The 53759-nt window shown below is 70.3% G+C and carries 57 protein-coding genes, 2 tRNA genes, 1 rRNA gene and 2 pseudogenes (1 of these 62 only partly in view); 29 read left to right on the top strand and 33 right to left on the bottom strand.

From position 1 onward, the window contains the following. A 16S ribosomal RNA gene (locus BM290_RS36150) occupies nucleotides 1-74 on the bottom strand; the annotation flags it as partial. A gap of 589 nt (nucleotides 75-663) precedes the next feature. Between BM290_RS36150 and BM290_RS36145 the strand changes: the two genes are divergently transcribed. Further along, a complete protein-coding gene (locus BM290_RS36145) occupies nucleotides 664-879 on the top strand; it encodes a hypothetical protein (protein ID WP_093620427.1) in 216 nt (71 codons plus the stop codon). An 18-nt stretch (nucleotides 880-897) separates the two neighbouring features. Here BM290_RS36145 and BM290_RS36140 read toward each other — a convergent pair whose 3' ends face one another. The 6 genes from BM290_RS36140 to BM290_RS36115 form a co-directional block, all read right to left on the bottom strand. Continuing rightward, nucleotides 898-1704 carry a carbon-nitrogen hydrolase family protein gene (locus BM290_RS36140; RefSeq protein WP_093620426.1) on the bottom strand — a complete coding sequence of 269 codons (807 nt, stop codon included), beginning with the start codon at nucleotides 1702-1704 and terminating at the stop codon, nucleotides 898-900. Nucleotides 1705-1879: 175 nt separating this feature from the next. Next, nucleotides 1880-3172: an ATP-dependent Clp protease ATP-binding subunit ClpX gene (gene clpX / locus BM290_RS36135; protein ID WP_093620425.1), complete on the bottom strand. Its 1293-nt coding sequence runs from the start codon at nucleotides 3170-3172 to the stop codon at nucleotides 1880-1882. A 216-nt stretch (nucleotides 3173-3388) separates the two neighbouring features. Further along, a complete protein-coding gene (locus tag BM290_RS36130; protein WP_093620424.1) occupies nucleotides 3389-4045 on the bottom strand; it encodes an ATP-dependent Clp protease proteolytic subunit in 657 nt (218 codons plus the stop codon). 11 nt (nucleotides 4046-4056) lie between these two features. Next, complete coding sequence (locus tag BM290_RS36125) at nucleotides 4057-4695, bottom strand: ClpP family protease (protein ID WP_093620423.1); 639 nt, start codon at nucleotides 4693-4695, stop codon at nucleotides 4057-4059. Between the two features lie 209 nt (nucleotides 4696-4904). Next, nucleotides 4905-6248: a trigger factor gene (gene tig / locus BM290_RS36120; protein ID WP_093620422.1), complete on the bottom strand. Its 1344-nt coding sequence runs from the start codon at nucleotides 6246-6248 to the stop codon at nucleotides 4905-4907. Between the two features lie 36 nt (nucleotides 6249-6284). Beyond that, nucleotides 6285-6358, bottom strand: a tRNA-Pro gene (locus tag BM290_RS36115). Nucleotides 6359-6488: 130 nt separating this feature from the next. Between BM290_RS36115 and BM290_RS36110 the strand changes: the two genes are divergently transcribed. Beyond that, nucleotides 6489-6562, top strand: a tRNA-Gly gene (locus tag BM290_RS36110). 46 nt (nucleotides 6563-6608) lie between these two features. Here the strand turns inward: BM290_RS36110 and BM290_RS50275 are convergent. The 5 genes and pseudogenes from BM290_RS50275 to BM290_RS36095 all read right to left on the bottom strand — a co-directional run bounded on the left by BM290_RS50275 (nucleotide 6609) and on the right by BM290_RS36095 (nucleotide 9756). Beyond that, on the bottom strand, nucleotides 6609-7268 hold the full coding sequence (locus BM290_RS50275) for a tyrosine-type recombinase/integrase (protein WP_239143964.1): 660 nt from the start codon (nucleotides 7266-7268) through the stop codon (nucleotides 6609-6611). Continuing rightward, nucleotides 7211-7540, bottom strand: coding sequence for a hypothetical protein (locus tag BM290_RS50970; RefSeq protein WP_373871133.1), 330 nt, complete (start codon nucleotides 7538-7540; stop codon nucleotides 7211-7213). The genes BM290_RS50275 and BM290_RS50970 overlap by 58 nt, the downstream gene beginning before the upstream one ends. 69 nt (nucleotides 7541-7609) lie before the next feature. Next, nucleotides 7610-7894 (bottom strand): annotated as a pseudogene (locus BM290_RS51200) (hypothetical protein); the annotation flags it as partial. After that, nucleotides 7810-8775: a helix-turn-helix domain-containing protein gene (locus tag BM290_RS36100; RefSeq protein WP_093620421.1), complete on the bottom strand. Its 966-nt coding sequence runs from the start codon at nucleotides 8773-8775 to the stop codon at nucleotides 7810-7812. The pseudogene BM290_RS51200 and the gene BM290_RS36100, both read right to left, overlap by 85 nt. A gap of 15 nt (nucleotides 8776-8790) precedes the next feature. Next, the gene (locus BM290_RS36095; RefSeq protein ID WP_143134044.1) at nucleotides 8791-9756 is read right to left on the bottom strand and encodes an AraC family transcriptional regulator; all 966 of its coding nucleotides are present in this window, start codon (nucleotides 9754-9756) and stop codon (nucleotides 8791-8793) included. A 139-nt stretch (nucleotides 9757-9895) separates the two neighbouring features. Between BM290_RS36095 and BM290_RS47650 the strand changes: the two genes are divergently transcribed. The 4 genes from BM290_RS47650 to BM290_RS36075 all read left to right on the top strand — a co-directional run bounded on the left by BM290_RS47650 (nucleotide 9896) and on the right by BM290_RS36075 (nucleotide 12812). Further along, a complete protein-coding gene (locus BM290_RS47650) occupies nucleotides 9896-10117 on the top strand; it encodes a hypothetical protein (RefSeq protein WP_143134043.1) in 222 nt (73 codons plus the stop codon). Between the two features lie 131 nt (nucleotides 10118-10248). Then, nucleotides 10249-10794, top strand: coding sequence for an STAS domain-containing protein (locus BM290_RS36085; RefSeq protein ID WP_093620418.1), 546 nt, complete (start codon nucleotides 10249-10251; stop codon nucleotides 10792-10794). A 204-nt stretch (nucleotides 10795-10998) separates the two neighbouring features. Continuing rightward, nucleotides 10999-11919, top strand: coding sequence for an RNA polymerase sigma factor (locus BM290_RS36080; protein WP_093620458.1), 921 nt, complete (start codon nucleotides 10999-11001; stop codon nucleotides 11917-11919). Between the two features lie 32 nt (nucleotides 11920-11951). After that, nucleotides 11952-12812 (top strand): alpha/beta fold hydrolase, encoded by an 861-nt coding sequence (locus BM290_RS36075; RefSeq protein ID WP_177320033.1) that lies wholly within the window; start codon nucleotides 11952-11954, stop codon nucleotides 12810-12812. Nucleotides 12813-12885: 73 nt separating this feature from the next. On the opposite strand, the gene BM290_RS36070 is transcribed toward BM290_RS36075, so the two are convergent. Together BM290_RS36070 and BM290_RS36065 are read right to left on the bottom strand one after the other, a co-directional pair. After that, the gene (locus BM290_RS36070; protein ID WP_143134042.1) at nucleotides 12886-13458 is read right to left on the bottom strand and encodes a hypothetical protein; all 573 of its coding nucleotides are present in this window, start codon (nucleotides 13456-13458) and stop codon (nucleotides 12886-12888) included. Nucleotides 13459-13523: 65 nt separating this feature from the next. Continuing rightward, on the bottom strand, nucleotides 13524-14216 hold the full coding sequence (locus BM290_RS36065) for a zinc-binding dehydrogenase (RefSeq protein ID WP_239143961.1): 693 nt from the start codon (nucleotides 14214-14216) through the stop codon (nucleotides 13524-13526). A 24-nt stretch (nucleotides 14217-14240) separates the two neighbouring features. On the opposite strand from BM290_RS36065, the gene BM290_RS36060 reads away from it, so the two are divergent. Then, nucleotides 14241-14735 carry a MarR family winged helix-turn-helix transcriptional regulator gene (locus tag BM290_RS36060; protein ID WP_093620456.1) on the top strand — a complete coding sequence of 165 codons (495 nt, stop codon included), beginning with the start codon at nucleotides 14241-14243 and terminating at the stop codon, nucleotides 14733-14735. Here the strand turns inward: BM290_RS36060 and BM290_RS36055 are convergent. Beyond that, entirely contained in the window at nucleotides 14703-17672 is a 2970-nt protein-coding gene (locus BM290_RS36055; protein WP_177320032.1) for a TIGR03767 family metallophosphoesterase, read from the bottom strand. The genes BM290_RS36060 and BM290_RS36055 overlap by 33 nt on opposite strands. Nucleotides 17673-17864: 192 nt before the next feature. On the opposite strand from BM290_RS36055, the gene BM290_RS36050 reads away from it, so the two are divergent. The 3 genes and pseudogenes from BM290_RS36050 (at nucleotide 17865) to BM290_RS50265 (ending at nucleotide 19860) form a co-directional block, all read left to right on the top strand. Then, a complete protein-coding gene (locus BM290_RS36050) occupies nucleotides 17865-18302 on the top strand; it encodes a hypothetical protein (RefSeq protein WP_143134041.1) in 438 nt (145 codons plus the stop codon). Between the two features lie 59 nt (nucleotides 18303-18361). Next, nucleotides 18362-18907 (top strand): annotated as a pseudogene (locus BM290_RS51140) (carboxylesterase family protein); the annotation flags it as partial. A gap of 89 nt (nucleotides 18908-18996) precedes the next feature. Continuing rightward, nucleotides 18997-19860 carry a carboxylesterase/lipase family protein gene (locus BM290_RS50265; protein ID WP_239143960.1) on the top strand — a complete coding sequence of 288 codons (864 nt, stop codon included), beginning with the start codon at nucleotides 18997-18999 and terminating at the stop codon, nucleotides 19858-19860. A gap of 8 nt (nucleotides 19861-19868) precedes the next feature. Here the strand turns inward: BM290_RS50265 and BM290_RS36040 are convergent, their stop codons facing one another. Further along, nucleotides 19869-20837 (bottom strand): hypothetical protein, encoded by a 969-nt coding sequence (locus tag BM290_RS36040; protein ID WP_093620413.1) that lies wholly within the window; start codon nucleotides 20835-20837, stop codon nucleotides 19869-19871. A 123-nt stretch (nucleotides 20838-20960) separates the two neighbouring features. Between BM290_RS36040 and BM290_RS36035 the strand changes: the two genes are divergently transcribed. From BM290_RS36035 to BM290_RS36000, 8 genes are all read left to right on the top strand, one after another. Continuing rightward, nucleotides 20961-21281, top strand: coding sequence for an ArsR/SmtB family transcription factor (locus BM290_RS36035; RefSeq protein ID WP_093620412.1), 321 nt, complete (start codon nucleotides 20961-20963; stop codon nucleotides 21279-21281). Further along, entirely contained in the window at nucleotides 21278-21784 is a 507-nt protein-coding gene (locus BM290_RS36030) for an SRPBCC domain-containing protein (protein ID WP_093620411.1), read from the top strand. Before BM290_RS36035 ends, BM290_RS36030 begins: the two co-directional genes overlap by 4 nt. Before the next feature lie 55 nt (nucleotides 21785-21839). Next, the gene (locus tag BM290_RS36025) at nucleotides 21840-22475 is read left to right on the top strand and encodes a GntR family transcriptional regulator (protein ID WP_093620410.1); all 636 of its coding nucleotides are present in this window, start codon (nucleotides 21840-21842) and stop codon (nucleotides 22473-22475) included. A gap of 174 nt (nucleotides 22476-22649) precedes the next feature. Beyond that, a complete protein-coding gene (locus tag BM290_RS36020) occupies nucleotides 22650-23888 on the top strand; it encodes an allophanate hydrolase (protein ID WP_275413317.1) in 1239 nt (412 codons plus the stop codon). Between the two features lie 70 nt (nucleotides 23889-23958). Further along, nucleotides 23959-24651, top strand: coding sequence for a biuret amidohydrolase (biuH, locus tag BM290_RS36015; RefSeq protein WP_093620408.1), 693 nt, complete (start codon nucleotides 23959-23961; stop codon nucleotides 24649-24651). A 1-nt stretch (nucleotide 24652) separates the two neighbouring features. Next, nucleotides 24653-25309 (top strand): cysteine hydrolase family protein, encoded by a 657-nt coding sequence (locus tag BM290_RS36010; protein WP_093620407.1) that lies wholly within the window; start codon nucleotides 24653-24655, stop codon nucleotides 25307-25309. A 4-nt stretch (nucleotides 25310-25313) separates the two neighbouring features. After that, nucleotides 25314-26891: a regulator gene (locus BM290_RS36005; RefSeq protein ID WP_093620406.1), complete on the top strand. Its 1578-nt coding sequence runs from the start codon at nucleotides 25314-25316 to the stop codon at nucleotides 26889-26891. After that, entirely contained in the window at nucleotides 26891-27271 is a 381-nt protein-coding gene (locus BM290_RS36000; RefSeq protein WP_093620405.1) for an AtzH-like domain-containing protein, read from the top strand. The genes BM290_RS36005 and BM290_RS36000 overlap by 1 nt, the downstream gene beginning before the upstream one ends. Here BM290_RS36000 and BM290_RS35995 read toward each other — a convergent pair. Beyond that, nucleotides 27259-28140 (bottom strand): glycosyltransferase family 2 protein, encoded by an 882-nt coding sequence (locus tag BM290_RS35995; protein ID WP_239143958.1) that lies wholly within the window; start codon nucleotides 28138-28140, stop codon nucleotides 27259-27261. The genes BM290_RS36000 and BM290_RS35995 overlap by 13 nt on opposite strands. A gap of 99 nt (nucleotides 28141-28239) precedes the next feature. Between BM290_RS35995 and BM290_RS35990 the strand changes: the two genes are divergently transcribed. Continuing rightward, entirely contained in the window at nucleotides 28240-29112 is an 873-nt protein-coding gene (locus tag BM290_RS35990; RefSeq protein ID WP_203779642.1) for an SDR family oxidoreductase, read from the top strand. A gap of 4 nt (nucleotides 29113-29116) precedes the next feature. Here the strand turns inward: BM290_RS35990 and BM290_RS35985 are convergent, their stop codons facing one another. Further along, a complete protein-coding gene (locus BM290_RS35985) occupies nucleotides 29117-29755 on the bottom strand; it encodes a DNA-directed RNA polymerase II (protein ID WP_093620454.1) in 639 nt (212 codons plus the stop codon). Nucleotides 29756-29856: 101 nt separating this feature from the next. Here BM290_RS35985 and BM290_RS35980 point away from each other — a divergent pair, with 101 nt between their 5' ends. Together BM290_RS35980 and BM290_RS50260 are read left to right on the top strand one after the other, a co-directional pair. Further along, nucleotides 29857-31080, top strand: coding sequence for a GNAT family N-acetyltransferase (locus BM290_RS35980; protein ID WP_093620403.1), 1224 nt, complete (start codon nucleotides 29857-29859; stop codon nucleotides 31078-31080). 521 nt (nucleotides 31081-31601) lie between these two features. After that, nucleotides 31602-31913, top strand: a complete 312-nt coding sequence (locus tag BM290_RS50260) for a hypothetical protein (protein ID WP_373871132.1) — start codon at nucleotides 31602-31604, stop codon at nucleotides 31911-31913. 290 nt (nucleotides 31914-32203) lie between these two features. Here the strand turns inward: BM290_RS50260 and BM290_RS35970 are convergent, their stop codons facing one another. The 4 genes from BM290_RS35970 to BM290_RS35950 form a co-directional block, all read right to left on the bottom strand. Next, entirely contained in the window at nucleotides 32204-32689 is a 486-nt protein-coding gene (locus BM290_RS35970) for a ribose-5-phosphate isomerase (protein ID WP_093620401.1), read from the bottom strand. Nucleotides 32690-32701: 12 nt separating this feature from the next. After that, nucleotides 32702-33619, bottom strand: a complete 918-nt coding sequence (locus tag BM290_RS35965) for an alpha/beta hydrolase (protein WP_093620400.1) — start codon at nucleotides 33617-33619, stop codon at nucleotides 32702-32704. Next, nucleotides 33619-34815, bottom strand: a complete 1197-nt coding sequence (locus BM290_RS35960; protein WP_093620453.1) for a DUF1015 family protein — start codon at nucleotides 34813-34815, stop codon at nucleotides 33619-33621. The genes BM290_RS35965 and BM290_RS35960 overlap by 1 nt, the downstream gene beginning before the upstream one ends. Nucleotides 34816-35135: 320 nt before the next feature. Beyond that, complete coding sequence (locus BM290_RS35950; RefSeq protein WP_093620398.1) at nucleotides 35136-35768, bottom strand: mycothiol-dependent nitroreductase Rv2466c family protein; 633 nt, start codon at nucleotides 35766-35768, stop codon at nucleotides 35136-35138. A gap of 107 nt (nucleotides 35769-35875) precedes the next feature. Here BM290_RS35950 and pepN point away from each other — a divergent pair, with 107 nt between their 5' ends. Both pepN and BM290_RS35940 read left to right on the top strand, forming a co-directional pair. Continuing rightward, the gene (gene pepN / locus BM290_RS35945) at nucleotides 35876-38434 is read left to right on the top strand and encodes an aminopeptidase N (protein ID WP_093620452.1); all 2559 of its coding nucleotides are present in this window, start codon (nucleotides 35876-35878) and stop codon (nucleotides 38432-38434) included. A 132-nt stretch (nucleotides 38435-38566) separates the two neighbouring features. After that, nucleotides 38567-39127: a Uma2 family endonuclease gene (locus BM290_RS35940; protein ID WP_093620397.1), complete on the top strand. Its 561-nt coding sequence runs from the start codon at nucleotides 38567-38569 to the stop codon at nucleotides 39125-39127. 82 nt (nucleotides 39128-39209) lie between these two features. On the opposite strand, the gene BM290_RS35935 is transcribed toward BM290_RS35940, so the two are convergent. Together BM290_RS35935 and ctaJ are read right to left on the bottom strand one after the other, a co-directional pair. Further along, nucleotides 39210-39605, bottom strand: coding sequence for a DUF5130 family protein (locus tag BM290_RS35935; RefSeq protein WP_093620396.1), 396 nt, complete (start codon nucleotides 39603-39605; stop codon nucleotides 39210-39212). Next, nucleotides 39592-39837 (bottom strand): aa3-type cytochrome oxidase subunit CtaJ, encoded by a 246-nt coding sequence (gene ctaJ / locus BM290_RS51195; protein WP_444978728.1) that lies wholly within the window; start codon nucleotides 39835-39837, stop codon nucleotides 39592-39594. Before ctaJ ends, BM290_RS35935 begins: the two co-directional genes overlap by 14 nt. A 230-nt stretch (nucleotides 39838-40067) precedes the next feature. Here ctaJ and BM290_RS35925 point away from each other — a divergent pair, with 230 nt between their 5' ends. Next, nucleotides 40068-40544 carry a hypothetical protein gene (locus BM290_RS35925; RefSeq protein ID WP_093620395.1) on the top strand — a complete coding sequence of 159 codons (477 nt, stop codon included), beginning with the start codon at nucleotides 40068-40070 and terminating at the stop codon, nucleotides 40542-40544. 9 nt (nucleotides 40545-40553) lie between these two features. Next, complete coding sequence (locus BM290_RS35920) at nucleotides 40554-41369, top strand: class F sortase (protein WP_093620394.1); 816 nt, start codon at nucleotides 40554-40556, stop codon at nucleotides 41367-41369. A gap of 4 nt (nucleotides 41370-41373) precedes the next feature. Here BM290_RS35920 and BM290_RS35915 read toward each other — a convergent pair whose 3' ends face one another. Further along, the gene (locus BM290_RS35915; protein WP_093620450.1) at nucleotides 41374-41919 is read right to left on the bottom strand and encodes an HNH endonuclease; all 546 of its coding nucleotides are present in this window, start codon (nucleotides 41917-41919) and stop codon (nucleotides 41374-41376) included. Between the two features lie 283 nt (nucleotides 41920-42202). Here BM290_RS35915 and BM290_RS35910 point away from each other — a divergent pair, with 283 nt between their 5' ends. From BM290_RS35910 to BM290_RS35900, 3 genes are all read left to right on the top strand, one after another. Then, complete coding sequence (locus BM290_RS35910; RefSeq protein ID WP_239143972.1) at nucleotides 42203-43180, top strand: mechanosensitive ion channel family protein; 978 nt, start codon at nucleotides 42203-42205, stop codon at nucleotides 43178-43180. Between the two features lie 9 nt (nucleotides 43181-43189). Beyond that, entirely contained in the window at nucleotides 43190-43588 is a 399-nt protein-coding gene (locus BM290_RS35905; RefSeq protein WP_093620392.1) for a globin, read from the top strand. Between the two features lie 64 nt (nucleotides 43589-43652). Then, nucleotides 43653-44921: a delta-60 repeat domain-containing protein gene (locus BM290_RS35900; RefSeq protein WP_093620391.1), complete on the top strand. Its 1269-nt coding sequence runs from the start codon at nucleotides 43653-43655 to the stop codon at nucleotides 44919-44921. Here BM290_RS35900 and BM290_RS35895 read toward each other — a convergent pair. The 5 genes from BM290_RS35895 to BM290_RS35875 form a co-directional block, all read right to left on the bottom strand. Next, complete coding sequence (locus BM290_RS35895) at nucleotides 44918-45505, bottom strand: type III secretion system chaperone family protein (RefSeq protein WP_093620449.1); 588 nt, start codon at nucleotides 45503-45505, stop codon at nucleotides 44918-44920. The genes BM290_RS35900 and BM290_RS35895 overlap by 4 nt on opposite strands. 128 nt (nucleotides 45506-45633) lie before the next feature. Next, a complete protein-coding gene (locus BM290_RS35890; RefSeq protein ID WP_093620390.1) occupies nucleotides 45634-46293 on the bottom strand; it encodes a DUF8185 domain-containing protein in 660 nt (219 codons plus the stop codon). 16 nt (nucleotides 46294-46309) lie between these two features. Next, nucleotides 46310-46723, bottom strand: coding sequence for an acyl-CoA thioesterase (locus BM290_RS35885; protein WP_143134040.1), 414 nt, complete (start codon nucleotides 46721-46723; stop codon nucleotides 46310-46312). Next, entirely contained in the window at nucleotides 46716-48392 is a 1677-nt protein-coding gene (gene ettA / locus BM290_RS35880) for an energy-dependent translational throttle protein EttA (RefSeq protein ID WP_093620389.1), read from the bottom strand. Before ettA ends, BM290_RS35885 begins: the two co-directional genes overlap by 8 nt. A gap of 98 nt (nucleotides 48393-48490) precedes the next feature. Continuing rightward, on the bottom strand, nucleotides 48491-49003 hold the full coding sequence (locus BM290_RS35875) for a hypothetical protein (protein ID WP_239143956.1): 513 nt from the start codon (nucleotides 49001-49003) through the stop codon (nucleotides 48491-48493). Nucleotides 49004-49140: 137 nt separating this feature from the next. Here BM290_RS35875 and BM290_RS35870 point away from each other — a divergent pair, with 137 nt between their 5' ends. Next, entirely contained in the window at nucleotides 49141-50535 is a 1395-nt protein-coding gene (locus tag BM290_RS35870) for an alpha,alpha-trehalose-phosphate synthase (UDP-forming) (RefSeq protein WP_093620387.1), read from the top strand. Nucleotides 50536-50872: 337 nt separating this feature from the next. On the opposite strand, the gene cobA is transcribed toward BM290_RS35870, so the two are convergent. From cobA to cobC, 3 genes are all read right to left on the bottom strand, one after another. After that, the gene (gene cobA, locus BM290_RS35865) at nucleotides 50873-52081 is read right to left on the bottom strand and encodes a uroporphyrinogen-III C-methyltransferase (protein WP_093620386.1); all 1209 of its coding nucleotides are present in this window, start codon (nucleotides 52079-52081) and stop codon (nucleotides 50873-50875) included. A 132-nt stretch (nucleotides 52082-52213) separates the two neighbouring features. After that, entirely contained in the window at nucleotides 52214-53266 is a 1053-nt protein-coding gene (gene cobT, locus BM290_RS35860) for a nicotinate-nucleotide--dimethylbenzimidazole phosphoribosyltransferase (RefSeq protein ID WP_093620385.1), read from the bottom strand. Continuing rightward, nucleotides 53263-53759 carry the 3' end of an Rv2231c family histidinol phosphate aminotransferase CobC gene (gene cobC, locus BM290_RS35855; protein WP_239143955.1) on the bottom strand. Its footprint extends 556 nt past the window's final position, so the window shows 497 of its 1053 coding nt (coding positions 557-1053); its start codon lies off the right edge, out of view — the gene reads right to left on this strand; it ends in the stop codon at nucleotides 53263-53265. The genes cobT and cobC overlap by 4 nt, the downstream gene beginning before the upstream one ends.

Raw genomic sequence — 53759 nt, 5'->3', positions numbered from 1 at the left:
CCTTTCCGCTCGACTTGCATGTGTTAAGCACGCCGCCAGCGTTCGTCCTGAGCCAGGATCAAACTCTCCAACAAAATCTTTGGAAAAGCGTCCCGACAACAAAAAGTTGCCAAAGGAATCTCCCACCCATCGCCTAAACGATGAGCCGGGGTATTGCCATAATTGGCACTGGCTTATCAAGCACCCTGTTGAGTTCTCAAAGAACAACCGCACATCAAGAGTCGAGCCCGTTAAAGGCTCGCCCTCGAGGCAACCGCTCAAATGTACCCGGTCGTTTCCGCCGCGCGAGGTCACCCTCACCGACAACGCCCAAGCTTCCCCGCGATGCGGGAAGTGGCCTTAGCAGACCGGCCTACGATCGCTTAACGATCTATCCGCCCGGCTCCCTGCTGGCTTTGCCACTCTACCCGGCCGGCTTCGCAACCGCAAATCCAATTTCTTGGATCTTCTGTCGCACCACCCGGTGCCGAGTTCGAGCATAACTCGCTCTCGACCGCCCCCGTGGCGCCTTCCGGATTGTCACTTTCGTGCCGCTCCGTGCCGGTTTCCCGCGGGCAGAGAGAAAGTTACGCGACCCATGCGGCCATCCGCAAATCGACGATCATGCCTGCCGAGCGCGTCGAGACTGCACACGACGGAGGCAAGCCATGACAGAGTGGTGGTATGGCCACTTCTCCCACACTGGCGGCCGACGCGGTCCTGGGCCTGCTCGTCCCGCTCTGGCAGTGGGCGATCGGGCTACTTGTGCTGGTCACGGTAGTGGTGTCGGCTCGGAAGCTGCTGATGCGTGGCCCCACCCGGATGGGCGGCGCACTACTCCTGCTGGGTGCGGCGGTGCTCGCGCTGACGGCGATCAGCTACCTCGTAGAGAGTTTGTGACGCCGGATACACCTGAGATCACGAGCCATTGATCAGCCTACGGTTGGCGAGGCTCGGAACCTCGGTTCGGATCGTCTCCAGCCGCTCCAGGTCCAGGTCAGCGAAGGTGACCCCGACAGTGTCCGCGGCCTGGGCGATCACCGTCCCCCACGGGTCGACGATCATGCTGCGGCCGAAACAGGTGCGCCCCGGCTCGTGATCACCGATCTGCCCCGCCGCGAGCACGTAACACTGGTTCTCGATCGCGCGTGCCCGCAGCAGCACCTCCCAGTGGTCGCGCCCGGTGTGCAGCATGAACGCGGCCGGCACCACGAGGATCCGGGCGCCGGCGATCGCCAGCTGCCGGTACAGCTCGGGGAACCGCAGGTCGTAGCAGATGCTCAGGCCGGTGGGCACGCCTCCGACGTCGGCGACGACAGTGGTCTCGCCGGGCGCCACGATGCGCGACTCCTGATAGGAGACCCGGCCGACGATCTCCACGTCGTACAGATGGATCTTGCGGTAGGTTGCCGCCCTCTCGCCGTCGGGACCGAAGAGCAGCGAGGTGTTGTAGGTGCGCTCGGCGTCCGGGCCGGTCTCGTGGAAGGAGCCGGCGTGCACCCACAGGCCGAGCTCGCGGGCCGCGGTCGAGAAGAAGGCGGCGAACTCGCCGTCGACCGGCTCCGGTTTCGGGGCGTCCGCGGCGCGACCGAGGAAGTCGACATACTCCGGCAGCACCGCGAACTCCGCGCCGCCGGCGGCGGCACGTTCGAGCAGATCACGAGCCACGGCGAGATTGTGGGCACGGTCATCCCGTGAGTTCAGCTGGCAGACGGCGACACGCATGAATCGAGCGTACGGCTACCCGTCCCGTTCCGGACCGGTCTCCTCCACTCAGCCCCGGTGCTGTCACCAGTCCCCAACACCCCGGTAATCCAGCCCGCGGGCGCGCGGAGGGCCGGAAATGGCACTGCCGTCACCCCCGGAAGGGCGACGGCAGTGTGGGACGGTGGAGAGCCGGTCAGGCGGATTTCTCCTCGCGCTCCGGACGACGGCGGCGGCCGACGAACTCGCGCGGGACGATCGTCGGGATCACGTTTTCCACGACGACCTCGCGGGTGATCACGACTCGGGCGGCATCAGGGTTGCTGGGCACCTCGAACATCACGTTCTGAAGCACCTCCTCCATGATCGCCCGGAGGCCACGGGCCCCGGTGCCCCGGAGCATGGCCTGGTCGGCGATGGCCTCCAGCGCGCCCTCGTCGAACTCCAGCTCCACGCCGTCGAGCTCGAAGAGACGCTGGTACTGCTTCACGTAGGCGTTGCGCGGCTCGGTCAGGATCTTGATGAGCGCGTCACGATCGAGGTTACGGACCGTGGTGATCACAGGGAGACGGCCGATGAACTCGGGGATCAGACCGAATTTCAGCATGTCCTCCGGCATGACCTTGCCGAAGATGTCGTCGGTGTTGCGCTCGGAGATCGACCGGAGGCGGGCGCCGAAGCCCACGCCACTCTGCCCGACCCGCTGCTCGATGATCCGGTCCAGCCCGGCGAAGGCGCCGCCCACGATGAACAGCACGTTCGTCGTGTCGATCTGGATGAACTCCTGGTGCGGGTGCTTACGGCCGCCCTGGGGCGGGACGTTCGCCACCGTACCCTCAAGGATCTTGAGAAGCGCCTGCTGGACGCCCTCGCCGGAGACGTCGCGGGTGATCGACGGGTTTTCGCTCTTGCGGGCGATCTTGTCGACCTCGTCGATGTAGATGATCCCCTGCTCGGCGCGCTTGACGTCGTAGTCGGCGGCCTGGATGAGCTTGAGCAGGATGTTCTCGACGTCCTCGCCGACGTAGCCGGCCTCGGTCAGCGCGGTGGCGTCCGCGATGGCGAACGGCACGTTGAGCATGCGGGCCAGCGTCTGGGCCAGGTGCGTCTTACCGCAGCCGGTCGGGCCGATCAGCATGATGTTGGACTTGGCCACCTCGACGTCGCTGCCCCCACCGGGCGCGCCGTTCGACTCGGCCTGGATCCGCTTGTAGTGGTTGTAGACCGCTACGGAGAGTGCTCTCTTCGCCTGCTCCTGGCCAACGACGTAGTTGTCCAGGAACTGGCAGATCTCCATCGGCTTGGGAAGCTCTTCCCACTTCACCTCGCCGGTCTCAGCCAGCTCTTCTTCGATGATCTCGTTGCAGAGGTCGATGCACTCGTCGCAGATGTAGACCCCGGGGCCTGCGATGAGCTTCTTGACCTGCTTCTGCGACTTCCCACAGAAGGAGCACTTGAGTAGGTCGCCACCGTCGCCGATCCGTGCCACCTACGTTCTCCCTGCGTTCATTGGCCGGCCGTCGACCGGACCTTGTACGAGGACTGATTGCCTCGTTGCCATCTATCGTCCGCCGACCCGCCCACCTGAGGCTGCAGTCTCGACGTTACCCGCAAAGGGGCTGTTCTCCGACCCCCCAAAACGGGCGTGTCAGGGGTCGGCCAGTCTAGCGCCAGCCGGCCGGCCCCTGACACCGCGCTCCCAGGGTCAGACGCCTGCGGTCTGGAGGCTCTTCTTACGAGTCGCCAGAACGACGTCGACCAGCCCGTACTCCTTGGCCTCGTCCGCCGTCATGATCTTGTCGCGGTCGATGTCCTTGCGGACCTGCTCCACCGGCTTCGAGGAGTGGTGCGAAATCAGCTCCTCCAGCTGGGTCCTCATCCGCATGATCTCGCGCGCCTGGATCTCGATGTCCGACCCCTGACCGTAACCACCCTCGGTGGCCGGCTGGTGGATGATGATCCGCGAGTGCGGCAGCGCCATCCGCTTGCCCGGGGTGCCACCGGCGAGCAGCACCGCGGCCGCGCTGGCCGCCTGGCCGAGGCAGACGGTGCTGATGTCGGGCCGCACATACTGCATGGTGTCGTAGATCGCGGTCATCGCCGTGAACGAGCCACCGGGCGAGTTGATGTACATCAGGATGTCGCGGTCCGGGTCGGTGCTCTCCAGCGTCAGCAGCTGGGCCATCACGTCGTTGGCCGACGCGTCGTCCACCTGCACGCCGAGGAAGATGATCCGGTCCTCGAACATCTTGTTGTACGGGTTGGACTCCTTGATGCCCCACGAGGTGCGCTCGGAGAACGAGGGCAGCACGTAGCGGTTGTGCACCGGAGCGAACCCGGGAGGCATGGAAAGGTCGGTCATGGTTCAGCTCCTCAGTTCAGCGTTCCGGCACCGTCCGGAACCTGCGTGGCCCCGGTGATCACCTTGTCGATGAAGCCATAGTCCTTCGCCTCCTCGGCCGTGAACCAGCGGTCCCGGTCGAAGTCGGCCGCGATCTGCTCCTGAGTCTGACCCGTGTGAAACGCGATCCGCTCCTGGAACATCCGCTTGGTGTAGAGCATCTGCTCGGCCTGGATGGCGATGTCGGCGGCGGTGCCACCCATGCCACCGGACGGCTGGTGCATCATGATGCGCGCGTGCGGCAGCGCGAAACGCTTGCCCGGGGTCCCGGCGCAGAGCAGGAACTGCCCCATCGAGGCGGCCATGCCCATCGCGACGGTCTGCACGTCGTTGTCGATGAACTGCATCGTGTCGTAGATGGCCATACCCGAGTAGACAGAGCCGCCCGGCGAGTTGATCCAGAGGTGGATGTCGGCCTCCGGGTCCTCGGCGGAGAGCAGCAGCAGCTGCGCGCAGATGCGGTTGGCGCTCGCATCGGTCACCTCGCTGCCGAGGAAGATGATCCGCTCGCGCAGCAGGCGGTTGAAGACCGAGTCGTCGAGGTTGCCACTCAGGGTGTCACCGCCGCCGCGCCGCGACACGGGCCCGGTGGGGATGTGGAGATCGGTCATGGCAGCCCTTCACAGCTTGCTGTGTCGGCCGAAGGGTCCGGCCGGCAGGTTGTCCGTCGTACGACCAACCTAACTGGTCGGATGCGCATCAGCTTCCCGCTCGGGCAGGTGTTCGCTGACAGCGCATCGGGTGGCCGTACCCCCCGGAAAAGACACCGGCCACCGCGCACCGTGAGCGGTGCGCGGTGGCCGGGGAGAAGCGATTCAGATCAGTGGTTGTGACCCGCGTGGTCGTCGGCGTCGCGCAGGTCGTCCAGCGAGAGCGTGTTGCCCTCGGAGTCCTTCATCGTGACCCGCTCCATGACCGAGGCCAGCGCCTTGCCCCGGCGCACGTCGCCGAAGACGGCGGCCGCGGCGCCCGAGCGCACCAGCTGGTCGTAGTACTGCTGGGGCTGCATCTGGGCGCGCTGCGCCCGGTGCACGATCTCGTGGCCGAACTCGTCGTCCGTGACCTGCACGTCCTCGGCGTCGGCGATGGTGTCGAGCAGCAGCTGGATCCGGACGCCCTCCTGAGCGGCCTCGGTCAGCTCCTGGTCGATCTGCTCCTCGGTCTTCTCCTCGGAGGCGAGGTAGTCGGCCAGGGTCGCGCCGATCCGCTCCAGCTGGTCGGTCATGGCCTGCTTGCGGCCCTCGACCTCGTCCTTGACGACACCCTCCGGTGCGGGGATCTGGGCGGCCTCGACGAGCTGCTTGAGCGCCTCGTCACGGGCGGCGTAGATCTGCTCGACCTTCTTCACCTTGGTGATCCGGGTCTGCAGGTCCTCACGCAGCTCGGCCAGGGTGTCGAACTCGCTCGCCAGCTGGGCGAAGTCGTCGTCGATCTCGGGGAGCTGCTTGTCCTTGACGCTCTTCACGACGACCTTCACCTCGGCGTCACGGCCGGCGAAGTCGCCGCCCACGAGCTGGGTGGTGAAGGTGGCCTCCTCGTCGGCGGAGAGGCCGACGAGCACCTCGTCCAGACCGGGGAGCAGCTGCTTGCTGCCGACCTCGTGCGAGATGTTGGTGGCCGAGCCGCCCGGAACGTCCTCACCGTCGACGGTGGCGTTCAGGTCGAGCTGAACGTAGTCACCCTCCGCAGCTGGGCGCTCCACGGTCTTCAGGGTCGCGAAGCGCTCACGCAGGCCGTTGATCTGCTCGTCGATCTCGCTGTCGCCGATCTCGATCGCCGGGACCTCCACGGTGATCGCGGAGAGGTCCGGCACGACGATCTCCGGGCGGACGTCGACCTCGGCCGTGAACTTCAGCGGCGCGTTGTCGGCGAACTCGGTGATCTCCACCTCGGGACGGCCGAGGGTCTTCACGTCGTGCTCCTGGACCGCGGCGAGGATCTGCTGCGGGATCGCCTCCTGAACAGCCTCGTTCAGAACGGCGCCACGGCCGACGCGCTGGTCGATCACCGCCGCCGGAACCTTGCCCTTGCGGAAGCCCGGCACCTGGACCTGCGCGCCGATCTCCCGGTACGCCTTCTGCAGGCTCGGCTTGAGCTCCTCGAACGGCACCTCGATGGCGAGCTTCACCCGAGTCGGGCTCAGAGTCTCGACGGTGCTCTTCACAGGCGTACTCCTTGTTGCTGCGGATGTTGGTGTCAGTCGGGGTGGCGGGATTTGAACCCACGGCCCCTCGCTCCCAAAGCGAGTGCGCTACCAAGCTGCGCCACACCCCGTGGCGTCGGCCAGTGTATGCGGTCCGCTCGCCTGCGTGTGCGCTGGAGTCACCTGCTGGGGAATCCGGTTCGCGCGGACGGGAGATGATTCAGTAAGCTGTGCACGAGCCCCGGGGTTTCCGGGGGTCACGCGGGCGTAGCTCAATGGTAGAGCCTCAGTCTTCCAAACTGATTACGCGAGTTCGATTCTCGTCGCCCGCTCCACTACGAAGGCCCAGGTCAGCGGTGGTTTCGCCGACCTGGGCCTTCGTCATTCACCCGCCCGGATGATCTTGCGTGCCATTAGCGTGCCATTAGGTGTCGGACCTCGGTCCTCGGTCGCGCTTGGCCGCCTTGCCGGTGCCAGGTGTGGCGTCTGTCGGCTTGCTGCGCTTCGCTCGCTTGCCGCCCACGGCCTTCGCCGGCTTCCCTGCCGAATCCTTGGTCGGCTTCCCTGACTTCGTGCCCTTGGTGATCCGCTTGTCCATGCTCTCGGCGATCTCGCGGTCCCGTTCGCTCGTCGCGTGCTGGTGATCAACGCCGCCCGCATGCTCGCGTGACCCATCCGGTGCATCAGCTCGCGCGTGCTCGCGCCGCTCGCCGCCGCGATGTTGTTGCCGGCGTGCCGCAGGTCATGAAAGTGGAATCCCGCTGGCATCCCCGCGTCCGCCAGCACCTTCGACCACTTCACCGCCCGCCGGAACTTCCCCGTCCGCAGCGGCATGTCCTTGTCACCGGTGAAGACCAGCGCCTCCGGAGGGGCGGCGGTGAACTCTGCCAGGTGCCCGGACAGGGCCTTGCGGGCAACTGCCGGAAGAGCGACGACCCGGATGCCAGCCGCCGACTTCGGCGGACCGAACTCCAGACCCGACTTCAAAGCCGCCAATTTCCTGGTACGCGGACCGTCCCGACCGCCAAATCCACGTCGCACCGCCGAAGCGCGGCCAACTGGCCCCACCGGAGGCCGGAGAACGCAGCGGCCGTGATCAACGCCACGTATCGGGGCGGCATTTGCTCCGCGAGCGCGAGGACCTGGGCGACGGTGGCGACCGGCCGCTCCGGCGCGTGGTACCGGTCGTAACCGGGGATCCGGCACGGGTTCTGCTCCAAGATCTCGTCCTCACGGACCGCGGTGTCGAGGATCGCCCGTAGCAGCGAGTACGACTTCACGGCCTGCGGCTCGATGGTGCCGCCGGCCAGCAGCTTGCCGCGGATGATCTCCGACCCGACCAGGGTCAGCCACTGGGCCGCCGACTTCTCGGTCTCGAAGGTGTGGTCAGCGTTGCGGGTGATCCCGTCCGAGCCGAGGTGGCGCGCCTGGTAGCGGCCCGAGGGCAGCTTGCAGTACACCGCTTTGCGTGTGGCCGCTTCGACCACCCCGGCTCTCTCGCGTGTGTCCGATCCGGCGAGTACTCGGGTTCTGTGGGTTGTCCGAGGAAGTGGCCGGCTGGTTGGGACGCGGGGGCGTGGGGTCAGGTGCGCAGGGTTCGGGATGGGGTGGTGCCGTAGGCGTCGTGGTAGGCGGCGGTGAAGCGGCTGTGGTTGGCGAATCCCCATCGGCTGGCGATGGCGAAGACGGTGGTTGTGGTGGGGTCGGCTGCCTGCAGGTCACGGTGGGCATGGTGCAGGCGGACTTGGCGTAGGTAGGCGGTCGGGGTGGTGTCGAGGTGGCGGCGGAACGCGACCTGGATGGTGCGGATGGTGACGTGGGCGGCGGCGGCGATGTCGGCGGCGCTGATGTCGCGATTGGCGTTGTCGTCGATAAATGTGATGGCGCGGCGCAGGCAGTCGGGGTGAGCGTCGCGGCGGTCTTCGATGGTCGGGTCGGTCAGGGCGGTGTTGGCGAACGTGGTCAGAGTGGCCGCGGCGAGAAGTCGCGCGGCGTTGCCGAGCACGAGCGGGGTGGCGACTTCCGGGTCGAGCAGGGTGTCGGCAAGGTAGCGTCGAGTGTTCCACCAGTGCGCGGCGACTGCGGGTGTGGTCGGGTTGAGGCTGGTGAAGCGCAGCGGTGCGGGTCGGCGGCCGGGGGCGGTGGCCGCGACCTGGGCCAGCAGGCCGGGGTCGAGGACGATGTCGGTGATTTCACCGGGTAGCCACCGCGCCGTGTACGGCTGATCGGGGTAGGCAATCATGAAAAGGTCCCCAGGTGCGTAGCGATGGTCGGCATCGCCGCACATGCGTTGCATCGGGGAGGTCATTGTCCGGGTGATCACAATCGCATTCAGCGGCCCGATGTGAAAGTCGACGTCGGCAGACAGATCGACGGTATCCAGCGCGAAGACCCCGGCATCAGTGCGGTGGTGGCGCAGCTGCGGCCGGTCAATGTCGGTACGTAGGTGCAAGGCGCTGTACGTGCTGCTGAGGAACTGCTCGATCGCGTCCGCGCCGGTGACCGTGAGCGTGATGGTCTGCACGGCGGTCCGCTCCGTTGTGGTCATGACGGGTCCTCCGTCTCAGGTGCGCAGGGTATGGCTGGGCAGTTGGCCGTAGGCGGCGCGGTAGGCGGCGGTGAACCGGCTGTGGTCAGCGAATCCCCAGCGGCGGGCGATGCCGGCGACGGTGGCTCCGGTGGTCCGGTCGGCGGCTTGCAGGTCGCGGTGGGCGTGTTCGAGGCGAACCTTGAGCAGGTAGCCGGTCGGGGTGGTTTCGTAGTGGCGGCGGAACCCGGCTTGCAGGGCGCGGCTGCTGAGCCCGGCGGCGGTGGCGATCTGGTCGAGGGTGATCGGGTCGGCGCCGTGGGCGTCGATGAAGGCGACCGCGCGGCGGATTGCGGCCGGAGCGATCTGGCCGGGTCCGGGGGTGTAGCCCCGGGTCATGGTCGTGTTCGGGAACACGCTGAGCGTGGCGGTGGCGACGGTGTCGATGGCGGCGTCGAGCAGCAGCGCAGGAATGCCCGACTGATCGGAACCGGCCAGCAGCCGGGTCAGATACGCGATGGTGGCCAGCCACTGCCGGTTCCCGGCCGGGGTCGTGGCGGTCATCGCCTCGAACCGGAAATCAGCCTCGGCCACGCCGGCCCGGGCCGCGAGGCGGGTCACCGTCGATAGGGGAAGCTGCAGAACCTGGTAGGTCATCCGGTCCATCAGCAGGTCCAAACCGACGTGCGGCGGGTACAGCAGCGCCTCGCCGCGGCCGGCCAGCGCGTGTCGCCGGCCGGCGGTCACACCGATCTGGCCATCGAGAAGGCTGACCACCACCAGGGACGTGAACGGCTGGACCACCATCGCCATACCCGCCTGATAGGTGAGCTGATCGACAGTCAGTGGACCTGCGGCGGCCGACGCTGAGCGAAACACGAACCTTTCAGCGCTTCCCACCACCCGGGTGCGGTGCTCGACGTACCGCCGGCTCATCAGCTCCTGGACCTCGCCGAGATCGCGGGACTGCATCGCGCCGCGGACAACCGGTATCGGTGTCACCACTACCGTCCTCCGTCCCGTACGCCCTCGACGGCAAGGCCCGCTCAAGGATGCGCGGATTCCGTTACGCTTACCCGGAAAACGATGCCTCAAGCGGGCCGACGTTGACGGCAGGTCACCCCTGCGTGTGCATGGAGACGTGAAGGACAGCAGCGACTGGTCCCCAACCGTCGGCCACGTCGATGCGTTGCGCGCTTACGGGGCGCGGGCCCGCGACCGCGCTCACCAGCGCGCGGTCATCGCCGAGCACCTTTCCGAACGGGCCCGCGCCGCTCGGCGCGACGCCGACCTGGCCCGCGACCGCGCTGCTGCACTGCACGCCGATCAGCGGAGCCGCCGGGCAGCCGCAGGGTTCGCGTAGCGCACAGAACGCCGCCGGGGCGTCGTGATTCGTCGTAGTCCCTTCAGCCCACCACGATCAGGCTGGACGGACAGACCTGGCTTCGCCCCTGCGCGCCGTCATGGCCGGGTCGTCGAGCCGAGGGAGCAGCCATGAACCGCATCGGTGCCGGCGCAGGCCGCGCGGCACCATCCGCTGAGCAGGCCGGCAGTCTCCGCATCGACGACACCGGCAGTCCGGACACCGCCCAGCTCCATGCACACGGTGAGTTCGACCGCGACAACTGCGACCAGATCGCCACTGCAGTCGCCGAGGTCATCGTCACCGGCCCCACCCGGATCGTCCTCGACCTGGCTGAAGTCACCTTCATCGACGCCGCCACCATGAGAGCTTTAGCCGTCGCCGGCGATGTCGCCGCGACCGCCGGCGCGACCCTGCACGTCCAGAACGCCACCGGTATCGTTGCGCTCGTTCTCAGCATCACTGGTGTCTCGCACACGCCGGCCGGCAAGGGCCGGGCTCCCGAACCGGCGCCCGCCCGCGTCCTCGCCGCCGGCGGCCGCAGGACCCGCCCGCACGGGTCGTACGGTGCTGTGTCGTTCAGCGCCGAACTCGTCGCGACTTCAACTGCCCTGACCGAGCGTGCCCGAGCCCTCATCAGCGACGCCCGCCGGATCATCGCCGCGCCAGATCACTGAGACCACACCCGCGGGCACCGGGCAACCGATGGGGATCGTGCTAGGGAACCGACAGGAACGGTCCGCACGCCCCCGGGATGCACTGGTAAGAATCGGATACTCTCCGGCCGCGACACACCGGCGCCTCCGACGATGCTGCCGTACGGCTGATTTCCGGGAACTGCGCGCCCGAGTCGGCCGATCTTGGTCGACTACCATCCCGAGGTGGACAACTCGGAGCTGGTGCGGTGCGCCCAGAACGGCGAGGCCACCGCGCTGGGTGTGCTGCTGGGGCGCCATGAGGCTGGGATGCGCGCGGTCGCGCTGAGCCTGCTGGGCTACGGGCCGGACGCCGAGGACGCGGTGCAGGACGCCATGGTCACCGCCATCCACCGGATCGGGGAGGTGCGGGATCCGGACGCGGCCGGCGCGTGGCTGCGGGCCCTGGTGCGTAACAACTGCCGCATGCGGCTGCGAGGCAAACGCCCGATTCCCGTCGCCGATCCGGGCCTTCTGCTGCCGCCGGCGGCCGGTCCGGGGCCGGAGGAGCTGATCGAGCAGGCGGCCCTGCGCGACTGGGTGTGGCATGCCATCGGCGAGCTGTCGGAGGCCGATCGCGTGGTCCTGTTGCTGCGCCACTTCAGCGGCGCCACCTCGTACGATCAGATCGGCGCTCTCTGCGGTCTGCCGGTCGGCACGGTCCGTAGCCGGCTCAGCCATGCTCGCCGCACAATGCTGTCGGCTCTGCGGGCGACCGCCGGCCAGGCACATCCCGACAGCTCGGCACGAGCCGCGGCCCGGCAACGGGAGGCCGCCGACGCGATGGCGGCGGCGATGCGAGGCGATTTTCGTCAGGTCGTCGAGGATCTGTGGTGGCCGGACGCCTCGTTCATCGCCCGATCGCCCGGCCTGCACGGTGGAACCGATGTGGCGCTCAACGGGATGGACTGTGATCTGCAGGCGGGTGTACGCCAGCGGCTGATCTCGGTCGTCGCCGGTGACGACGTGCTGATCTGGGAGACGGAACTGATCAGCCCATCCGCGGATCCTGATCATTGCCCGCCCAGCGCGCTGTGGCTGCACTCGCTCGACAGGGAACGAGTGCGCTCCATCACGCTGTTCCATCCCGAGATTTCTTCGAACTGAGCGAACTTTCCGGTCCTCCCGAGCATCCGGTCATGCCAGTACGCCTCGGACGGGAGAGTCCCTTGAACACCAACATCACGCCAGGAACCCACACCATTACTGTCAGCAATGTTCGGCAGGTCTATCACGTCGCGGGCCGGGGTCCGGTGTGCGTCGCGCACTCCGGCGGTCCGGGCATCGACTCGGCCTATCTCCGGATGCCTCTGCTCGAGCAGCACTACACGATGGTCTACCTGGAGCCCGTGGGTACCGGCGACTCCGGTCGTCTCGATCAGTACGGGCTGGACGTCTACGTGTCCTTCCTCGCCGCCGTGGTGGACGACCTCGCATCGCCGCAGGTCCACCTCCTCGGCCACTCGCACGGCGGTTTCGTGGTCCAGCAGTATGCGCTCGACCACCCCAGCCGGGTCGCGGGCCTGATCCTGTACGACACCTCACCGGTCACCGGCCCCGATTTCTGGGAGTCGGCGATGGCGGGCGTGACCGCGTACGCCGCCGTCGATCCGCGGGTGCCCGCCGCTTTCCAGAGTGCGGTGACAGCCACCGACGACGAGGCCATGACCGCGGGGCTGCGGGAGGCGGTGCCGGTGTACTTCGCGGACTTCCCGAACCGGCGGAGGGAGTTCGAGTCCTTCGTCGCCGGTATCCGCGCGTGGATCGTCCGGCAGGATTCCGAGCCCTTCGACGTTCGCGCACGGCTCGGCGAGATCACCGCGCCGACCACCGTCATCGTGGGCGCACACGACTTCATCTGCGGGCCGCGGTGGGCCGCCCTGCTGCACCGGGGCATCCCCGGTTCCCGGCTGGTCGAGTTGAAGGCCAGCGGTCATTTCGGCCATCTCGAGGAACCGGCCGAGTTCACGCAGGCCGCCGCCGCGCTCCTCGAACGGTGACGGCAGCCCGCGGGCCCATCCGACATCGGTGGGCCCGCGGGCTGCCGCACGTCCCTCGGGGGACCGTGATCCGTCAGTCCAGGGCCAGCATCCATTCCAGGCCGTCGCGTGTGGTGACGATGTCCTGTTCGCGGGACTGCGCGGTGAAGACGAGCACGCGGCCGCCGTTGCGCGGGAGCAGGTAATGGCCCTGCCACCACTGTTCGCCCTCGTGCTCGTACGTCAGCTCGATGACCTGCACGTCATTGCGCATCGTGCGGCGCTCGACGACCGTCTGGCCCGCGGCGACCAGTGTCTCCGGGTCGATGGGATGCGCCGAGCCCTGCACGGAGATCGACGCGTCGTTCTCGCCGACCAGGCAGTACGGCGGCATCGTGCACTCGATGTCGAAGCCGGCGGGCCATGCCGCGTCGAAGGGGCTGGTCTCGATGACCCAAAGCGGGTGGTCCGGGCCGGGGCTCACGTCGACGATGCCGGGCGCCGACCGCGGGTCCGCCGGGTCGACGAGCGCCGTGGCCGGGCCGTCGTCACGCCAGTTCGTCACCAGCACGGCGTCGGGCGCCGCGTCGGAACGCGCGAACGTGTACGGCCAATACGGCACCAGCACCACGCCGAAGCCGGCGAGGCGAGCCATGACGTGTCCCATGGACGCGCACTGTAATCAGAGCAGCTCGGCCTCGGCGCGCCGGCCTGCGGATCCGCACGGTGGTGTCATGGACGAAGGACGACCTTGCCGCGGTTGGTGCGGGATTCGATGATTCGCAGTGCGGCTGCGGCGTCGGTGAGCGGGAGTTCGGCGTGGATGCCCGGACGCAGCCGGCCGGTGGCGTGCAGCTGCCAGAGCAGCTCGTCGTGCCGCTGGTACAGCTCGGGGTGGGTGGTGGCGAATCGTCGTATCGCCATGCCGGTGATGGTTGTGGAACCGGCGAGCAGGGTGTGGGCGGGCACGGTGCCGCCGCCGGAGTTGAAGTAGATCAGCCGTCCGCCGGGGCGCAGGCCGGCCAGCGCTCGGGGCAGCAGGTCCCCGCCGACGGCGTCGAGGACGACGTCTACGGGCTCACCCCAGTCGACATCGTCGTAGACGACGGCCTCGTCAGCGCCGAGGTCCCGGACGAAGGTCGTCTTGGCCGCGGAGCCGACGGCCGCCACGACCCGGCCGATTCCGCGGATCCTCGCCAGTTGCACGGCCAGGTGCCCGACCCCGCCCGCGGCCCCGGTGACGAGGACGGACTCGTCCGGCCGCGGGTCGGCGGTGGTCAGCGCCGCGAGCGCCACGTGCCCGGAGCGGACCAGGGCGACGGCCTGCACGCTGTCGGCGTGCTCGGGAATGTGGCTCGCGGTGGCGGTGGGCACGGTGACGAAGTCGGCGTAGGCGTCGATAGGTGCTTCGTTGGGATGTCCCAACGGATTTCCGGCAGGAGGCGGATGATGTCCGAGGAGTTGTACGCGCCGGCCCGGATCCGCGTGCTGCCGAGTTGGCTGCTGGGCCGTGCCGCAGCCCACGGTCACCGGCTCGTCGCGCAGGCACTGGCCGGCGAGGGCGTCCGGATGATGCATCACGCGGTCCTGGCGAGCGTCGCTGAACTGGGCCCGGTGTCGCAGGCCGACCTCGCCCGAGTGCTGCGCGTCGACCCCAAGGACATGGTGGCGACTCTGCGTGAGCTCCGCCGGCACGGCTGGGTCACCAGCACCCCGGACCCGGCCGACCGGCGCAAGAACGCCATCGCCATCACGCCGGCCGGCGCCGGGCTGCTGGAACGGACGGAACGACTCGGCGACCAGGCCAACGCGAGACTGACGGCCGCCCTCACCCCGGCGGAGCGCGACCAGCTCACGCATCTCCTGGGCCGCATCCTCGCCCACGCCGCGACTACCGGACAGCCCCGGCGGTCACAGGCCGGTGAGGGTACGGGTGGGGCGTAGCCGGAACTTCAGGAAGCCCATGTCGCCGCCCCAGTCGCTGCTGCTCGGGATGCTCTGCTTGCAGCGGTAGAGCAGGCCGGCGTCGTCGATCACGTACAGTTCCATCCGCCCGTGGCCCCCGTTCCGCTCGGCGGCCACGTGCCGGATCCGCAGGGTGCGGTCCTGGTATGTGGTCGGCAGCACCGCCCACGGCGCCCACTCCCCGCTGTGCGGGGTGGTCTCGAAGCGCTGATGGAGCCGTCCGTCGCCGTCGACGGCGAAGAGGGCCAGCCGGCCGTCCATGTTCAGGGCCAGGTCGACGGCCTCGAACATGCCGTCCAGCGGGAAGGCCGGGCCCCATTCCTCCTCGGTACGGGCGTTCGGGTGGTACGCCTTGCGGTGGAAGAGGCGGCCTTCCTCGTTGATCCCGACCAGGACGGCGCATCCGTCGCTTCCGGTCCGGACGGCCATCCGGGTCGTCGCGCCGTACAGCTGGGTCCAGGGGTTGGTCCAGGTGCCGCCGTCGGGGGCGTCCTGCCAGCGGTGCTGGATGACACCGCTGCCGTAGTTGGCGTAGAGGTGCAGGTTTCCCGCCTGGTCGGTGGTGGCGGCCGCCGTGGCGAAGACGCCGTCCAGCGGCTGGGGCTGGGTGTAGGTGCTGCTGTTGGGCGCGGTCTGGGAGCGGCGGGTGACGGTGCCCGAGCCGTCGACGGTGAAGAGTTCGACGCGCCCGTCCCGGTTGACGGCCGTGGTGACCGACTGCCAGCCGGTGCCCTGGTCGAGCTTCGTCCACGGCACCAGGTCCCCGCTGACGGTGCGCTGGTGGGTGTTCCAGAGGTTGCCGGCGGCGTCGATGCCGAAGAGTTCCAGCCGGCCGTCCAGGTTGCGGGCGATCGCGATCGGCGAGCCGGCCGGAACTGGCGCGTTGAGCGGGAAGGGGGCCGGCAGCAGGAGTTGGGTGTTGCGGTCTTCGAGTCGTCCCATCCGGCGTTTGATGTCGCGGGTGTCGCCTTCGGCGCCGACCTCCTGCGGGTCGTTGGTGGCCAGTTCGCGGGCGAGGGCGGCGAGCTGGATCGGGTCGCTGAGGTCCGCGCCGTGTGCCAGTGGCGCGTCCAGGTCGACCATGGTGGTGAAGATTGAGATCGTGGCAGGTCCGGCCGCGCCGCCGAATTCGCCCGCCTGCTGGGCCTCGGGGCTCGCGGCGATCTCGATGATGCGGCTCTGGATCGGCCAGTCGATGTGCGAGGCGGTGCCGATCTCCCAGAATCCGCCGTTGAGCGCCTGCCCGAGCCGGGGGTAGGGCTTGATGTCGTTGCGGTGGGTGTGGCCGGTGACCAGTGCGATCACGTTCGGGTAGGCGAGCAGCAGCCGGCGCAACGCGTCGCCTCGCCACTGGACCGTGCCGACCAGGTCCGGTCGTCCTCGCGGCGGCAGGTCCGCGTTGTCCATCGAGTCCAGGGTGTGGTGGCAGAAGATCACGAACAGCTTGTCGCGTACGCCGGGCTGGTTCACGATCGTCGAACCGGCGCCGTCGGTGAGGCCCCGTCCGGGAATGATCAGGTCTTCGCGGGGGCGTGTGCCGCCGTTCTCCATGATGATCGACGGTGGCGGTTCGGTGGGTACGAGATAGGTGGAGCTGTTGGCCCGCAGCTGGGTCTCGAGCCAGTCCATCTGGGCCTCGGTGATCGACCCGCTCGCGCCGCCGTTGATGTTCACGGTGTCCAGCGTGATGAACTGGACCAGGTCGGAGTCGGCAGACGGGATGCTGTAGTAGGCCTCGCCCCGCCCCGCGGTGAATCCGTGTCCCGCCGGGGCGCCGGTGGTGGTGAAGTGCTCCTGGACGAACGCGCGCCGGCCGAGCAACCGGCGATTGTCGTCCGGGGTGACGTCGACTCTGATCAGGTTCCGGGCGATGGCCAGTTTGTCGAAGAACCCGAAGTCCTCGTACCGGTCGGGCGGCGTGGCCGCGGTGTCGACGATCTTCTCGCCGCCGACCGCGACGTCGCGGGGGTCGCCGGTCCAGATCTGCTGCAGGTTGTCCGAGGAGAGGAAATCGGGGTCCAGCGGCACGTTGCCCTGGACCTCTCCGTCATGGTTGCCGTAGGCGGCGTACCAGGGCATTCCCAAACCGATCGAGGTGTACGAGGCGCGGGCCGCCGCGAGAACGCCGGGAAGCCCGGGGAAGCCGAGCGCCTTGTACTTGTCCGGCACCGTGGTGTCGGGCGCCCAGAACTCCGGGTCGTGGAAGCCGCTCGGGTTCCCTCCGGCCAGGTTGGAGCCGACACTCTCGTCCACGCCGATGGCCCCGGAGTCGGGGAGGATCGTCTGCCCGCCGTCGAGCAGGTCGATGTACCAGCGGGTCTCGTTGTACTGGCAGTTGTCGGTCATGTCCCCGGTGACGATGGTGAAGCCGAGGGGGGTTCTGGTGCGCGGCCCGGTGGTCATCCCGCGGATGGCCTTGACCATGGCGTGGGTGAGATGCGTCGACAGGAACTCGTGCGGCCGGTACGCCGAGTCGAACGGGTAGGTGCCGAAGTGCGGGGGCCCGGAGTTCGCGTAGCGGTCCAGGAACTCGACTCGCGCCGGCGACTGGTCGTCCACGATGTGCAGGTCGGTGAACTGGACGAACGCCGCGATCGGCAGTGTCACGTGGCCCGGGGTGCGGCGCATCTCGGTCCGGAGCAGGTGCGGTTCTCCGTCGCCCTTCTCCAGCGTCTGGTAACCGGCGGCCTTGTCGTAGCTCTTGCGCTGGACCGTCCGGTCCCAGGAGGTGATCGGCGGCGGGACGGCAACCGCCGCCGAGGGCGCCACGGCGTCGGTGGCGGTGGTGGTGACGAGGCCGTCGAGCGGACCCGAGGACAGGACGATCCCGGGACCGATGGCGGCCGCGCCGCGGAGCAGTTGACGCCGGCTGACGCCACGGCCGGCCGCCGCGGAGTCGTCCTGATGGTGACCCATGCCGTGAATCCCCTTCGCTGCGCAGACCGTCGCCCGTCTGCCGTTGACCGGGTCCGGCGTGTACCGGCCCCGCACTGAAGGCGTTCCACGCCGTTCCATCCACCGCACCCGAGTCACACCGTGTGTCCGCCGGGGGCCGAGGGGAGGCCATTAGCGTTCGCCCCATTTGCCCCACGCGTTAGGAGTGGATTGATGAGGGTTCGTCACATCATGGGTGCTGTGGCGCTGGCCGCGCTCGCGGGTTGCTCCAGCCCGGCGCCGGCGGACAAGGCCGCCGCGCCGGCCGCGCCGGAGGCCACCGCCGCTTCGCAGGCCGCCGGCGCGCTGCCCGTGTGCGGCGAGGTGTTCGTCCCGGACCAGAAGGTCAGCGGGTTCGACGAGCAGAAGGGCTGCACCGGCAAGGACGGGACGGTTCAGTTCATCGGGGCGATCGAGTGCTCCGACGGGACGAAGCTGTGGCCGGTGGACGCCAGCACCGGCGCGCCGACCGGCTACGGGCGGGAAGGACAGGTCTACCGGGTGGTCAAGGGCGAGGTCCAGGCGGACAACGGCTACAAGCAGGCGTACGAGGAGTGCATGAAGGAGGCGCCCGGAGGAGCCAGCGCCGCGCCGTCCGCCGCCGCGGGGTGATCCGGGACCGTCCGAAATGGTTGGCGCGGGGCCGGGCGTACCCGTGATGATGCGCAGTCATGACGGGAATCGCCGCGCCCGAGGTGCGCATCACTGCCGGACGACTGCGCGGGAGCTGGGAGAACGGTCTGGCGGTCTTCCGCGGGATCCGCTACGCCGAGCCGCCGGTGGGGCCGCTGCGGTTCGCCGCTCCACAGGCGGCACGGGAGTGGACGGGCGTCCGCGAGGCGCTGGCCTTCGGGCCGGCCGCGCCGCAGAGTGATGTGCTCGGCACCGGCCTCCCGCCCGCTCGGGACGAGGACTGGCTGACGGTGAACGTGTGGTCGCCGGCCGTGGAGGCCGGCGCCGCACTGCCCGTGATGGTGTGGATCTACGGCGGCGGCTACGCGCTCGGTTCGGCCGGCCGGCCCGAGTACGACGGCGGGCGGCTGGCGAGCGACGGCCGGGTCGTGCTGGTGACGTTCAACTACCGGCTCGGCGTGGAGGGGTTCGCCGGGATCGCGGGGGCGCCCGCCAACCGGGGCCTTCTCGACCAGGTCGCGGCGCTGGAGTGGGTCCGGGACAACATCGCGGCGTTCGGCGGCGATCCGGGCCGGGTCACGGTCTTCGGCGAGTCGGCGGGCGGCGGCTCGGTGGCGGCGCTGCTGGCCATGCCCGCGCGGCGGGCCTGTTCCGGCGGGCGATCGCGCAGAGCGTGCCGGGCCCGTTCCTCTCCTCCGCCCTGGCCGGTGACATCGGCGCCGCCATCGCGGCTGAGCTGGGGCTTCGCGCCACCGTCGACGATCTCGCCGGGGTGGAGCCGGCGCTGCTCACCGCGGCCGGCGACTCGGTCGCCGCGGGGATCGCTGCACGGAGCCGGCGATGGGGTACGGCAGCGCACGGCTCGATCCTGTTCGCTCCGGTGGTCGACGGCGAGGTCCTGCCGGTCACCCCATGGCGGGCACTGGCGGACGGGGCCGGCCGGGGCGTCGACCTGCTGGCCGGGCACACCCGGGACGAGCACCGGCTGTTCGCCTTCCTGGGTGGTGTGCTCGGCCGGGTGACGCCGGAGCAGGCCGCGACGGCGTTGTCGATCTTCGCGCCGGGGCGGTACGACCTCGCCTACCCGGAGGCCGGACCGGACCGCCTCCACGAGCTGGTGCACTCCGACTGGCTGTTCCGGATGCCGTCGCTGCATCTCGCCGAGGCGCAGGTGGCCGGTGGCGGGCGCGCGCACCTCTACGAGCTCGCGTGGTCCGCGCCGGGGATGGGTGGCGTGCTGGGCGCCTGTCACGGCCTGGACGTGCCGCTGGTCTTCGGCAATCTCACCGAGGGGCAGCCGGCCATGCTGCTCGGCTCACCCCCGGGCGCGGGCGCGGCGGAGCTGTCCGCGCAGATGCGCTCGGCGTGGACACGGTTCGCGGCCGACGGCGATCCGGGCTGGGCCGGTTATGACACGGCGGGACGGCTCACCCGGGTCTTCGACGATGCGGCGGCCGTCGTCCCGTACCCCGAAGAGGCCTCTCGGGTCCTCTGGCGGGGACATTCCTTCGACCCGTTGCCGCTGCTGGACGTGTGAGGGGCGAGTCAGTCCAGGTTGTCCCGCGTGTAGGCGCGGGACTTGACGAAGAAGTCGATGTCGTCCCAGGGGTGCTCGGTGATCCAGTCCTCGCCGATCGCCTCGTACAGGCTCCAGGCCGGCTTGTGGAAATCGCCGTAGGTGAGGGCGAAGGCGAAGTTGTTCCAGGCGATCGGGGTGAGCAGCGTCTCACGGTAGTCGTCGTGCCAGACCGACAGCTGGGAGGCGTCCCAGATGTCGTCCATCACCTTCGTGGACTCGTAGTAGGTGAGGTCCAGGGTGCGGTCGGGCTCGCCGGGCTTCCTGGACTTCGCCAGATTCCACGTGTGGGCGCGATGGGCCAGCACCATCAGGGCCGGGACGTGGGTGGCGGGACAGGCGATCGCGCGGGTACGGGCGAAGTCGAACATCGCGGCGGTGTTGCCTCCCCAGTCGGGGCGCAGGCACCAGAGCATCTCCTCGTGGCCGTACCAGTGTGCGGGGTCGACGGCGATCAGGCGCTCGAACCGTCGCCACCGCTCCACCAGCGGCAGGTGCAGGGCCCGGCTCGCCTCCAGCTTGTACACCCAGGCGTCGGCGTCGGCGGGGCTCCGGTCCAGCACCTCGTCCAGGAGTTCCTCGGCCCGTAGCAGGTGGTCCTTCATGATCGTGCGGTCGTCGTCGGTGGCCGTGCCGTCGGTGGCGGCGCCGGGCAGCTCCCAGGACCAGCTGACCATGTGGACGGCCTTGATCAGGAGCGGGAGAACGGAATCGGGCTCCTCGCGGATGATCCCGTTGATCCACTTCTCGATGCCCAGGGTGCCGGCGGCCACCCGCACGTAGTAGGAGCGGTGCTCCGGGTCGGCGGTGGAGAGGATCGCCCGGGCCGTGTCCCAGTCGCGTTTGCGCAGCACGAAACGGAGACGTTCAGCGTCGGGGTCGCCGAGGAAGTGGCAGAAACCGGGAGGTTCCTCAGCGGCTTTGCGGAATGGCCACACGGGCGGAGCGTAGCCCGACGGGTGATCGATTTCAGCCTTCCCACCGCTGTGGGCACGGTTCGATCCGGTCCCGGCGCCGGCCGCGGTTTGACAGGTGACCATATGGTCACATAACTTAGCGTCATGACGGACGACGATCGGGTGTTCAGAGCTCTGGCCGACCCGAGCCGCCGGTTCCTGCTCGACCTGCTCTTCGCCCGTGACGGCCGCACGCTGACGGAGCTGGAGGGCGAGCTGGAGATGACCAGGTTCGGCGTCGCCAAGCATCTGCGGGTGCTCGAGGAGGCGGGTCTCGTCGTCGTGCGCCGTTCCGGCCGGGAGAAATTGCATTACCTCAACCCGGTGCCGATCCGGCAGATCCATGACCGGTGGATCGACAAGTTCACCGAGCAGCACGTCACCGCACTGATCGATCTCAAGCACACGCTGGAGGAAGAGTCATGAGCGACACCCAGGTCTTCCGTATCTGGATCAAGGCGCCGGCCGAAAAGATCTGGCAGGCGATCACCGACCCGGAGTGGACGGCGAAGTATGCGTACCAGGCGCCCCAGTTCTACGAGCTGACGAAGGGCGGCCGGTTCTACTCGACCGCCACCCGGGAGATGAAGGACTACGCGACGGCCGGCGGGTTCGAGCTGCCCGAGATCATCATCGACGGCGAGGTGCTGGAGGCCGAGCCGCCGCGGCGCCTCGTGCAGACGTGGCGGATGCTGATGGACCCGACCACCGGGGCCGAGCCGTTCACCACGCTGACGTATGAGATCGAGGAGGCCGGCGCCGGGGTGCAGCGGCTCACCATCACCCACGACACGCCGGGCGCGCCAGCCACCGCCGCGATGGTCCGCGGCAACCCGGAGGCCGGCGCCGAGGGTGGCGGCGGATGGGCCTGGGTCCTCAGCGATCTCAAGTCACTGCTGGAGACCGGCAAGACCATGGCCGCCGCGTAGGCGCCCGGCCGGGGCCAGCCCGTGCCGCACCGGCGCGGGCTGGCAGACTTGCCGGGTGAGCGACGGGGAGTTGGAGACGTACAGTCTCGTCGAGCTCGCCGTCGATCGGCTGCGGCGAGACATCCTGAGCGGCCGGACCGATCCGGGCGAGCGGCTGGTCGAGGAGCAGCTGACCCGCCGCCTCGGGATCAGCCGGGCGCCGCTGCGGGAGGCCATGCGGCAGCTCGCCGAGCAGGGCCTGGTCGAGCACATCCCGCGGCGTGGCGCACGGGTCGCCACGCTCTCCGACGACGACGTGCGCGAGCTGTATGAGGTGCGCGACGTCCTGGAGCGGCACGCCGTGACGACCACTCCCCCGGGCCGCGATCTGAGCCGGCTGCGGTCCGCTCTCGAGTCGATCCGTAAGGCGACCGAGACCGACGACCGGCTGGAGCTGGCCAACGCGCACCGGCGGTTCCACGTCGAGGTGGTGGCGCTGAGCGGCAACCGGCAGCTCACCGGGCTGTACGAGTCGATCCTGGTGCGGATCCAGCTCTACATGGCGGTCAACATGCGGCGCGAGGCGGAGACCGCCCGCGCGGAGGACGGGGTGCTGCGGCACGAGCGGTTGTTCGCCGCCGCCGAGCACGGTGACGCGGCGGCGCTGCTGGAGGCGCTGAGCGGTCACGGAGCGCGCACCTATCTGAACTGACCACGTCTACGGACCGCCCGGGTTCGCGGACCACGCGCGTTCGCGGACCGCCCCGGCTCGCGAACTGCCCGGGTTCGCGGACCACGAGGGTTCGCTGACTGCCCGCGTCGCCGAACTGATCACCGCCGCGCGGACAGGCTGGGACAGCAGCGGGAAATCACGCCGTTACACGACGTGGTCCTCGATGAAACAGAATTGTCGACAATCGACGATGTGGACGGACACGAGGATGCGGTCTGGATCAGCCGGTTCGATGCGAGTGAGCTGCACCGACGCGCGGCCGCTGTCGATCCGGGGCTACCGCTGGCCGGGGTCACGTTCGCGGTCAAGGACAACATCGACGTGGCGGGGCTGCCGACCACCGCCGGGTGCCCCGACTTCGCCTATCTGCCCGAGCGGAACGCGCCGGTCGTGCAGCGGCTCGTCGACGCCGGGGCGCTGGTGGTCGGGAAGACGAATCTGGACCAGTTCGCCACCGGGCTGACCGGGACACGATCGCCGTACGGGGCGCCGGCGAGCGTCTTCGGCGGCGGGCTGATCTCCGGTGGATCGAGCTCGGGGTCGGCGGTCGCGGTCGCCGACGGCTCGGTGGACTTCGCGCTCGGCACCGACACCGCCGGGTCGGGGCGGGTTCCGGCGGCGTTCAACGGGATCGCCGGGATCAAGCCGACCCGTGGGCTGCTCAGCACGCTCGGGGTGGTGCCTGCCTGCCGGTCCCTGGACTGCGTCTCGGTTTTCGCCCGGGAGCTGTCGCTGGCCGATCGCGTGATGCGGGTCGCGCGCGGGTTCGTACCCGAGGATCCCTGGTCGAGAAGAGCGCCGCGGGAGGCGCGGCCGGCCGGGCGACCCCGGGTGGGCGTCGCGGCGGGTCTCGACTTCTTCGGCGACAGTGGGCAGGAGAAGGCCTACGCGCGGTTCGCCGGTGACGTGACCGTGGACGTCGGGCCGCTGCTGGAGGCCGGCGACCTGCTCTATCGCGGGCCGTGGGTGGCCGAGCGGCTGGCTGATCTCGGCGAGTTCCTCACGGCGCGCCCGGAGTCGGTGCTGCCGGTGACCCGCCGGGTGCTGGAGACCGGGCTCGGGTTCACCGCGGCCGACGCGTTCCGGGCCCAGCACCGGCTGCAGGAGCTGCGAGCCGCCGCGGACCGGATGTGGGAGCGGATCGACGTTCTGGTGCTGCCGACCGTCGGCACCACGTTCACGCACGACGAGATCGCCGCGGACCCGATCGGCCGGAATCTGATCCTGGGCCGCTACACCCAGTTCGCGAATCTGCTGGACATGGCCGCGGTGACGGTGCCGAACGGGTTCACCGAGGAGGGGCGGCCGGCCTCGCTGACGTTGTTCGGGCCGGCGTTCAGCGACGACCTGCTGATGGCGCTGGCGCGGTCGCTTCCGCCGGAGGAGCGATGACCGTCGGCCGCACCCGAGACCTCACCGCCGGCGGCGGCCGGCGGAACCATCGCCTGAAGGGAACTGACACATGACCGCACGCATCGGCCCGGTACCCGCGAATCCTTATCCCTGGCCCTACGACGGCTCGGTTCCGGTGGACCGGACCGCGCTGCTCTGCATCGACTGGCAGACCGACTTCTGCGGGCCCGGCGGCTACGTCGACTCGATGGGCTACGACATCGAGCTGACCCGGGCCGGGCTGCCGGCCACCGCGAAACTGCTGTCCCACGTCCGTGAGCTGGGCATGCTCGTGATCCACACCCGGGAGGGCCACGACCCCGACCTGTCCGACCTGCCGGCCAACAAGCGGTGGCGGTCCGCGCGGATCGGGGCGGAGATCGGTGGCCCGGGGCCGTGCGGCCGGATCCTGATCAAAGGTGAGCCGGGGTGGGAGATCGTGCCCGAGGTCGCCCCGGCGCCCGGCGAGGTCATCGTCGACAAGCCGGGCAAGGGCGCCTTCTACGCGACGAATCTGGATCTCGTGCTCCGTACCCATGGCATCACGCATCTGATCCTGACCGGCATCACCACCGATGTCTGCGTGCACACGACCATGCGTGAGGCCAACGACCGTGGCTACGAGTGCCTGATCCTCAGCGACTGCACGGGGGCCACCGATCCGTCCAACCACACCGCCGCGCTGCACATGGTCACCATGCAGGGCGGCGTCTTCGGCTGCGTCGCCACTTCGGACGACGTGATAGCGGCAACGGGAGGATGACTTGCCTACTGTCGACGCTCAACCCGGACCCTTCACCTTCCAAGCACACGAGACCGCGCTGGTCGTCATCGACATGCAGCGGGACTTCCTTCTGCCCGGCGGTTTCGGCGAGTCGCTCGGCAACGACGTCGCCGAACTCCGGCGCACCATCGCACCGCTGACCGCGTTGATCAACGCCTGGCGGGCGGCCGGACTGCCGATCATCCACACCCGCGAGGGCCACCTGCCGGACCTCTCGGACTGTCCGCCGGCGAAGCTCAAGCGGGGGCCGATGATCGGCCAGGAGGGCACGTTCGGCCGCATCCTCATCCGCGGCCAGTACGGCCACGACATCATCGACGAGCTGAAACCGGCCGAGGGCGAACCGGTGGTCGACAAGCCCGGCAAGGGCGCCTTCTACGCCACCGATCTCGACAAGATCCTGGACAACGACGGCATCAAGTCCCTGGTCGTCACGGGGGTCACGACCGAGGTGTGCGTGCACACGACGGTTCGTGAGGCGAACGACCGCGGCTACGAGTGCCTGGTCCTGGCCGACTGCGTCGGCTCCTACTTCCCTGAGTTCCAGCAGGTCGGCCTCAAGATGATCGCCGCCCAGGGTGGCATCTTCGGCTGGGTCGCCGAATCCCCCGCACTGATCGCCGCGATTCAGGAGTGACGACATGACCGCCACCACAGCCGCTCCGGCGGCCAAACTGCCCCACTGGGTCCGGGGTGACACCAACGCCTTCTTCGGCTTCGGCGTCAACGTCCTGGTCAATGTGCTCACCCTGACCGGCCTGTGCCTCGGCGTGATCCAGATGCCGGCCGGCGACGTCTTCGGCGTGATCCTGCCGGCGCTGGGCATCGCCCTGGTCGCCGGGAACATCTACTACACCCTGCTGGCCCGGCGGCTGGCGGCACGGGAGAACCGGACCGACGTGACGGCCCTGCCGTACGGCCCGAGCGTCCCGCACATGTTCATCGTGATCTTCGTGATCATGCTGCCGATCTACCTGACCACGAAGGACCCGATCGCGGCGTGGACGGCCGGCATCGCGTGGGCCTTCATCATCGGCGTGATCGTGCTGATCGGCGCGTTCGTCGGCCCGTACATCCGGAAGTACACGCCACGGGCCGCGCTGCTCGGCACCCTGGCCGGCATCTCGATCACGTTCATCTCGATGAACCCGGCCGGCAACATGTGGAACTACGCGTGGATCGCCCTGCCGGTCCTCGGGCTGCTGCTGATCGGCCTGCTCACCGACGTGAAGCTGCCCTTCAACTTCCCGATCGGGCTGGCCGCGCTGCTGGTCGGCACGGCGATCGGCTGGATCGGCGGGGCCATGTCGGTGCCGGACGTGCAGAGCGCCGCGCGGGACATCGCGTTCGCCTTCCCGCACCTCAAGGTCGACCTGCTGATCGACGGGCTGAAGGACATGGCGCCGCTGCTGGCCACCGCGATCCCGCTGGGGGTCTACAACTTCACCGAGGCGATGACCAACGTGGAGAGCGCCGCCACCGCGGGCGACCGGTACAACCTGCGCAGCGTGCTGCTCGCCGACGGGGCGGGCGCGGTGATCGGCTCGTGTCTCGGGTCGCCGTTCCCGCCGGCGGTCTACGTGGGGCACCCGGGGTGGAAGGCGGCCGGTGGCCGTACCGGATATTCGATGGCGACCGGCGTGGTGATCGCCCTGCTCTGCTTCTTCGGACTGTTCGGGCTGCTCGGCGCGATCTTCCCGACCGCGGCGATCGTGCCGATCCTGCTCTACATCGGCCTGCTGATCGGCGCGCAGGCGTTCCAGGCGACGCCGCGGGCGCACGCCGCCGCGGTGGTGGCCGCGCTCATCCCGAACATCGCGTCCTGGGCGACCGGCCAGATGGACAACGCGCTCGCCGCGGCCGGGACGACAGCGGCGCAGGTCGGGACGGAGGCGCTGGCCGGGGCGGGGGTGGTCTACGACGGCCTGAAGACGCTCGGCGAGGGCGCGATCCTGGCCGGCCTGGTGCTCGGCGCGATCGTCGCGTTCATCATCGACAAACGGTTCTGGCACGCCGCGGTCTTCTCCGCCGCCGGCGCGGTCCTCACCTTCGTGGGCCTCATCCACGCCGAGAAGGTGCAGTTCAACGCGGACGGGCCGGTCTCGCTCGGCTACCTGTTCCTCACCGCGGTCTGCGTGGCCTTCGCGCTGACCCGGCCGGTCCCCCGGATCCCGGAGCCCGAGGAGGCCTCACTCGAAGAGCCGGCCCCGGTGGCCTGATGGAACGCGACCTCCCGGAGGTGATCGCCCAGGTCACCGAGGTGTTCGAGGCCTACGAGCGGGCGCTGGTCGCCGACGACGTCGACACGGTCATCGGCTTCTTCGCCGCCGAGGCGATCCGGTTCGGCATCGCCGACCAGCAGGCCGGCATCGAGGAACAACGCAGGTGGCGGCAGACGCAGGGCGGTCTGCCGCCGGGCCGCCGGCTCAAGGACACCACCATCAGGGGGTACGGCCAGAGCACCGCCGTAGTGACGACACTGTTCGGATACCCCGGCAGCGACGTGCTGGGACGCCAGTCGCAGACGTGGGTCCGGCTGCCCGAGGGCTGGCGCATCGTGCACGCCCACGTGTCCGAGCCGGCCGCTCAGCCCACGTAACGCCGCGCGGTCGACCGCCGCTGTGCCTCGTCCAGCCGGCCCAGACGGGCCTCCACCACGGCCGGGCGGGGCCGGCGGTCGGCCAGCAGCCAGCCCAGCCCGCGGACCGCGTCGACCGCGCCGAGCAGCGAGGTGCGGTCGCGCGGCACGGTCCGGGCCAGGAACAGGGTGCGGCGTACGGCCGGGACGAGCGGCCGCCGCAGCCAGGTGAACCACAGCGTGTTGCGCAGCCCGACCCGGCGCCGGTGGGTGCTGTCGCGCAGCCGGGACGCCCGGTGGTGCACGGTCAGCTCCTCCAGGTAACACAGCTCCCAGCCGGCCGCGATCAGGTCGGTGGCCAGCAGCTCCTCCTCGCCGCCCAGCCACAGCCGCTCGCTGAACCCGCCGGCCCGGACGAACGCGTCCCGCCGCACCACCGACGCGCCGGCCAGGAAACTGCCGAGCGCCGGGCCGGGCAGCCAGTCCGGGGCGGGCACCGGCGAGTCGCGCAGCTCGGTGACGATCGGGTCCTCGGCACCGGACGGCTCGACCACGATGCGGGCGTTCACCAGCGCCAGGCGTGGGCAGTCGTCGAGGACGTCGGCGGCGCGGGACAGGTCGCCGGGGCTCCACCAGGTGTCGTCGTCACAGAAGGCCACGTACGGCGTGCTGGTGCGGCGTACCCCGATGTTGCGGCCGACCGCACCGAGATTCTCGGGCAGGGCGACCACCTCGACCTCCGGGAAACGTTCCCGGACCGCGTCCGCGGTCCCGTCGGCGGAGCCGTTGTCGACCAGCACCACGTGCGGTTGTTCCGGCAGCTCGCGCAATCGGCCCAGACAGGCCAGCGCCTCCTCGCGTCGCTGCCAGGTGATGACGACGACGCTCACTCGTGAGTCCCCCATGGCGGGCGGCATACCCGTAATCGGGTTATCCGCACGTCTTCCGGGAATGCGGAGAACATCCGACCCGACCGTGGAGGCAATGACGTGAACCCGCGTGACCTTTACCCCAAGCCCGCGCTCGACGGCGGCGACCAGCAGCCGCCCGGCCTCACCTCGGCCATGCCGGACCGGCCGGATCACGGCGAGGAGAGCTACCGCGGCAACGGCAAGCTGACCGGCCGCAAGGCGGTCATCACCGGCGGCGACTCCGGGATCGGCCGGGCCGTGGCGATCGCGTTCGCCCGGGAGGGCGCCGACGTGCTGATCTCCTACCTGCCGGAGGAGGAGTCCGACGCGGCCGACACCGCACAGTGGATCGAGAAGGCCGGCCGCAAGGCGGTACGGCTGCCCGGCGACATCCGTGACGAGGCGCACTGCCGGACGATCATCGAGACGGCACGCGCCGAGCTCGGCGGCATCGACATCCTGGTGAACAACGCCGCCTACCAGATGGCCCAGCCGGGCGGGATCACCGAGATCACCGACGAGCAGTTCGACCGGGTCATGAAGACCAACCTGTACGCGATGTTCTGGCTGTGCCGGGCCGCCGTGCCGCACCTGCCGCCGGGCGCCGCGATCATCAACACCGCGTCGATCCAGGCATACCAGTCGTCGAGCGCGCTGCTCGACTACGCCACCACCAAGGGCGGCATCGTGGCCTTCACCAAGGCGCTCGCCGAGGACCTGGCCGAGCAGGGCATCCGGGTGAACGCGGTCGCGCCCGGCCCGATCTGGACGCCGCTGATCCCGGCCACCATGACGGAGAAGAAGGTCGAGTCCTTCGGCGGCGACACCCCGCTCGGGCGGGCCGGCCAGCCCGCCGAGCTGGCCGCCGCCTACGTCTACTTCGCCGCTCAGGACTCCAGCTACACCACCGGCGAGGTGCTCGGCATCACCGGTGGCAAGCCGGTCAGCTGACCCGTCACCGGAACAACGCGGACACCCACTCGATCGCGTCGACCACCCAGGTGGTCTGGCGCAGGAAGGCGACCCCGACACCGGCCAGGAAGACGCCGGTCACCATGTGCGCGCCGCGGGCGGTGTGCCGCACCCGGCCCATCCGCTGCTCCAGCACCAGCCGGCCGACCAGGCGGGCCAGCGCGAACACGCCCACCGCGACGACCAGCGACACCAGGAAGATGATCAGCGGGCCGCCGAGGTCGCCGCCCTCGGAGATCGCCCAGATGCCCCAGCCGACGAAGGCGAACAGCACCGCGGCGCTGCTCCACTCGCCGCCGCGGCGCCACTGGCTCATGTGCCAGCCGAGGCTGCGCTGCGGGCGCTCCCGGTAGTGCTCCTCGGGCCAGCCGGTGCCGGTCGGCTCGTGCCCGGCGCGGAACTGCTCGGTGCGCTGGGTCGGCTGCCCGACCCGGGCCCGGCCCTGGCTGAACGGGGACCGATCGGGCGCCGGGGCAGGCCCCGGCGAGGTGGGTGCGTGCGGGGCCGGCACCTGCGCGGTGGCGGCGCTCTCCGGGGTCGTCTGCCTGGTCGGCTGATCGGCCCACGGGTCCTGCGGCGGCATGTCGAGCGTCCGCTCGGACCACTGCGGTTGCTCCGGCATCATTCCCCTCCCGGCTGCGGTCGCCGGCCGGCGACGACTTCGAGCGTAGCGAGCCAACAAATCGGTCGCCGCAGCACACAGCAGTCCGTTACACACAGCTTATGAAGGATGAGATACAACTGCGCCCCGCCGCCGGCGACGACTTCGCACCGATCTTCCAGCTCCTCAGCACGGTCTTCCACGAGGAGATCGACGGGGAGCTGCGCGATCTCGAGGGGGTGGTCTACGAGCGGGACCGCTCACTGGTCGCCGACGACGCCGGGCTGGTGGCGGGGCATGTCCAGGCCTTCAGCCGTGACCTGACCGTGCCCGGAGCGGTGATCCCGGCAGCGCACGTCTCCGGCGTCGGGGTGCTGCCCACCCACCGGCGGCGCGGGCTGCTGACCCGGATGATGCACCGGCAGCTCCGCGAGATCGCCGACGCCGGTCGCGAGCCGGTGGCGATCCTCTGGGCCAGCGAAACCTCGATTTATCCCCGATTCGGGTACGGTCCGGCCGCATCCCGGCTCCATCTCAACATCATGAATCGTGAGGTACGTCTCCCCGCCCCGCCGCCGGAGCCGACCGGCCGGCTGCGGATGGGCGACCCGGGCGACCTGCACGCCGAGATGGCCGCGGTGTACGAGCGCCTGCGGCCGGACCGGGTCGGCTGGTCCAGCCGCGACGACAACTGGTGGAAGTGGGTCCTCGGCGACCCGAAGGACCATCGGGACGGCGCCACCAAGCGCTACGCCGTGGTGCACGAGAGCCCCGGCGGCCCCACCGGCTATGCGCTGTGGCGGGTCAAGGACGACTGGAACAGTCACGGCCCGAGCGCCGAGGTCCAGGTGCGTGAGGTGGTCGCCGCGGACCCGGAGACGTATCTGGCGCTCTGGCGGTTCCTGCTCGGTATCGACCTCACCCGCAGCGTCACCATGCGGCTCGCCGCCGTCCAGGAGCCGCTGCTCTACCTGGCCGACGAACCCCGGCGGCTCGGCGCCACCTACGGCGACGGCCTGTGGGTACGGGTGATCGACGTGCCGGCGGCACTGGCCGCCCGGCGGTACGCCACCGACGTCGACGTGGTCCTCGAGGTGACCGACCCGATCCTGGCCGGGAACACCGGGCGCTGGCGGCTCACCGGAGGACCGGACAAGGCGACCTGCACCGCGACCACCGACCCGGCCGACGTGGCCCTCTCGGTGACCGATCTGGGCGCCGTCTACCTGGGCGGCACCGCGCTCAGCGCGCTCGTCGCCGCCGGACGGGCCCGCCTGCTGACCGGGAACGATCCGACCGTAGCCCTCGGCTGGAACCGGCTGCCGAGCCCGACCGAGGTGTTCTGAGCGACCGTGACGACGGTACCGTCGGAGCCATGGGCCAGCCCGAACGCCGACGCCGCCGTGTGCGTCCCTCCTCGGCGTCCACCGAGACGACCACCGCCGAGGCGGCTGCCGACGCACCCGCCGCCCCGGCCGCGGCTGTTCCCGCGCCTGCGCCACCCGTCGCCGCACCACCCGCTCCGTCGGGGCCTCCCGCGCCGTCCGGGCCGCCCGTCGCCGTTCCCGCACCGCCGATGGGCGTCCCCGCGCCGCCACTGGCTGTCCCCACCCCGCCCACGGCCGTCCCCGCACCACCCGCCGGCGTTTCCACGCCGCCCGTGGCTCCTCCCGCGCCACCAGTGGCTGTCCCGGCGCCGCCTGTGGCTGTTCCGGCGCCACCTGTGGCTGTCCCGGCGCCGCCTGTGGCTGTTCCCGCGCCGCCTGTGGCTGTTCCCGCGCCGCCTGTGGCTGTTCCCGCGCCGCCTCATCATCCGCCGGTGCCGGGGCCTCCGCCGGTTCCCGGTCCGCCTGGCGGGGCGCCACCTGTGCCGGCGCCCCCACACGCTCCGGCCCCGGCCGTGGTGACGCCGGACGGGACGCCCGGTGACCGGTCGACCGGTCGGCCCAGCCGCGGCGGCATGCCGAAGCGGGCCGGGGCGGGCGGCAACGAGGACCGGGAGTCCGAGCGCGGGCTCCGTGGCCTGGTGGGCTCGGGGTCGTCACAGGTCAGCGTGGGTGCGGCGCTGCGTGCCCGGGACGCGTCCCGGCCCACTGACGAGGATTTGGCCGCCGCCGAGCGCGATCTGCCGATCATCCGGCGCAACTGGCTGCCCCGCGAGGAACTGCCGCGCCGCTGAGGGTCTCGAGGCCGAACCACGGCTGGAACCGACCGGACGGAGCCGGCCAGAGCCCGCCGGAGACGATCCGCCCGCCTCCGACGCCGGGCGGACTCGCGGGACCAGGCGGACTCGCGGGACCAGGCGGACTCGCGGGACCAGGCGGACTCGCGGGACGCACAAGACGGCCGGGCGGACGAGACGGCCGGGCGGACGAGACGGCGGCGGGCCGACGGGGGCGGGCCGACGGGGGCGGGCCGACGGGGCGGCCGGCTGCCCGGAGGGCGGCCGGCCGTGTGGTGCGGGTGGGATCAGTCGGTGGCCGTCGAGGACGGCAGCTCCGGCAGTTCGCGAGCGACCTCGTAGTCGGCGAGCTGGGCGATCCGGCGGGCGTGCCGGGGGTCGCCGGAGAACGACGTCGCGATGAACGCCTCGACGAAAGCGGTCGCCTCGTCCAGGGTGTGCTGGCGGGCGCCGATGGCGATCACGTTGCTGTCGTTGTGCTGGCGGGCCAGTTCGGCGATCTCGGTTTTCCAGACGAGGGCGGAGCGGACGCCGGGGACCTTGTTGGCCGCGATCTGCTCGCCGTTGCCGGAGCCGCCGATCACGATGCCGAGCGAGCCGGGGTCGGCGACCACCTTCGCGCCGGTGTGGAAGCAGAACGCCGGGTAGTCGTCCTCGGCGTCGTAGACGTGCGGTCCGACGTCCACCACGTCGTGCCCCTGCTTGGCCAGGTGGTTCACGAGGTGGTTCTTCAGCTCGAAGCCGGCGTGGTCGGAACCCAGGTAGAGACGCATGGCAGAAGTCTTTCAGAAGGTGAGGGCCGAACGCAGGGCGGACGCCACCTGGTCAGCCGCGGCACGCGCGGCGTCGATGGTGGCCAGTTTGCGGGCGAAACCGTGGTTCACACCCATGTAGCGGGTGTGCACCACCGGGACGCCCGCGGCGATCAACGCGTTCGCGTAGTCGGCGCCCTCGTCGCGGAGCGCGTCGTACTCGGCGGTGATCACCAGGGTGGGCGGCATCCCGGACAGGTCGGCCACCGCGAGCGGCGACACGTCCGGGGTGAGCCGGCGCACCGGGTCGGGGACGAACGTCTCCCAGGCCAGTCTCATCGAGGCCCGGTCCAGCCCGTACTGCCCCACCTCGTCATACGACTCGGCGGAGGTGAGCGGGTCGAGGGCCGGGTAGATGAGCACCTGGAAGTCGAGCGGGGTGGCCGCGTCACGCTGGCGGCGGGCGGTGACGGTGGCGAGCTGGCCGCCCGCGCTGTCCCCGCCGATCGCCAGCCGGGAGACGTCCACGCCGAGGCCGGCGCCTTCCCGGCGCAGGTACGACAGGACGGTCTCGGCGTCCTCGATCGCGGCCGGGAAGACGTGCTCGGGGGCCAGCCGGTAGCCGGCCGACACCACGGCGCAGCCTGAGCGGTCGGCGACCCGGCGGCAGAACCGGTCCACGGTCTCGATGCTGCCGTAGCACCAGCCGCCGCCGTGCAGGTAGACCAGCACCGGGGCGCCGGCCCTGGTGGCGTAGAGGCGGCAGGGCACACCGTCGGCGTCGAAGTCGGCGACCACCGGCAACGGCAGCGCCGGGCCGGTCTCGGCCTCGTTCGACTCCTCCATCGCGGCCCGGACGCCGAGCAGCCGCTGGTACGGGTCGGCGGCGAGCTCCGAGGGGCTGGGCCGCCGCCGGAGCTGGGCGGCGGCCTCGACCTGTGGGTGCAGCATCAGCGGACGTCGGCGACGACCAGGCCGCCCCGCGCCTTGGGGGTGAACCAGGTGCTCTTGCGTGGCAGCTTGAGCCGCTCCAGGTTGACCTCGACGAAGTCGTCGACGGTCACCGGCGCGATCAGGATCGCCAGCTCGGCGCGGCCGGCGTCGACCTCGCCGCGCAGCCACTCGACCGGGTAGTCGCCGCCGATGTAGGAGATGCGCTTGTCGCCCGCGTCCAGGCCGAGCGCGTCACGCAGCAGGACCCGCTCGACGAGGGCGTGATCCAGGTTCTCCACCGAGGTGCCGGCCGGGTCGGACGGGAGACCGACCGCGAACGAGCGCGCGTAGCCGTACAACTCGATGGTGCCCTTGATCGGAAGCTGCGCGACGCGCGGCAGCTCGGTGACCGTCGCTCCCGCCGCGCGAAGGCGCTCGAGAAGCTCGTCGAGCGACGCCGGCAGCTCGCTGACCAGCCGGTTGTAAGGCTGGATGAAGACCGACGCCGGGGTGGTGACGACGGCCAGGAAGCGCTCCAGGCCGCCGGTCTGCGCGGCGAGGCTGCGGTGGTTGCCGTCGGCGACCACCAGCTCGCCGCCGCCGGCCAGGGCGAGCAGGCGATCCTGCAGCTCACCGGGGCCGACCGGCCAGATCGCATGGGTACGCCCGGAGCCGTCCACGTCGGTGGCGGCCGGCGCCCCGGCGGCGTCGGTGGCCTCGGCGAGCGCCGCGTGCAGCTCCTCGCCGCGCCCGGTCTGCAGCAGCAGCACCGGGGAGAGCAGCGCACCCACGGCCTCGGCGAGAGCGACACGCTCGCGCACCTTGCTGATGAAGACGTCCTCGTTGCGGATGACCAGGCCGGGCTCGTCGGCGCTGGTGGAGATCTGGCCGGTCTCGACCATGCTCCACAGGCCGTAGGCGGGCGCCTCGCCCGGCGCCGTTATCCGGTAGAGCACCACGACGTGCTCAGCCTGCCGGTATTTCTCCTCGGCCTGGTCGCGCTGCAGTCGGACGACGGCGTCCGGCAGCGACTCGAGGAAGGACTTCCCGAGGGACTCGGGCGCGAGGTGCGGCATCTCCACGGCAAGCGCGCTGTGCGGGTTGCCCTTGATGATGTCGGTGATTTCGGCGTCGTCGGCGAACTCGTCGTAATTCTGGGCCCCGGTACCTCCGTTGGTGATCCAGGCCAGTTTGATCGGGTGCACGACCGTCATGGCACGCAACTTACCCGGCGAAGCTTGGGTACCTAACCACCGGCATAGCCCCCCGTGACCTGCTCAACTGTGATGTGGGGTGCGGATTCACCGGCCGTTCGGCGGGGCGTGCCGTCACGGTTACCGGCGGAGCGAGCATAATCGCCACCTCAGGAGGCAAATCGGCCCAGACTCCGCGCTGGACACTGATGCTCGTTCCGGCCGAGTTGATTTCCGGCATTACCCGCCTCCGTGTTGGATGAGGTGTAGGTCACCCCATCCAACGACGGATGACGGGCGAAGCGTTGCTTTTCTGTGCGACTACCCCCGAACAGCAACCTTCAGTCGAAGATCGGGCCGAGATCGCGGCTGCGCTTCAGCTCGTAGAAGCCGGGCGTGCCGGCCACCAGGACCACGCCGTCCCACAGCTTGCCGGCGGCCTCGCCCTTGGGGGCCGGGGTGACGACCGGGCCGAAGAAGGCGACGGTCTCCCCCGGGGTCGGCCCGGGAGCGTGGATCACCGGGGTGCCCACGTCGGTGCCGACCGGCTTCATGCCGGCGTTGTGGCTGGCGCGCAGCGCCTCGTCGCGGGCGTCGGTGTGCGCGGCGTCGGCCAGGCTCGGGTCGAGGCCCACCTCGGCCAGCGCCTCCTGGAAGAGTTTCGGGTCCTCGATGTCGTACTTCTGCAGGTGGATACGGGTGCCGAGGGCGGTGTAGAGGTCACGCAGCACGGCCGGGCCGGCGGCCTCGGCGGCGGCGATGCAGACCCGGACCGGACCCCAGCCCTTGGCCAGCAGTTCCTTGTAGGAATCGGGAAGCTCGTCGCGGCCCTCGTTGAGGACGGACAGGCTCATGACGTTGAAACGGACGTCCAGCGGGCGGACCTTCTCCACCTCCAGCAGCCAGCGGGAGGTCATCCAGGCCCACGGGCAGAGCGGGTCGAACCACATGTCGACGGTGGCACGTTGAGTCATGGCTCGATCTTCCACCTTCATCGACCCCCGGTCGGGGTGAGTTACGTCGCCGTGTCCGCATAGGCTGCGGGTAAAGCAATCAGCTGTCAGCTCGAAGGAGAGTGCACGTGGCCGGTGTTCACAACCTGACCCAGGTCGAGGCTGCGGAGCGTGGTCGATTGCTCGAGGTGACCGGGTACGACATCACCCTCGACCTGACCGACGGGCACGGCAACCCCGGCTCCGAGACGTTCAGGTCCACCACAGTGATCAACTTCCGGTGCGCCGAGCCGGGCGCGGCGACGTTCATCGAGGCGGCCGCGGTGCGGATCAACTCCGCGACGCTCAACGGCAGCCCGCTCGACATCAGCGCCTGGACCGCGGAGAAGGGCCTGGCGCTGCCCGGGCTCGCCGCGGAGAACACCCTCGTCGTCGACGGGGACTTCGGATACTCGGCGAGCGGCCAGGGGCTCCAGCGCAGTCTCGACCCGGTCGACAAGGAGGTCTACCTCTACAGCCAGTTCGAGACGGCGGACGCGCAGCGGGCGTACGCCTGCTTCGACCAGCCCGACCTGAAGAGCGTGTACACGTGGCACGTGACCGCTCCCGGGCACTGGAAGGTCGTCTCCAACATGCCGGTGGAGTCCGAGGAGGCTGCCGCGTTCGGCGCCAAGACGGTGCACTTCACCACCTCGCCGCGGATGAGCACCTACATCACGGCGATCTGCGCCGGGCCGTACCACGAGGTCCGCGACTCCCACGACGGCATCGAGCTGGGCGTCTTCTGCCGCGCCTCGATGGCCCGCTACCTGGACGCCGACGACCTGTTCCTGATCACCAAGCAGGGGTTCGACTTCTTCCACGAGAAGTTCGGCGTGCGGTACCCGCTGCCCAAGTACGACCAGCTGTGGGTGCCCGACTTCAACGCCGGCGCGATGGAGAACTTCGGCTGCGTCACCCACGCCGAGTCGCACTACATCTTCCGGTCACAGGTCACCGACTACGAGTACGAGCAGCGCGCCAACACCATCCTGCACGAGCTCGCCCACATGTGGTTCGGTGACCTGGTCACCATGCGCTGGTGGAACGACCTGTGGCTGAACGAGTCGTTCGCCGAGTGGGCCAGCCACTGGTGCAACACCGAGGCCACCCGGTTCGCCGACGCCTGGTCGACGTTCCTGTCGATCCGCAAGTCCTGGGGCTACCGGCAGGACCAGCTCTCCTCCACCCACCCGGTGTACTGCGAGATGCCGGACCTGGAGGCGGTCGAGGTCAACTTCGACGGCATCACGTACGCCAAGGGCGCCAGCGTGATCAAGCAGCTGGTCGCCTACGTCGGGCTGGACCCGTTCCTGACCGGTCTGCGCGCCTACTTCACCAAGCACGCCTGGGGCAATGCCACCTTCGACGACCTGCTCACCGAGCTGGAGACGGCGTCCGGCCGGGAGCTGCGCAAGTTCGCCGCGCAGTGGCTGGAGACGGCGCAGGTCAACACGCTGCGCCCGATCGTCGAGGTGGGGGCCGACGGGACGTACACGAGTGTCGTCGTGCAGCAGGAGGCGCCGGCGGGGTTCCCGACGTTGCGTACCCACCGGGTCGGCATCGGCCTGTACGACCTGGACGGCGACCGGCTGGTCCGGCGGGAGCTGATCGAGGCCGACGTGGCGGGCGAGCAGACCCCGATCACCGCGCTGACCGGGGTGCGGGCGCCGGACCTGCTGCTTGTCAACGACGACGACCTGACGTACGCGAAGCTGCGGCTGGACGAGCGATCGATGGCCACCCTGGTGCGGCACATCGGGGGCTTCGACTCGGCGCTGCCGCGAGCGCTGTCCTGGGCGGCCGCGTGGGACATGCTGCGCGACGCCGAGCTGGCCGCCCGTGACTACGTGGCGCTGGTGGTGGCGGGCCTGCCGGCCGAGAGCGACATCAACCTGACCACCGCCACGCTGCGGCAGGCCGGGATGTCGCTGACCAGCTTCGCCGACCCGGCGTGGGCGCCGGAGGGCTGGGCGCTGCTGGCCGGGCTGGCGCAGCGGCAGCTGGCCGCGGCCGAGCCGGGCAGTGGCTGGCAGCTGACCTGGGCCCGGGCGTTCATCACCGCGGCCCGCACCCCGGAGCAGGCGGCCGTGCTGCGCGGCTGGCTGTCCGGCGAGGCGAAGCCGGAGGGCCTGGTGGTCGACACCGAGCTGCGCTGGTCGCTGCTGCAGGCGCTGGCCGCGCTGGGCGCCGCCGCCGAGACGGAGATCGACGACGAGCTGGCCGGGGACAAGACGGCCAGCGGCGAGCGGGAGGCGGCGGTCGCCCGCGCGCTGCTGCCGACCGCGGAGAACAAGGCGCGCGTCTGGGCCGAGCTGACCGGCCCGCAGGCCCCGCCGAACTGGTTGAACCGGTCGCTGCTGCAGGGCTTCCAGAGCACCCGGCAGGTGGCGCTGACGGCGCCGTACGCGGAGAAGTTCTTCGCGGTGGTGGCGGACGTGTGGGCCCGCTCGGACAGTGAGCCGGCGCAGGAGTTCGCGACCATGGCCTACCCGGTGTTCCAGATCAGCGAGGAGACCGTGGCGCTCACCGACGCCTGGCTGGCGCAGGACGGGCATCCCGCGTCGCTGCGGCGGCTGGTGGCCGAGGGGCGCGACGGTGTGCTCCGGGCGCTGAAGGCGCGAGCCCGGGACAAGGCCGCGTCCTGACCGATGGTGATCACGGCCCGTCCCCGTTTCCCGGGGACGGGCCGTTTCACATGCCAAAACTTACCGGCGCATAACCCATCGGAAACAACTCTGTGTGAGTAGGCTGACACTCCACGGTGATGGAGGTGGCCCGTGACGACGCTGAGCCATGGCTCACCGGCGCGGTGGAATGCGCCGGGCGGCCGGTGGACCCAACCGGACCTGCAGCTCTTCCCGCAGGACGGTCACCGGTACGAGATCCTCGACGGCAGCCTGCACGTCACCCCGCCGGCGAGCACCGAGCACGACTCCGTCGTCGAGTCGATCGTCGGCACCCTGCGCGCGGCGGCCCCACCCGGCTGGTGGGTGTGCGCCCGGCTCGGCATCGAGATGGAGAGCAGCAACCTGGTGCCGGACGTGACGGTGCTCCGGCCACACTCCTCCGGCTCTATCTGGGTGGACCCGGCCGACGTCGCGCTCGTCGTGGAGGTCGAGACCGAGGCCACCCGCCGTTACGACCAGCTGCTCAAGCCGGCCGTCTACGCGGAGGCGGGCATCCCGGAGTACTGGCGGGTGGAGGCCGGACCGGTCCTGCGGACATACGCCCTGGCGGAGAGCGGCGGTTACCGGGCCGCGCGGGACGTCACGGCCGAGGAACAGGCCAGGCTGGACAGCCCCTACCCCATCCGGGTGAGCCTCGCGGCCTGGCGCTGACTCCGCCCCTCAGGGCCGGCCGGCGTGGGCGCGCTGACCTGTCGCTCAGGGCCCGCCGGCATGAGACGCGCTGATCGGCCGCTCAGGCCCGGCCGGCGTGGGACGCAAGCTGGTCGATGCCGATCATCAGGCCCCCGGCCAGGTCGCCGCCGCCGAACGACGCGGCCATCGACAGGCCGGCCAGCTTCGCATCCCGGTCGGAGATGCGCTTGCGGGCGTCGGAGCCGGTGATGATCTCCAGCTTGCGCTGCTCGGGCGAGACCGCGATCAGCACCGCGCGCCGCGGGTCGCGGGTCTGCGCGTGCAGCTTCTCCGCCGACTCACGCGACGGGTCCTCGAGCGGGCCGAGGTAGATGCTGAAGTTGAGGCCGGTCACCCGATCGGCGACACGGAGGGCCTCGTCGAGGCGGAGCAGCTGCCGGGTCGAGAACGGGCTGTCGACCGGCTGCTCGAGCGGGGTGACATCACCAACTGTCACTTGCGCCTCCTGTGGGACCGGGCCGGACGGGTGCCCCGGAGCTGTCCTCGATGATCAGCCCGGAGGAGTGGCCGTCGCCGGCCGGTGCGACCTGCTGCGGCGTAGCGGTGAACCACATGGCCGGGAAGTCGAAGGGACGACCCGGGCGGTAGCGGCGATCCGGCTTCGACCGGTCTGAACCGGCGAGCACGAGTGTCGCGATCGTCCCGATGACTGCGGCCGGAATGATCACGAAGACCAGAACGGTGCTGATTACTGACAACTCAACGCCCCCAGGCGCCAACGTTCCTCTTTATTCCGAACATCAATCACCGTAGCGGAGCGCATGTCGTCCCGGACCGTCGGGTCTCGAACCGGGGTCTCACGCCGTCGGGATCTACGCGGAATGTGCGCGGAGGTGCGAAAATCACCCTCACGCGCCGTCCGCGTACTTTCCGTCGCGGACGGCAGGAGGGGGATCCCATGCGCCTGTTCGTCCCCGCCGTCGTCGCGGGTCTCGCCTGCGCCCTGACGGGCGCCGCCCCGGCCACGGCCGCGGCCGTGTTCGTCGAGCTCAACCCCAGCACGGTGCGGGCCGGCGACGAGTTCGCGCTCCGTGCCTCGTGTGACGACAACCTCAAATCGGCGACGGTGCGGGGCGAGCCCTTCGGCTCGGTCACCGTCGAGCCGGAGTTCGGGTTCCTGACCGCGACGGTACGGGTGCCCGCCGACACCAAGCCCGGTGACTTCCCGGTCGCCCTGATCTGCCCGGAGGGCGCCGGGGCCACCAGCGTCCTGCACGTGGTGGCCAGGGTGGCGCCGTCACGCGGCCCGGCGACCGGTGGTGGCGGCACCGCCCCCGGCCCGGCGGGTCCGCTTCTGATCGGCGGGGGGCTGGCCCTGGCGCTGGCCGGGCTGACGCTCGGAGTCGTGTCGCTGCGCCGCCGGCGAGTCGGCTGAGGACCCGCCGTGGCGAGCGGGGACCAGAGACCGGCCGGCGCACGCGTGCCGGACGCCGTCGCGCGCAAGCGCCCGGCCCAGATCATCACGGCCCCGCCGCCCGGGGCCATCACCGGGCCGCTGCCGCCGACCCCGGAGATCAAGGGGCGGTCGCCGTTCCGGCTCGCGCTGCCCGGCCGGATGCCGAAACCTCAGCCGGTCCGTGGCCGCAAGGGCGGGATGATCGGGGTCGTCGCGCTGGTGATGCTCTTCCTGGGACTGTTCCTGTTCGGCCTGGGGATGGGTTTCGCCACCGGGTTCGACCTGGGCAACCTCTTCCGGGGCGCCGACGAGCCGCCGCCCCGCGCGTTCCCGGTGCTGGAGCCGAGCCGGCCGGAGAGGCTGGAGATCCCGGCGATCGGGGTGTCGGCGCCCATCCTGGAGGTGGGGCTGGCCGGCGACGGGTCGGTCGACGTGCCGCCGCTGCGACGGCACAACGAGGCCGGGTGGTTCGAGGGCGGGCCCACGCCGGGGCAGTTCGGGCCGGCGCTGATCGTGGGGCACGCGGACACGCGTACCGGGCCGTCGGTGTTTCATCGCCTCGACGAGATGCGCGCGGGCCAGCAGATCCGGGTGAGCCGGGCGGACGGGACGGTCGCGATCTTCAAGGTCAACTCGGTGGAGAAGTTCGACAAGAGCTCCCTGCCCGCCGAGCGGGTCTACGGTGACTACACCCGGCCGTCGCTGCGGCTGATGACCTGCGGCGGCAAGTGGCTGGGGGGTGAGGAGGGCTACGAGGACAACATCGTCGTCTTCGCCTCTCTGGTCGACTCCCGCGACGTCTGAGCGGTCAGGCCGCCTCCGCCTCCAGCGGGGCGGCCGGCAGGTCGAGCCAGTCCATCCAGCGAGGGTCGGGGGTACGGTGCCCGAGAACCCGCCACGCGACACCACGCGGGGCGGCCGGAGCGGCGTGCAGACGCCAGCCCAGCTCGGCCGGGGTCTTGTCACCCTTGCTGTGATTGCATTTGGCACAGGCCGCCACGACGTTGTCCCAGGCGTGCAGGCCGCCACGGCTGCGCGGGAAGACGTGGTCGATGGTCTCGGCGGAGCCCCGGCAGTAGGCGCAGCGGCCGCCGTCACGGGCGAAGATGGCCCGGCGGGAGAGGCCGACATGTGTGCGGTACGGCACCTTCACATACCGCGTGAGCCGGACGACGGAGGGAACGGGGACTGTCTGGTGGGCGCTGTGCAGGATGCCGTCCCCGTCGGAGACGCACTCGGCCTTGGCGGTGAGGAGCAGGATGGTCGCTCGACGCACCGATACGACGCACAGCGGCTCGTAGGTGGCGTTGAGAACTAACGCGGAAGAGCCAACCGTGGGTCGTATGTCAGGCATCGCGATCACCCTTCCGGTGTCAGTTGCTGTAAACCGCTCCCATAGCCCGAACGTGTGTGAGATGGGCCTCGCCGAACTAGCCCGTTGCGCCAATAGTCCCTGATGGATGACCAAATTGCGAGCAGAATCCGTAGCCGTTCGGTAAACGTCTGAGGTCTCCACCCGGCTCGACCCGGTACCTTGACTACCCGTGTTCCTTGCTACTGCTGCCACACCAGCTCCGTCCGGCTCGGCCGCCGTCTACCAGACGCCGGTCTGCACGTCCGATGCGCTCTGCAACCAGATCCTGGATTGGAGCGGCGGAAACGAATGGCTTGCCACCAGTAGCTATGTGGTCATCATCAAACCGCTCCGGATAGCCGCGATCATCCTGATCGCCCTGTTGATCCGGTGGCTCATCCACCGCGCGATCTCCCGGTTGGCCACCAGCACGTCGCGGGCCTCGATGCCCGCGCTGCTGAAGCCGCTGAAGGAGAAGGTGACGGTCACCGCCGAGGAGGGGCAGTTCATCCCCGAGCGGCGGCGGCAGCGGGCCGAGGCGATCGCGTCGGTGCTGCGCAGCTTCGTCAGCGCTGTGATATTCACCATGGCCGCGCTGCTGGTGATGGGTGAGCTCGGCTTCAACCTGGCGCCGCTGCTGGCCAGCGCCGGCATCGTCGGCGTGGCCCTCGGTTTCGGCGCCCAGAGCCTGGTCAAAGACCTGATCGCCGGTCTTTTCATGCTTCTGGAGGACCAGTACGGCGTGGGCGACACGGTCGACCTGGGCGAGGCCACCGGCGTGGTGGAGAGCGTCGGCCTGCGTATCACCACGGTCCGTGACGCGCGCGGTGTGCTCTGGTACATCCGCAACGGCGAGATCGTCCGGGTCGGCAACAAGAGCCAGGGCTGGGCGATGGTGGTGGTGGACATCCCGATCGGCTTCGTCAGCTCGGAGGAGGCGATCGCCGTGCTCAAGAGCGCAGCCGAGACGGTCGCCCATGACCCGGAGCACGAGACCGGTTTCCTGGAGCCGCCGGATGTGGTCGGTGTCGAGCAGCTGACCGTGGACGGCGCGGTGATCCGGACCATCGCCAAGACCACCGCCGACCATCAGGTCGCCATCCAGCGCGACCTGCGCCGGGCGCTGACCGAGTCGCTGGAGACGTCCGGCCTGTCCGAGCGGATCGCCGCGTCCCGGCTGCTGCCGCGCAGCGCGGTGCCGCCGTCGTGGATGGGCGGGGGCGGCGCCTCGTCACCGGAGCAGCCCGGCGGCGCGACCTAGGATGGGACGGTGAGCGCACCGACCTTCTTCGACGCCGTGGGCGGCGAGCCCACCTTCCGGCGTCTCGTCGACAAGTTCTACGAGGGGGTCGCGGAGGACCCGCTGCTCCGGCCGATGTATCCGGAGGAGGATCTGGGGCCGGCCGCCGACCGGTTCGCGCTCTTCCTCATGCAGTACTGGGGCGGCCCGACGACGTATTCCGACAATCGCGGTCATCCGCGGCTGCGGATGCGGCACGCGCCGTTCCGGGTCGACGCCGCGGCCCGCGACGCCTGGCTCAGCCACATGAAAGTGGCGGTCGACTCGCTGGGTCTGCCCGCCGAGCAGCGGGCCCCGCTCTGGGAGTATCTGGAGCGAGCGGCCTATTTCATGGTGAACGCGATGGATCCCGCGGAGCCTCCGGCCTGACAGTGTCGCGGCGGCCGATGGCTCGTTGATCGGATTGTCACTCACAATCCGGGGGAGCTCTTCCATGCGCCGTCGTCTGCTCGCAGCCGCCGCCGTCGCCGCCGTCACCGTTCCGGTGATGGCCGGCACACCACCAGCGTCGGCCGACATCCATCACCCGACGGTCGTGTCGGCGGATCCGGTGGATTTCACGCCGCACGTGCTCGACGGCACGGTGTGGTCGCTGGCGCTGGTCGGCGACACGGTGGTGGTGGGCGGGTCGTTCACGAAGGTGTCCGACGCCGCCCGGCAGGTGACGCTGGCACGCAAGAACATCTTCGCGTTCGGGCTGCACGACGGTCAGATCCGGACGTTCGCCCCGCAGGTCGACGGTGCGGTCTACTCGCTGGCCGCCGGCCCGGACCACTCGGTCTATCTGGGCGGCGCGTTCAAGACCGTGAACGGCGCGGGCCAGCGCGGACTGGCGCGGGTGTCGCTGCAGGACGGCACCCGCTTCACCTCGTTCGGCGCCCGGGTCAACTGGGGTGACGTACGAGCGCTGGTGAGCCGGGACGGCATCCTCTACGCCGGTGGCACGTTCTCGGCGGTGAGCGGGGTACGTCGCAGCGCGCTGGTCCGGCTCAACGCGCTGACCGGCGTGGTGGACCAGGGGTTCGACGCCCGGCTGGCCGCGCCCGGGCTGAAGCGGACGCGGGTCGAGCACTTCGACGTGTCACCGGACGGGCGGAAGCTGATCGCCGTCGGCGCCTTCCTGAAGTCGGGGACCGCCGCCCGCAACCAGATCGCGCTCTTCGACGTCGGCGGGCCGGGCGCGATCCTGTCCGACTGGTACACCGAGGCGTACGCCCCGACCTGCATGCAGGGGTTCGACACCTACCTGCGGCAGGTCCGGTTCTCGCCGGACGGCTCCTACCTGGTGGTGGCGGCCACCGGACGGGCGTCGTCGGCGCAGAAGCTGTGCGACTCGGCGGCCCGGTTCGAGAGCGCGCCCACCGGCCGGCAGAACCCGACCTGGGTGCAGCGGACCGGCGGGGACTCGCTGTACGCGGTGGCGATCACCGGGCCGGCCGTCTACCTGGGCGGGCACCAGCGGTGGTTCGACAACCCGTACGGCACCGACGGGAACGGCCCCGGACCGGGGGCGGTGTCACGGCCCGGCATCGGCGCCGTCAACCCGAACACCGGCAAGGCCCTGGAGTGGAATCCCACCCGGTCCCGCGGGGTCGGCGTGCGCGCCTTCCTGGTGACTCCGGACGCTCTGCTCGTCGGCTCGGACACCGACGAACTCGGCCACGAATTTCACGGCCGGCTCGGCATGTTCCGGCTGCCCTAAAGGAGTGCGCCCTCGTCGTGGAGCCAGTCCACGAAGGAGGTCGCCACGGCCGCGCCGCAGTCGAGCAGCTCGACGAGCAGCGAGTCGTGGACGCCCGCGGCGAGGGGCACCTGCAGCTCCGCATAGATCGGGAGCTGGCCGCGCTCGGTGGGGTCACCCACGTAGGCCTTGCAGAACCGGCGGGTGTGGTTCCACTCGTTGACGATGCGGTAGGCGCGGTCCGCCCAGTCCGGCGGGACCGTCGCGTGTGGCCGGGCCCGCATGACCAGGATCTCGTCCTCCGGGCCCTCCAGGGTGAACAGCACGGCGTGCCGCTCCCACATGGCCAGCAGGCTGCCCCCGCCGTCGGCGAGGAACCGGATGTCGAGCAGATCGAGCGCCTTGCCGACCCGGGCCAGTTGCACCGGCATGACCGGATCGGAAGCGCCGGTCGTGGACATATCGGACGGGACGCCGGAGCGGCTCGGCTCCCGCTGGGCCGGAACACCGACGCGAACGGTGCTCTGCACCGCAACCTCGCCGCCGCCGGCATCCGCCTGCTCGTTACCCGCAGCCGATCCCGGACGCCATGACCACCACGGCATCGTGTGCACCTCGCTCCCCAACAGACCCACGCCGGACGTTGCAGTGGATCCGAGGGCCGACGGTACCCGCACGCTTCCTGAAGGTCATCCCCCTAACGGGAGGGCGGGACCAGAAGAACGATCCACCGTCACCCTTTCGGGTGACCCACCATCGGCATAACGGTCAATTTGTGGACGCTCTGTCGCCACGCTACTCCATATGGTGCAGAAATTCCCACCCAACCACCGGCCACCCGAACCCTGGCCTCCACCGGATCCCCGTCCCGCGGGCCGAGGAAACCCATCCGGGCGACCGCCTGCACGAGTCGCTGGGAGATCCGCACCGGCTCGCCGGCATCCGGGGTGACCACCATCGCCACATGGTCGAGGAGCGCGTCCCGTACCGCCCTCTGGCCGACCGCACGCCCGGACATCCCGCCCGACGCGATCTCCCGCAGGGTCCCGGCGGCCGCCGCGGCGAGCTGCGTCAGCTCGGCGCCGGAGATCGACTCGACGGCCCGGCTCGCCGGCGGCGGAAGCGGCCAGCGCCACTGCGTGTCACGGCGCTCCGGCAGCGCGGCGCCACCGGCGGCCAGCACGGCGAGCAGGTCCGCGGCCGAGACGGTGGCATCACCCGGCCCCGGACCGGCCACCTCCCGGGTGACCAGCACCTCCCATGGAAGCCGGGCCCACAGGGCGGTCCGGCCACCGGACGAGCGGAGCCGCACCGGCGCGGACGGATCGAGCCTGGTGAGCCGCGCCAGGAACGCGCCTGCGTCGGGAACCCCGAGCAGGCCGTGCTCACTCATGACCGGTCAACGTTCATCAAGACACCTCGGTGTACGGCCGCAGAAAGTCCCGCTCGGCGTCGGACAGCCGGCGTGGATGCCCGTTGACCAGGTTGTACGGCACACAGACGGACCTGGCCCGGCTGGCGAGGACACCGTCGTCGAACAGCTCGTAGGAGACGGTGAAAGCCGCGGCACGCAACTCGGAGATCCACATCTCGATGCGGACCGGATCACCGAAGTCGACCGGCCGCAGGTAGTCGATCTCGTGCCGGGCGATGACGATGCCCTCCTCGAAGGAGCCCAGGCCGTGCGCCTTGGCCCCGACGAAGAACATCGCCACGCGCGCCTCCTCGTACAGGGTGAGGAAGCGCGCGTTGTTGACGTGCCCGTACGCGTCCATGTCGGACCAGCGCACGGGCACGTCGTAGACGAAACGACCGTCAGTCACGTGTGAGCTTGCGGTACGTCACACGATGCGGGCGGGCCGCTTCGGCGCCGAGACGGTCGACCTTGTTCTTCTCGTACGCCTCGAAGTTGCCCTCGAACCAGAACCACCGGTCCGGGTCCTCCTCGGTGCCCTCCCACGCGAGCATGTGGGTGGCCACCCGGTCGAGGAACATCCGGTCGTGGGAGATGACCACGGCGCAGCCGGGGAACTCGAGCAGCGCGTTCTCCAGGCTGGAGAGCGTCTCCACGTCGAGGTCGTTGGTCGGCTCGTCGAGCAGGATCACGTTGCCGCCGATCTTCAGCGTCATCGCGAGGTTGAGCCGGTTGCGCTCACCGCCGGACAGCACCTTCGTCGGCTTCTGCTGGTCCGGGCCCTTGAACCCGAAGGCCGCCACATACGCCCGGGAGGGCATCTCGACCTTGCCGACCATCATGTGGTCGAGACCGTCGGAGACGACCTCCCACACCGTCTTGGCCGGGTCGAGGCCAGCACGGCTCTGGTCGACATACGACAGCTTGACCGTCTCACCGATCCGCACGTTGCCCTCGTCCGGCTTCTCCAGCCCGACGATGGTCTTGAACAGCGTGGTCTTGCCGACGCCGTTCGGGCCGATGATGCCGACGATGCCGTTGCGGGGCAGCGAGAACGACAGGTGGTCGATGAGCGTACGCCCGTCGAAGCCTTTGACCAGGTCGTTGACCTCGATGACGGTGTTGCCCAGACGCGGGCCCGGCGGGATCTGGATCTCCTCGAAGTCCAGCTTCCGGGTCTTCTCCGCCTCGGCGGCCATCTCCTCGTAGCGGTCCAGACGGGACCGGCTCTTGGTCTGGCGGGCCTTGGCGTTGGACCGCACCCACTCGAGCTCCTCGGCGAGGCGCTTCTTCATCTTCGCGTCCTTGCGGCCCTCCACCGAGAGACGCGCGGCCTTCTTCTCCAGATACGTGGAGTAGTTGCCCTCGTAGCCGATCGCCCGGCCGCGGTCCAGCTCGAGGATCCAGCCGGCCACGTTGTCCAGGAAGTACCGGTCGTGGGTGATCGCCAGGACGGTGCCCGCGTACTTCGAGAGGTGCTGCTCCAGCCAGTGGACGCTCTCCGCGTCCAGGTGGTTGGTGGGCTCGTCGAGCAGCAGCAGGTCGGGCGCCTCGAGCAGCAGCTTGCAGAGCGCGACACGGCGGCGCTCACCACCGGAGAGCTGGGTGACGTCGGCGTCCGGCGGCGGGCAGCGCAGCGCGTCCATCGCGAGGTCGAGCTTGGAGTCGACGTCCCACGCGTCGAGGTGGTCGAGCTCCTCCTGGAGCTTGCCCATCTCGTCCATCAGCTCGTCGCTGTAATCGGTGGCCATCTGCTCGGCGATCGCGTTGAAGCGGTCGAGCTTCGCCTTCGTCTCGGCGACGGCCTCCTCGATGTTGCCGAGGACCGTCTTCTCCTCGTTGAGCGGCGGCTCCTGCGCCAGCATGCCGACGGTGTAGCCGGGCATCAGCCGGGCCTCGCCGTTGCTGGTCTTGTCGAGCCCCGCCATGATCTTGAGCAGGCTGGACTTACCGGCGCCGTTCGGGCCGACGACACCGATCTTGGCGCCTGGCAGGAAGCTCAGCGTCACGTTGTCGAGCACGACCTTGTCGCCGTGCGCCTTGCGCGCCTTTTCCAGGACGTAGATGTACTGGGCCACGGTGTGCCCTACCTCCGAGATCGTGGATTGTCGGTGCCGGGATCAAAGGACAATCTTTCCACCCGCCACGCCGGGGACGTTCGGCAACCCCGGGCACTTCAATCCTGAACGACGGCCTGCTCCTCGCGCGTGCCGTCGTTGTGGGTGATGACGAGCCGGTCGAGGCTGACCGTGAAGGTCGCCCCGTCGCTCGCCGTGGCGGTGAACGAGCCCGTCCCGTCGTACTGCACTCCGGCCAGGAACAACGCGGTCTTGTTCTCCACCCACGGGGCCTCCGCGCCGCCCTTGTTGGCGTGGTAGAAGAGAGCACCGCTCGCGTCCTGGCAGATCCAGATCACCGAGCGGCTCTCGGTCCGTACCCGCAGGACCTGCCGCAATTCCCCGTTCGCCCCGAATTGAGCGCCCATTTCCTGGGTACGGTCCAGGCAGGCCTGATACGCGGGGAGGAGTGACAACGTCGGCGACGGCTCGGAGACCGGCTTTCCCGAGCCGCGCCGCTCGGAGAGCAGATAGCCACCGATCAGGCCGATGATCGCGAGCAGCGCCGTGGCGATCACCACAGGGAAGAACAATGGCTGCCGTCGCTGGGAATGATCATCACGCGGGGTCACCGGCACAGGATGGCACCCCGCCCCAGCCGGGTCCATCTCCGTCGATCACGGCGGCGGACCGGAGCCGGTGAGAGAGCGGGAGCTTACACACAGTAGGCTCACGGTGGGAACAGAAACCACTCGGAGGTGTACTCAGCGTGGCCCAACGAAGTTCCTTCGTCGTCGTCGCCAACCGTCTGCCCGTGGACGAGGTCACAACGCCGGACGGTGAGAAGCAGTGGCGGCCCAGTCCGGGCGGCCTGGTCACAGCCCTGCATCCGGTCCTGGTCGAGCATCAGGGCACCTGGATCGGATGGGCCGGTGGCTCGGGAGAGGCGCCCGAGCCGTTCGACCTCGAGGGCATCCACATCCACCCGGTTCCGCTCAGCGACGAGGAGCTGGAACGCTACTACGAGGGTCAGTCCAACGCGACCATCTGGCCGCTCTACCACGACGCCGTCGAGACCCCGGTCTACAAACGGCGCTGGCGTGAGACGTACCGGGTGGTCAACCACCGGTTCGCGCAGGCCGCGGCGGAGGTGGCCGCGGAGGGCGCCACCGTCTGGGTGCAGGACTACCAGTTGCAGCTCGTGCCGTCGATGCTCCGGGAGATGCGGCCGGACCTGAAGATCGGGTTCTTCCTGCACATCCCGTTCCCGCCGATCGAGCTGTTCATGCAGATGCCGTTCCGGGCCGAGATCCTGCGCGGCCTGCTCGGCGCCGACCTGGTCGGCTTCCAGCAGCGCCTGGCCGCCCAGAATTTCGTCCGCCTCGCCCGGCACCTGCTCGGCCTGCGCTACGAGGGCCAGTCGATCCAGGTCGACGGGCGCAAGGTGAAAGCCGGCGCGTTCCCGATCAGCATCGACACCGCGGAGATGGAGCGGCTCGCCGCCGACCCGGCGGTGCAGTCCCGCGCCAAACAGATCCGGGCCGAGCTCGGCGACCCGAAAACGGTGATCCTCGGCGTCGACCGGCTCGACTACACCAAGGGCATCGAGCTGCGCCTCAAGGCGTTCCGCGAGCTGCTCGCCGACGGCAAGCTGAACATCGGCGACGCCGTGATGGTGCAGGTCGCCACACCCAGCCGGGAGCGCGTCGAGCACTACCAGACCCTCCGGGTGAAGGTGGAGCGCGAGGTCGGCCGGATCAACGGCGAGTTCGGCCGGGTCGGCACGCCGGCCGTGCACTACCTGCACCAGTCGGTCAGCAAGCAGGAGCTGGCCGCGATGTATGCGGCGGCCGACGTCATGATGGTGACCCCGCTGCGCGACGGGATGAACCTGGTCGCCAAGGAGTACATCGCCTGCCGCGGCGACACCGGCGGCGCGCTGGTGCTCAGCGAGTTCGCCGGGGCGGCCACCGAGCTGCGCCAGGCATTCCTGTGCAATCCGCACGACCCCGACGGGGTGAAGGACGCGCTGCTCCGCGCGGTCGGCGCCGAGCCGGCCGAGCTGAAACGACGCATGCGGGTGATGCAGCGCCACCTGCGGACCCACGACGTCGCACGCTGGGCGCGCTCGTTCCTCGACGAACTCGGCGTCGACGAGGGCTGAGGTCAGCGAGAGGGCGCCGGGCCGTTTCCGTCCCGGCGTCCTCCCTCAGCGGTACGGCCAACGCGCCCCCGACCCACACGGACTCCCCCACACCGCCCCACCCTTCACGCCGGGCCCCATCCCGGGCCGTTCTGCTCCGCGCCGCGTGGCCACTCGGTTCCGGCCCGGCGACCGTTCTGCTCCGCGCCGCCTGGCCACTCGGTTCCGGCCCGGCGACCGTTCTGCTGCGCGCCGCCTGGCCACTCCGCCGGGCCGGTTCGCCGGGCCACTCCGCCGGGCCGGTTCGATCCGCGCAGCCTGGTTAGTCCGTCTGGGTCGGCCCGGCGGCCGTTATTGATCAGCCAGCCGCTGGGGTGAAGGACTCCCCCACCGTGACCACCTCGCCGATCACGACGACTGCTGGTGGTCGGATGCCGGCCGTCGCGGTCTCCTCGGCGACCGCGCCCAGCGTGCTGGTCAAGGACCGCTGGTGGGCCGTCGAACCCTCCTGCACCACGCCGACCGGGGTATCCGCCGAGCGGCCCTCGGCGATCAGGCGTGCCGCGATCTTCGGGAGGTTCTTCAAGCCCATCATCACCACGATGGTGCCGCGCATCCGGGCCAGGGCCGGCCAGTCGACCAGGGTGTCCGGGTGGTCCGGTGGGATGTGACCGGAGATGACCGTGAACTCGTGTGCCACCCCCCGGTGCGTGACCGGGATGCCGGCCAGCGCGGGCGCCGCGATCGAGCTCGTCACGCCGGGCACGACGAGCACCGGGACACCCGCCTGGGCGCAGGCCAGCGCCTCCTCGCCGCCACGGCCGAAGACGAAGTTGTCGCCGCCCTTGAGCCGGACCACGAACTTCCCCTGGGTCGCCCGGTCCACCAGGATCCGGTTGATCTCCTCCTGGGCGGCCTGCGGACCATACGGGATCTTGGCGGCGTCGATCAGCTCGACCTCGGGACGTAGCTCGCCCAGCAGCATGCCGGGAACCAGCCGGTCGGCGACCACCACGTCGGCGGCCGCGAGCAGGCGGCGGCCCTTCACGGTGATCAGCTCCGGGTCGCCGGGGCCGGCGCCGACCAGGGCCACGCCCTTGAGCTCGGGCGCGGCCGGTGGGGAGGCCTCCAGGACGGTGGCCACCATGTCGCGGACCGCCATCGCACGGCGGCGATCACCACCGTCGGTGACCGCCACGGTGACCTGGCCGTGCCGGGTGACGGCCGGGGTCCAGGCGGTTGCGGCGTCGCGGTCGTCAGCCCGTACACAGAAGATCCGGTTTTGCTCGGCGGCGACACTGACCTGGGCCGCCGCCTCCGCGTCGTCGACCGCGACATGGACCAGCCAGGCACCCTCGACGTCGCCGGGCGCGAAGCGCCGTGGCGTCCAGGTCACGCGGCCCGCGTCGACGTGTCCTTGCAGGGTGGGGGTGAGTTCCGGAGAGACGATCTCGACGTGGGCGCCCGCCGCGATCAACGCCGGAACCCGGCGTGTGGCGACCGTGCCACCGCCGACCACCAGCACGCGACGGCCCTCGAGGCGCAGTCCCAGGGGGTAGATGCTCATTTCTCCGACACTCCCGCGCTCATCTGCCCGACACTCCCCGCGCGCCTACGACGGCGGCGACGCGCTCCATTCCCCGACTGGCCGCGCGCCTTCGACGGCGGCTCCGCGTGCCCCCGGCGGGCGGCCCCTCGCTCATTTCTCCGACACCCCCGCCGAGTCGAACGTCGCCACCTCGTGCAGCACTCGCACCGCGGCCTGGACGACGGGCAGGGCCAGCACCGCTCCGCTGCCCTCGCCGAGGCGCATGCCGAGGTCGAGAAGCGGCTCCAGGCCCAGGTGGGCCAGCGCGATGCCGGCGCCCGGCTCGACCGAACGGTGCCCGGCGACCATCGCGGCCACCGCGTCGGGGGCGAACGCCGCGGCGGTGACGGCGGCCGAGGCGGCGATCACGCCGTCGACGATCACCGGCACCCGGCACGCTGCGGCGCCGAGGATGAACCCGGTCAGCGCGGCGTGCTCCAGGCCGCCGACCGTGGCGAGCACGCCCAGCGGGTCGGCCGGGTCCGGGGAGTGCCGGTCCAGCGCGGCCGTCACCACGGCGACCTTGTGCGCGAGGGTCTCGTCGTCGATGCCGGTGCCCCGACCGGTCACCACCCCCGCCGACACGCCGGTGAAGGCCGCGATCAGCGCGGCCGCGGGTGTCGTGTTGGCGATGCCCATGTCGCCGGTGAGCAGCGCTTTCGCACCCTGCTCGACGAGTGTCTCGGCGACCCGGATGCCGACCTCGACAGCGGCCAGGGCCTCCTCGCGGGTCAGGGCCGGGCCCACCGTCATGTCGCGGGTGCCGCGCCGCACGTTGGCGTCCAGCAGGTTGGGGCCGCCGTGCAGCGGGATCGCCACCCCGACGTCGACCACCATGACGTCGGCGCCGGTCTGCCGGGCGAACGCGTTGACCACGGCGCCACCGGCCACGAAGTTGGCCACCATCTGCGCGGTGACCTCCTGTGGCCAGGGGCTGACCCGCTGGGCGTGCACCCCGTGGTCACCGGCGAAGACGGCGACGGTGGCCGGCTCGGGCAGCGGCGGCGGGCACACCCCGGCCAGCCCGGCCAGGCGCACCGACAACTCCTCCAGAGCGCCCAGCGAGCCGGCCGGCTTGGTGAGACGGGCCTGCAGGTCGCGGGCGGCGGTCATCGCCTCGCCGTCGGCGGGCCGGATGGCCGCCAGGGTGGTCTCCAGCGTCACGGTCGCTCCTCGATCACTTCGCTCAGAGTCTGCACGAATCGGTCTGTGGTGGCAGTGTCGCGCACCGCAATCCGGAGCCAATCCGGGCCCAGCCCCGGGAAGGTGTCGCCACGGCGCACCGCATAGCCACGTTTCCGCAGGTCAGCGCGGACATCTTGGGCGCCCGGGACGCGTACCGCAACGAAGGCTGACGCTGGATCGCCGGGAACCGTGACGCTCGGCACTCGCCGCAGCTGTTCCACCAAGTGGGCGCGCTCGGCCGCGAGGGCCCCCGCGATCTCGCGCTCGGCCGCCACCGCGACCGGCGACGCGCAGGCGGCCGCCGCGGCGAGCGCCGGCGTGGAGACCGCCCACAGCGGCCGCGCGGCGGCCAGCCGTCGCAGCAGATCGGCCGGGCCGAGCGCGTAACCGATCCGCAGGCCGGCCAGGCCCCACGTCTTGGTCAGGCTGCGCAGCACCACCAGGCCCGGCAGGTCGCGGCGCTCGGCCAGCG

Origin of the sequence: Actinoplanes philippinensis (genome assembly GCF_900113015.1) — a bacterium.
In the GTDB taxonomy this organism is placed as follows: Bacteria; Actinomycetota; Actinomycetes; order Mycobacteriales; family Micromonosporaceae; genus Actinoplanes; species Actinoplanes philippinensis.
The sequence above is the reverse complement of the archived record's forward strand: the minus strand, read 5'-3'. Positions and strand labels throughout refer to the sequence as shown.

Excerpts from the sequence above, each read along its gene's own strand:
- BM290_RS36145 (WP_093620427.1), top strand. The coding sequence starts at position 664 with ATGGCCACTTCTCCCACACTGGCGGCCGACGCGGTCCTGGGCCTGCTC.
- BM290_RS36140 (WP_093620426.1), bottom strand. The coding sequence starts at position 1,704 with ATGCGTGTCGCCGTCTGCCAGCTGAACTCACGGGATGACCGTGCCCAC.
- BM290_RS36130 (WP_093620424.1), bottom strand. The coding sequence starts at position 4,045 with ATGACCGACCTTTCCATGCCTCCCGGGTTCGCTCCGGTGCACAACCGC.
- BM290_RS36125 (WP_093620423.1), bottom strand. The coding sequence starts at position 4,695 with ATGACCGATCTCCACATCCCCACCGGGCCCGTGTCGCGGCGCGGCGGC.
- BM290_RS36100 (WP_093620421.1), bottom strand. The coding sequence starts at position 8,775 with ATGACCACAACGGAGCGGACCGCCGTGCAGACCATCACGCTCACGGTC.
- BM290_RS36085 (WP_093620418.1), top strand. The coding sequence starts at position 10,249 with ATGAACCGCATCGGTGCCGGCGCAGGCCGCGCGGCACCATCCGCTGAG.
- BM290_RS36075 (WP_177320033.1), top strand. The coding sequence starts at position 11,952 with ATGCCAGTACGCCTCGGACGGGAGAGTCCCTTGAACACCAACATCACG.
- BM290_RS36070 (WP_143134042.1), bottom strand. The coding sequence starts at position 13,458 with ATGGGACACGTCATGGCTCGCCTCGCCGGCTTCGGCGTGGTGCTGGTG.
- BM290_RS36060 (WP_093620456.1), top strand. The coding sequence starts at position 14,241 with ATGTCCGAGGAGTTGTACGCGCCGGCCCGGATCCGCGTGCTGCCGAGT.
- BM290_RS36055 (WP_177320032.1), bottom strand. The coding sequence starts at position 17,672 with ATGGGTCACCATCAGGACGACTCCGCGGCGGCCGGCCGTGGCGTCAGC.
- BM290_RS36050 (WP_143134041.1), top strand. The coding sequence starts at position 17,865 with ATGAGGGTTCGTCACATCATGGGTGCTGTGGCGCTGGCCGCGCTCGCG.
- BM290_RS36035 (WP_093620412.1), top strand. The coding sequence starts at position 20,961 with ATGACGGACGACGATCGGGTGTTCAGAGCTCTGGCCGACCCGAGCCGC.
- BM290_RS36030 (WP_093620411.1), top strand. The coding sequence starts at position 21,278 with ATGAGCGACACCCAGGTCTTCCGTATCTGGATCAAGGCGCCGGCCGAA.
- biuH (WP_093620408.1), top strand. The coding sequence starts at position 23,959 with ATGACCGCACGCATCGGCCCGGTACCCGCGAATCCTTATCCCTGGCCC.
- BM290_RS36005 (WP_093620406.1), top strand. The coding sequence starts at position 25,314 with ATGACCGCCACCACAGCCGCTCCGGCGGCCAAACTGCCCCACTGGGTC.
- BM290_RS36000 (WP_093620405.1), top strand. The coding sequence starts at position 26,891 with ATGGAACGCGACCTCCCGGAGGTGATCGCCCAGGTCACCGAGGTGTTC.
- BM290_RS35985 (WP_093620454.1), bottom strand. The coding sequence starts at position 29,755 with ATGCCGGAGCAACCGCAGTGGTCCGAGCGGACGCTCGACATGCCGCCG.
- BM290_RS35980 (WP_093620403.1), top strand. The coding sequence starts at position 29,857 with ATGAAGGATGAGATACAACTGCGCCCCGCCGCCGGCGACGACTTCGCA.
- BM290_RS35970 (WP_093620401.1), bottom strand. The coding sequence starts at position 32,689 with ATGCGTCTCTACCTGGGTTCCGACCACGCCGGCTTCGAGCTGAAGAAC.
- BM290_RS35965 (WP_093620400.1), bottom strand. The coding sequence starts at position 33,619 with ATGCTGCACCCACAGGTCGAGGCCGCCGCCCAGCTCCGGCGGCGGCCC.
- BM290_RS35960 (WP_093620453.1), bottom strand. The coding sequence starts at position 34,815 with ATGACGGTCGTGCACCCGATCAAACTGGCCTGGATCACCAACGGAGGT.
- BM290_RS35950 (WP_093620398.1), bottom strand. The coding sequence starts at position 35,768 with ATGACTCAACGTGCCACCGTCGACATGTGGTTCGACCCGCTCTGCCCG.
- BM290_RS35925 (WP_093620395.1), top strand. The coding sequence starts at position 40,068 with ATGCGCCTGTTCGTCCCCGCCGTCGTCGCGGGTCTCGCCTGCGCCCTG.
- BM290_RS35915 (WP_093620450.1), bottom strand. The coding sequence starts at position 41,919 with ATGCCTGACATACGACCCACGGTTGGCTCTTCCGCGTTAGTTCTCAAC.
- BM290_RS35900 (WP_093620391.1), top strand. The coding sequence starts at position 43,653 with ATGCGCCGTCGTCTGCTCGCAGCCGCCGCCGTCGCCGCCGTCACCGTT.
- BM290_RS35895 (WP_093620449.1), bottom strand. The coding sequence starts at position 45,505 with ATGCCGTGGTGGTCATGGCGTCCGGGATCGGCTGCGGGTAACGAGCAG.
- BM290_RS35890 (WP_093620390.1), bottom strand. The coding sequence starts at position 46,293 with ATGAGTGAGCACGGCCTGCTCGGGGTTCCCGACGCAGGCGCGTTCCTG.
- cobA (WP_093620386.1), bottom strand. The coding sequence starts at position 52,081 with ATGAGCATCTACCCCCTGGGACTGCGCCTCGAGGGCCGTCGCGTGCTG.